Consider the following 57,671-nt stretch of genomic DNA (forward strand, 5'->3'; position numbering starts at 1 on the left):
CCCACCCGGAACCGACCTCGACACCCGGCAGGTGCGGTCGTGGCTGCGGGACCGGCTGCCGCACTACATGGTCCCGGCCGCGTTCACGGTGCTGGAGCGGCTGCCGTTCACGCCGAACGGCAAGCTCGACGTGCGGGCGCTGCCGGCGCCGCGCTTCGCGGTCGGCGAGCCGGGCCGGGCGCCGCGCACCGACCGTGAGCGGCTGTTGTGCGAGCTGTTCGCGGAGGTGCTGAACACCGGCCGTCCGGTCACCCTCGACGACGACTTCTTCGACCTCGGCGGACACTCCCTGCTCGCCGCCCGCCTCACCCACCGCGCCAACCACACCCTTGACACCCGCCTCACCGTCCGCGACGTCTTCCAGGCACCGACGGTCGCCGACCTCACCACCCGCATCGACGCGCTGCGGGACGGCCCCGACGGCGGGCCGGCCGTCCGGCGCGCCCGGCCGGCGCTGCGCCGGCGGACGTCGGCGGGCGCGCTGCTCCCGCAGTCCTGAGCCCGCCCGGGCCTCTTCGCCCTCCCCCTGTTCCACCGTGTTCCACCGTGTCCATCCCTTGTGTGAACGGAGTCCGAGATGAGTCATGCCCTGCCCGCGCCGTGCCCGGACGAGGACGTCGTCTGGCGCCTGCCCGAGACGGGCTCCGGGCACCGGCTGTCCCTGCTGGTCCTGCCCCACGCGGGCGGCAACGCCCACGCCTACGCCCCCTGGCGGGACGCCCTGCCGGACGAGGTGCGGCTGCTGATCGGCCAGTACCCGGGGCGCGGCGCGCGGTTCGCCGAGCCGCTGCCCACCACGATGGCGGACCTCGCGGGGCCCGTGGTGCACGCCCTGCCGGAGGACGCCGACGACCTGGTGGTCCTCGGGCACAGCATGGGGTCGCTGGTGGCGTTCGAGGTGGCCCGGGCGCTGACGGCGGCCGGCCGGCCGCCGCGTGCCCTCGTCGTGTCCGCCTGCCGGGCGCCGTTCCTGCCCAACCCGGCCAAGGTGTACCCGGACCGGCTCACCGACGACGAACTGGTCGCCGCCATCAAGGAGCGTGGCGGCACCGAGGACGGCGTCCTCGACGAGCCCGAGCTGCGCGAGATCGTCCTGCCGTCCCTGCGGGCGGACTTCGCCCTGGACGACGACTACCGCCACGAGGGGCCCGCCCGGTTGCTGTCCTGCCCGGTGACGGTGATCGGCGGCCGGGAGGACCCGATCGTGCCGGTGTCCGCCCTCGGCCGCTGGTCGGAGGTGACCGACGGACCGTGCTCGACGGCGACGCTGCCGGGCGGCCACTTCTACTTCCAGCAGCAGGGCGAGCGCTTCTTCGCCCTGCTCGAGGACGTCCTCGACCGGGCGTCCGCCAGCACCGGCCGGGGGGCGCTGGTCTGACCCTCCGCCGTCCTTCGCCCGCCCCGCAACCACACCCCCGCGTCACCGCTCCCGACACCTGAGGAGATGTCATGCCCACCGACCCCCACGGCTCCGTCGTGGACCTCGACCTGGTCCGCACCCCCGGCGCGCCCGTCGTCCTGCGTGCGCCCGAGCTGTCCGGCCTGGACAGTGCCCTCGACTGGCTGCGCGCCCACCGGACGGCCGTCAGGGAGGAACTGCTGCGCTCCGGCGCCCTGTTGGTGCGGGGCCTGCCGGTGCGGTCGGCCGCCGACTTCGCCGCCGCCCGCGACGTACTGATCGAGCAGCGGGCCGGTTACAAGGAGAAGGCCACTCCCCGTACCGACTTCGGCGAGGGAGTCTTCTCCTCCACCGACCTGCCGGCCGTGCAGCCGATCCGGCTGCACAACGAGAACAGCTACACGCTCGACTTCCCCGGCACCCTGCTGTTCTGCTGCCTCACGGCGCCCGAGGAGGGCGGCGCCACGACCGTGGGCGACATGCGGGAGGCGCTGCGGCAGCTTCCGACGGAGCTCAGGGAGCGCTTCGAGGCGGCCGGCTGGCTGCTGGTGCGCAACTTCTCCGAGCTGGCCGGACTGCCCTGGTACAAGAGTTTCGCGACCGACGACGAGGCCGAGGTCGAGGAGTACTGCCGGCAGAACACGATCGGGCACGAGTGGCTGGAGGACGGGGCGCTGCGCACCCGTCAGGTCCGCTCGGCGGTCGTCACGCACCCGGTGACGGGTGAGCGGGTCTGGTTCAACCACTTCGCCTTCTGGAACCAGTGGACGCTCGACGAGGACATCCGCGAGGTGCTCACGGAGACGTACGGTCCGGACGGCCTGCCGTTCGCCACCTACCTGGGGGACGGCTCGCCGCTCACCCGTGAGGAGGTCGACGCGGTGAACGCGGTGTACGACCGTGTCACGGTCCGCGAGACCTGGCAGCCGGGCGACCTCATGCTGGTGGACAACATCCTGTGCGCGCACGGACGGGAGGCCTTCCGGGGCGACCGCAAGATCCTCGTCGCCATGGGCGACCCGGTGTCGCTGGACGCGTGCCGCCCCACGGTGGCCCCGGCGACGGGCACGCCGGCCGGTTCCCGCGCCACGAGCGGGCGGTGACGGCGATGACGGTCATGACCGCCGTGCGGCCCGGGCAGGCCCTCGCCGACGACGACCTGATCGCGCGCCTGGCGCGCGTCCCCGCGGACCGGATCGCCGTCGTCGCGGCCGACCGCACCCTCACCTTCGGCGCGCTGCGCGCGGAGGCCGGCCGGATCGCCCGCCGCCTGGCGGCGCGGGGCGTCGGCCGGGAGAGCGTGGTGGCGCTGGGTCTGCCGCGCGGCGCGGACCTGGTGAGCGCGCTGATCGGCACGCTCACCGCGGGCGCGGCCTATCTGCCGGTCGACCCGCGGCTCCCCGCCGAGCGCCGCCGCCAGCTCCTGGCGGACGCGGCGGCCGACCTGGTGGTCGGCGGATCCGGCGAGGGGACGGCCGCACACGTGCCGTTCGCCGAACTGGCCGCGGCCGACGGTCTCGAGGAGAGCCCCGCGGGTCCGGTGCCGGTGCCGGGTGACGCGCTCGCGTACGTCATCTTCACCTCCGGCTCCACCGGCCGTCCCAAGGGCGTGGAGATCACCCGGGCCGCGGCGGCGGCCCTCCTCACGGAGCTGGAGTCGCCGGCCACGGGCATCGTGCGGCCCGGCCAGGGGCGGGTGGGCTGGAACGCCTCGCCGTCCTTCGACGCCTCGGTGCAGCAGTGGGTGCGGCTGTGCCGCGGCGACACCCTCGTGATGATCGACGAGGAGACCCGTGCCGACCCCGACCTGCTCGTCCGCTGCGTCGGGGAGCAGCGTCTGACGGACCTGGACATCACCCCCTCGCACGCCGACCCGGTGATCGACCGGCTGGCGGCCTCGACCGCACCGGCCCCGGGAGCCGAGGGCGGTCCGCTGACCCTGCTGATCGGCGGCGAGGCGATCGGCCCCGCCCTGTGGCGGCGCATCGCGGAGCACGCCGACGCGGGCCGGCTGCGGGCCGTCAACCTGTACGGGCCGACGGAGTGCACGGTCGACGCCACGGCCGGCTGGATCGGTGCGGACGCGGCCCCGCACATCGGCCGCGCGCTGCCCGGACTGCGGGTCCGGCTGCTGGACGAGCGGCTGCGGCCGGTCCCCGACGGCACCCCCGGTGAGCTGTACCTGGCGGGCCCGCGGGTGGGCCGCGGTTACCGCAACCGTCCGGGGCTGACCGCCGAGCGCTTCGTCGCGGACCCGGCGGGCGGGGCGGGTGAGCGGATGTACCGCACGGGCGACCGGTGCGTGCGCCGGCCCGACGGGCGGCTGGAGTACCTGGGCCGCGGTGACGGCCAGGTCAAGCTGCGCGGTCACCGGATCGAGCTCGACGAGATCCGCGCCCAGCTCGCCGCGCACCCGTCGGTGGCGGAGGCCGTGGTGGTCCTCGTGGACGACCTGCACGGCGCCCCGGGTCTGGTGGCGTACTACCGGACCGGTGCGCCGTCGGCCGCCGACGCGCTCCGCGCCCACCTGGCCGGGCGTCTGCCCGCGTACATGGTGCCGTCCGCGCTGGTCGCCGTGGACCGCTTCCCGACCACCGCCAACGGCAAGCTGGACCGGGCCGCCCTGCCGCTGCCCGAGCCGCCCGAGGAGTCCCGCGCGTCGGCCGCCGACCTGCCGGCCGGGCGGGCCGAGGAGCTGATCGCCCGGGTGTGGTCGTCGGTGCTCGGCGTGCGGACGCTCACCGCCGACAGCAACTTCTTCAAGCTGGGCGGTCACTCGCTGCTCGCCATCAAGCTGGTGTCCCGCGTGAAGGCCGAACTCGGGGTGAGCCTGCCCGTGAAGACGGTGTACGCCCACCCCCGGCTGCGGGACCTGGCCGCGCAGATCGAGGGCGCCCTGGCCGCGGGTCCGGCCGGCGGGACGGAGGTGCGCACATGATCCCGCTGTCGTACGCGCAGCGGCGGCTGTGGTTCCTCAACCGGCTCCAGGGGCCGTCGGCGGCGTACAACGCGCCGGTGGTGCTCCGCCTCGACGGCGTGCCCGACCCGGTGGTCCTGGAGGCGGCCGTGCGGGACGTGGTGGCGCGCCACGAGAGCCTGCGCACCACCCTGCCGGCCGGCCCGGACGGCGAGCCGTACCAGCGGATCGCGCCGCCCGACGCGCCCGTGGACCTCGCCGTGGTGGAGTGCGACGGCGACGGCGGTGTGGACACGGCGGTGCGCGCCTTCGTGCACGAGCCGTTCGACGTCACCCGTGACCTGCCGCTGCGGGTCAGGCTGTTCACCGCCCCGGGCGCCCACGGGTCGGCCCTGGTGCTGCTGTTGCACCACGTCGCCACCGACGGCTGGTCCGTGCGCCCCCTCCTGCGCGACCTGGCCGACGCCTGCACGGCCCGTGTGGCAGGACACGCCCCCGCGTGGGAGCCGCTGCCGGTCCAGTACGCCGACTACTCCCTGTGGCAGCACGACATGCTCGGCGACCCGCAGGACCCGGCGAGCGTGGCCGCCGAGCAACTCGTGCACTGGAGAGCGGAGTTGGAGGGTGCGCCCGCGGTGCTGGACCTGCCCTGCGACCGGCCGCGGCCCGCCGAGCCCAGCGGGCGCGGCGCGACGGTCACCGCGCGGCTGGACCGGGACACGCACCGGCGGCTGGCCGCCGTGGCCCGGGGCCGGGGCGCGAGCCTGTTCATGGCGGTGCAGACGGCGCTGGCGGTCGCGCTCGGCGCGGCGGCCGGCACCGAGGACGTGGCCCTCGGCACGGCGGTCGCGGGCCGGCCGGAGGAGGACCTGGCCGACCTGGTCGGCTTCTTCGTCAACACCCTGGTGCTGCGGACCGACCTGTCCGGCGCCCCCCGCTTCGCCGACCTCCTCACCCGGGTCCGCGACACCGACCTCGCCGCGTACGCCCACGACGACCTGCCCTTCGACCTCCTCGTCGAACACCTCAACCCCGAACGCTCCCTCGCCCACCACCCCTTCTTCCAGGTCATGCTCACCCTCCAGACGGCCCCCGAGGAGGAGAAGGGGCCGTCGCTGGGCGGTCTGACGCCGCGCGTCGAACCGGTGGAGCTGCGGACCACCAAGTTCGACCTGACGTTCTTCTGCGCGGAGATGCCGTCCGCCGACGGCCGGCAGGGCGGCCTCGACGTCTGGCTGCAGTACGCGACGGACCTGTTCGAGGAGTCCACGGCCCGGCTGCTGCTCGACCTGTTCGTGCGCACCCTCACGGCCCTGGCCGACGACCCCTCGGCCCCGGCGGCCGCACCCCTGGGGCCGGAGGAACAGCGCGCCCTGCGGGGGCTGCCCGCCCGTACGGGGAGGCCCCCCGCCGGTGCGTCGGCACCGGAGACGGACGGCGCGGCCGGGGTGGGCGACCCCGCGGACCCCCGGGTGGAGATCCTGTGCGGGCTCTTCGCGGACCTGCTGGGCCGCGACCGGGTGGGGCCGCACGACAACTTCTTCCGCACCGGCGGCCATTCGCTGCTGGGCATCCGCCTCACCCACCGCATCCGCACCGTGCTGGGCGCCTCCCTGACCATCCGCGACCTGTTCCTGGCGCCCACCCCGCACGCCCTCAGCCGACGGCTGTCCGGGCCCGACGGTGCCACGGTCCCGCCGCTGACGCCGTACCGGCCGCGCCCGGCGGTGCTGCCGCTGTCGCACGCCCAGCGCCGCCTGTGGCTCGTCGACCAGCTCCAGGGCTCCGGACCCGCCTACAACGTGCCGGTGGTGCTCTCCCTGCGCCGGCCGCTGGACCCCGGCGCGCTGCACGCCGCCCTGGGCGACGTGGTGGCCCGCCACGAGATCCTGCGGACCACGTACGCGGCGTCCGGCGGGCGCCCGCAGCAGACCGTCCACGTGGACCCGGTCGTCGTCCGGCACCGCCATGTGCGCACCACTGCCGAAAAGTTGACGGAACGGATCCGCCTCGACACCCGGCACGCCTTCGACCTGGCCGCCGAACCGCCGCTGCTCTCCCGCCTCTACACGGACGAGCACGGCTCCCAGACGCTGGTGCTGGTGCTGCACCACATCGCCGCCGACGGCTGGTCCCTGGACCGGCTCCTCGACGACCTCGACACCGCCTACCGGGCCCGGGCCGCGGGCCACGCCCCGGGCTGGGCACCGCTGCCGGTGCAGTACGCCGACTACGCCCTCTGGCAGCACGAGATCCTCGGCGACGGCGCCGACCCCGAGAGCCTGCTGTCCCGGGAGACCGCCCACTGGAAGCGCGAACTCGACGGCGCGCCGCACCTGATCGACCTGCCCACCGACCGGCCCCGGCCGGCCCGGCCGACGCAGCGCGGAGCCCTCGCCCGGGTGGCCCTCGGGGCGTCGGCGCACGAGGCCCTGGTCCGCGTCAGCACGCAGAACGACGCCACGCTGTTCATGACGGTGCACGCCCTGCTGGCCGTCACCCTCACCCGCCTCGGCGCCGGGCACGACCTGCCCATCGGCACCGTGACGGCGGGGCGGAGCGACCCCCGACTGGACCGGCTGGTGGGCTTCTTCGTCAACACCCTGGTCCTGCGCACCCGCACGGACGGAGACCCGACCTTCCGCGAACTCCTCGCCCGGGTCCGCACCACCGACCTCACGGCCTACGCCCACGACACCCTGCCCTTCGACCTGCTCGTCGAGCACCTCAACCCGCACCGCACCACCAGCCACCACCCCCTCACCCAGGTCGTCCTCCAGCTCCACCCCGCCCCGGCCGGCGCCACCGCCGGCCCGAGGCCCCTGGACGGCACGCCCGTGCCCGTGGACACCGGCCGGGCCAAGTTCGACCTGACGCTGGCCCTGCACGACCGGCGCGACGCCGACGGCCGGCCCGCGGGGCTGGACGGCGTCCTGGAGTACGCCACCGACCTCTTCGACCCCGGCACCGCCCGTCTGATCGTCGAGCGGTTCGTGAGCATCGCCGAGGAGGTGGCGGCCGATCCCGACCGGCGCGTCGCGGACCTGGGGCTCATCGGCCCCGTCACGGACGGGGACGACGGAAGCACCGAGGGCGGGAGGCCGCACGGGCGGCCCGTGCCGTCGCTGACCGACCTGTTCGACGCCCGTGCGGCCGCCGCGCCGGACAGTCCCGCCTTCCCCGTCGGCCACGACGGCGCACGGGTGAGCCGCGTCGAACTGGCCTCGCGTTCCCAGCGATCGGCCGCACGACTGCGGCGGCGCGGGGTGCGGCCCGGGTCGCTGGTGGGCCTGCGCATGGCTCCCGGGGAGCCGCTGGCCGTGGCCGTGCTCGCGGTGCTGCGCTGCGGGGCCGGGTACGTCCTGGGTGACGCGGCCGTGGCGCGGGACGCCGGGGCCCACCTGGTGCTGACCGAGGCGGACGTGGTGGCGGAGGCCGAGGCGCCGGCACCGGAGGAGTCCGCCCCGTACGCCGGTCGGGCGTACGGGGACGACGTCGCCTGCGTCCACCACGTCACCGGGCCCGACGGCGCCCCGGCACCGGTGCTCGTCACGCACCGGGCGCTGGCCGCCGCCGTGGCCCGGGGCGGCACCGGGGCGGCCGATGCGCCCGTCACCTCGGCCGACTTCTCCCTGGCCCTGTGGTCCGGGCTGCTCGGCGGCCCCGCCGGTGCGGCGCACGGCGACGGGCGGGCGGACAGCGGGGCGCACCGTACGGCGGGGGGCGACGGCCCGGTGCGGTTGCTCGACGACCGCCTGCGGCCCGTGCCCGACGGGGTGCCGGGAGAGGTGTACGTACCGGCGTCCGGGAGCGTGTACGGCGTCGCGGGCCGGGCCGGCGCGACCGCCGTCACCGTCGTGGCCGACCCGCTGGGCGCGCCCGGTGCGACGCTGCTGCGGACCGGGCGGTGGGCGCGGCGCACCGCCGACGGGACGCTGCGGTTCCTCGGCCGCCCCGGTGAGCGGGTCCGGGTCGCCGGGCTGCCCGTGGACACCGAGGCGGTGCGGGACGCCCTGCTGGGCCTGCCGGACGTCACGGACGCCGTGGTGACCGCCCGCCAGGGCGGGCCCGGCGTCACGGCCTACGTCGTCGGCGCCCGGGCCGCGCGGCCGGGAACGGGTGTGGACGAAGCCGCCGTACGGGCGGCTCTCGCGCGGGAGGTGCCGGAGTACGCGCTGCCGTCCGCGGTCGTCACGATGCCCGCGCTGCCGCGCACACCGGACGGCCGGGTCGACCTGGCGGCGCTGCCCGCCCCCGGAGCCTCCGCACGGTCCTCGGACGGCGCGGGGGACGATCCGCGCACCGAGGTGCTGCGCGGCCTGTTCTCCGAGGTGCTGGGCGGCCGGCCGGTGGCGGCCGGGGACAACTTCTTCCGCGTCGGCGGCCAGTCCCTGCTCGCGGTGCGGCTGGTCAACCGGGTCACCTCCGTGCTCGGGGTGCGGCTGAGCCTGCGCGACGTGTTCCAGGCCCCGACCCCGGCCCGGCTGGCGGAGCACCTCCGTACGGCCGGCACCACCGAGGCCGCCCCGCCGCCGCTGCGGCGACGTGCCCGCGCCGGCGCCGGCCGCTAGCCCTCGGGCCGCCTCGCGCGGCACGCCCCCCGGGGGAGGCGGACCCACTGCCGGGTCCGCCTCCCCGCGCGTGCGCGCACCGGGAGGCGGCACCGGGTGGAGCCGACTGCCGCCCCTGTACCTGCCGCTGCTCCTGCCGTTCCGGGTCCGTGGCCGTACCTAGCCTCGTCACAGCGGCAGCCGTCGCCCGTCGAACCGTCAGGAGGAAGCGCGATGCCCCCATCCGGCACCACGGTGACCACGACCGGCAGCGCGCCCGGCCGGGCCGCGCCGCGGCCGTCCGCCGTCGTGGACGGCGGCGCCCCGGCCGTGCCGCCCCGCCCCGTGCTCGACCTGATCGCCGCGCACGCCGAGGCCACGCCGGACCGCACCGCCGTGGTCGACGCCTCCCGCCCCGGGGTGCGGCTGACCTACGGCGAACTGGCCGACGCGGTCGCGCGCAAGGCGGAGCGGCTGCGGGAGCAGGGGGCGGGCCCCGGACGTCTGGTGGCCGTGCGCAGGCCGCGGGGCATCGAGGCCGTCACCGCGATCCTCGCGACCCTGCGGGCCGGCGCCGCGTACCTGCCGCTCGACGTGAACGCCCCCGCGGCCCGCACCGCCGCGATCCTCGCCGACGTGTGCGCGGCCGGGGCCGACGGCCTGCCGGACCCGCGCGACACCCCGCCCGGTGAGCCGGCCGAGCCTCCGGTCGCCCGCCCCGGCGAGACCGTGCTGCCCGGCCGCCCGGTGCCCCCCGGTACCGCCTACGTCATGTACACCTCGGGCTCGACCGGGACGCCGAACGGGGTGCCGGTGGGCCGCGCGGCCCTCGACCACTTCGCCACGGTCGCGGCGCGGGCCTACGGCATCGGCGCCGACGACCGGGTCCTGCAGTTCGCCCCGCTGCACTTCGACGCGAGCGTCGAGGAGATCTTCGTGACGCTGTGCGCCGGCGGCACCCTGGTGCTGCGCGGCGAGGACATGCTGGACGTGCCGGCGCTGGCCGCCGGGTGCGCCGCGCACGGCATCACCGTGCTGGACCTGCCCACCGCGTACTGGCGGCAGCTCACCGAGGTGCTGGCGGACGGCACGGCCGCGCTGCCGGCGTCGGTGCGCACCGTCCTGATCGGCGGGGAGGCCGCCCTGCCCGAGCACGTCACCCGCTGGTGCCGCGCCGTGGGCGACGGGGTCCGGCTGCTGAACACCTACGGGCCGACGGAGACCACCGTGGTCGCCACGGTCGCCGACCTGACAGGCCACCCGGGCGGCCCGGTGCCGATCGGGCGTCCGCTGCCGGGCATCCGGGCGGCCGTCATCGAGGGCGAACTGTGGCTCCAGGGCCCCCAGTTGTCCGACGGCTACCTCGGGCGTCCCGCGCTCACCGCCGAGCGCTTCACCACCCTCGACGGCGCGCCCGCCTACCGCACCGGGGACCTCGCCGGGCTGGCGGCGGACGGGCAGCTCCTGCACCGCGGGCGCCGGGACGACGAGGTGAAGATCAGCGGGCACCGCATCGACCCGGCCGCCGTGGAGGCGGTGCTGTCGGAGCACCCGGCGGTGCGGGAGGCGGCCGTGGTCGCCCCGCTGCTGCCGGACGGGGACCGCGCCCTGGTCGCCTTCGTCGTGCCGTCGGCCCGCGCGGCCCGCGTGCCGGCCCCCACGGCGACACCGGCCCCGCTGCCCGCGGACCTGGCCGACGACCTCCGCGCCCACCTGGCCGACCGGCTGCCGTCGCAGGCCGTGCCCGGCACGCTCCACGGGATCGCCGCGCTGCCGCGCACCAGCACCGGCAAGACCGACCGGGCGCTGCTGCGCCAGGTGCGGGTGAACGCCGCTCCCCCGGCACCCGCCCCGTCCACCGACGAGCTTGCCCCGGCAGACGTCGACTTGGATTCCGACGAGGAGCGCGTCCCCCTCTCGTACGCCCAGCGGCGGCTGTGGTTCCTGAACCGGCTGGAGGGGCCCTCGGACACCTACAGCGTGCCCGTGGTGATCCGCTTCGACCGGGTGCCGGACCCGGTGGCGCTGGAGGCGGCCGTGCGGGACGTGGTGGCGCGCCACGAGAGCCTGCGCACCACCCTGCCGGCCGGCCCGGACGGCGAGCCGTACCAGCGGATCGCGCCGCCCGACGCGCCCGTGGACTTCCACGTGGTGGCGTGCGGGCGGGACGGAGCCGCACGGGACGCGCGCGTCGAGGAGTTCACCGCCGCACCGTTCGACATCACCCGTGATCTGCCGCTGCGGGTACGGCTCTTCACGGGCGCGGGCGCGGAGACGGACACAGGCACGGGCACCGACGGCCCCGGCTCGGTCCTCGTCCTGCTGATGCACCACGTCGCCACCGACGGCTGGTCCCTGCGGCCGCTCCTGCGTGACCTCGTCGACGCGTACACGGCCCGTACGGCGGGGCAGGCGCCCACCTGGGAACCCCTGCCGGTGCAGTACGCCGACTACACCCTCTGGCAGCACGACATGCTCGGCGACCCGCAGGATCCGGCCAGTGTCCTGGCCCGCCGGCTCGGCTTCTGGCGGGCCGCGCTGGAGGGGCTGCCGGACGTCACGGACCTCCCGGCGGACCGGCCGCGGCCCGCCGAACCCACCTTCCGCGGAGCCACGTTGGGTGCACGGCTGGACGCGGGGACGCACGCCCGGCTGCTCCAGGTGTGCGCCGCGCAGGGGGCGAGCCTGTTCATGGCCGTCCACACGGCGCTGGCGACCGCCCTCGCGGCGGCCGGGTGCGGCGAGGACGTCGCCGTCGGCACGCCGGTCGCGGGCCGCTCCGACGAGGCGCTGGACGACGTGGTGGGCTTCTTCGTCAACACCCTGGTGCTGCGCACCGACCTGTCCGGCGCCCCCTCCTTCACCGACCTCCTCGCCCGCGTCCGGGACACCGACCTGGCCGCCTACGCCCACGACGACCTGCCCTTCGACCTCCTCGTCGAACACCTCAACCCCGAACGCTCCCTCGCCCACCACCCGTTCTTCCAGGTGATGCTCACCGTCCAGACGGCGTCCGGCGGCGAGGACGGGGTGCGGCTCGGCGCGGCCGAGGGCGAGGTCCTGCCGGCCGGGACGGAGACGGCGAAGTTCGACCTGAGCGCCTCCTGCGTGGAGGTGCGGGACGCACACGGTGCCGCGCAGGGCGTGGAGGTGTGGCTGCAGTACGCGTCCGACCTGTTCGAGGAGCCCACGGCGCGGCTCCTGCTCGACCTGCTGGTCCGCGCCCTGACGGCCCTCGCCGACGACCCGTCGGGCCCCGCCGCCGCACCGCTGTCGGAGGATGAGGCGCGCGGGCTGCGCGGACGGCGCGAACGGCTCGCCGAGGCCGCCGCCTCCCGGGGCCGCGACACCCTCGCCGCCGCGTCGGGCGGTACGGACTGCCGTACACCCGGCGAGGAGATCCTGTGCGGTCTGTTCGCCGACGTCCTCGGGCGTGAACACGTGGGCCCGCAGGACAACTTCTTCCGGATCGGCGGCCACTCGTTGCTCGGCATCCGGCTGGTCCACCGCGTGCGCACGGTGCTGGGCGCCTCCCTCACCGTCCGGGACCTGTTCCTCGCCCCGACGCCCCGGGCGCTCGCCCGGCGGGTCGACGGCGACAGCGGCACCCGGCTGCCGTCGCTGACCGCCCGCGCGGCGCGCCCCGCGGTCCTGCCGCTCTCCCACGCGCAGCGGCGGCTGTGGTTCATCGACCAGCTCCAGGGGCCCGGCCCCGGCTACACGATCCCCTTGGTGCTGCGCCTCGACCGGCCGCTGGACCCCGCCGTCCTCGGCCTGGCCCTGGACGACCTGACCCGGCGGCACGAGACGCTGCGCACCACGTACGCCGACACCGACGGCCGTCCCGCGCAGCGGGTGCACGCCCACCTCGTCCCGGACTTCGCCCACCACCGCACCACCATCGAGGAGTTGGGAGACCTGGTCCACCGGGACACCCGGCACACCTTCGACCTGGCCGCCGAACCGCCCCTGCGGTCGCGCCTCTACACCGACGAACACGGCACCCAGACGCTGGTGCTGGTCGTGCACCACATCGCCGCCGACGGCTGGTCCCTGGACCGGCTCCTCGACGACCTCGCCACCGCCTGCGAGGCCCGCGCCGCGGGACGGGAGCCCGGCTGGGAGCCGCTGCCGGTGCAGTACGCCGACTACGCCCTCTGGCAGCACGACGTCCTCGGCGACGGCGCCGACCCGGGCAGCCTGCTGGCCCGCGAGACCGCGCACTGGCGCGAGGTGCTCGACGGCGCGCCGGACGTCCTCCAGCTCCCCACCGACCGGCCCCGGCCGGCCGAGCCCAGCGGCCGCGGCGCGGTGCTGCCGCTCGCGCTGGACGCGGACACCCACCGGGCCCTGGCCCGCGTCGCCGCCCGGCACGACGCCACCCTGTTCATGACGCTGCACGCCCTGTTCGCGGTGACCCTCAGCCGGCTGGGCGCCGGGCACGACCTGCCCGTCGGCACGGTCACCGCCGGGCGCGCCGACCCGCAGCTCGACGGCCTCGTGGGCTTCTTCGTGAACACGCTGGTGCTGCGCACGGACGTGTCGGGCGGGCCGCGCTTCTCCGAGCTGCTGGAGCGGGTGCGCACCACCGACCTCGCGGCCTACGCCCACGACACGCTGCCCTTCGACCTGCTCGTCGAGCACCTCAACCCGGAGCGCACCACCGCTCACCACCCGCTCACCCAGGTCCTGCTCCAGCTCCACCCGGCACCGGCGGGCACCGCCGGCGGCCCGCGGCCGCTGGACGGCACGCCCGTGCCGTTCGCGACGGAGTTCACCAAGTTCGACCTGACGCTGGCGCTGCACGACCGGCGCGACGAGGACGGGCGGCCCGCTGGCCTGGACGGTGTGCTGGAGTACGCCACCGACCTGTTCGACGCCGCGACGGCCCAGGTGGTCACCGAGGTGTTCACGCACCTCGCCGCCCAGGTCGCCGCCGACCCGGAGCGGCGCGTGGACGAGCTCGACGCGCTGACGCCCGCGCGGCGGCGGGCGCTGGTCGACGCGTACAACGACACGGCGGTGCCGGGACTGCCGGAGCGCTGCGCGCACGAGCTGTTCGAGGAGCGGGTCCGCCGCACGCCCGACGCGCCGGCCGTCGTGTTCGGGGACACCGAGCTGACGTACGCCGAGCTGAACCGGCGTGCCAACCGGCTGGCGCACCGCCTGCTGGCCGCCGGTGTCCGCGAGGGCGCGCCGGACGGCGACGCGGCGGTGGGCGTCCTGATGGACCGCACCGAGCACCTGGTGGTGGCGACGCTGGCGGTGCTGAAGGCGGGCGCGGCGTACGTGCCGGTCGACCCGAAGCTGCCGCCGGCCCGGGTGCGCATGATCATGACGGAGACCGGTGCCCACGTCCTGCTCACCGACGCGGTCCTGGCCGACGGCGACGCGGTCCGGGCCGAGGCGGCCGCCGGCACCACGGTGCTCGTCGCCGAGCGTCCCGCACCGCACGAGCCCGAGGTGCCCGACACCGATCCCGGGCTGCCGGTGCCCGTGGAGTCCCTGATGTACGTCATGTTCACCTCGGGCTCCACCGGCCGCCCCAAGGGGGTCGGCGTCACCCACCGCAACGTGGTCCAGCTCGGCCTGGACCGCTGCTGGGACGCGGACCACCACCGCCGCATGCTGGTCCACTCGGCGTACGGCTTCGACGCCTCCACCTACGAGCTGTGGGTGCCGCTGCTGCACGGCGGCTGCCTGGTGGTGGCGCCCGGCGACGGCGCGGACGTCGCCGAGCTCGCCCGCACCGTGGAGCGGCACGAGGTGACCGCCGCGTACTTCACCATGGGTCTGTTCCACATCATGGCCGACGAGGGCCTGGACACGCTGGCCCGGCTGCGCGAGGTGTGGACGGGCGGCGACGTGGCCTCCCCGGTCGCCCTGCAGCGGGTCCTCACGCACTGCCCGGACACCGTGGTGGTGCACTCGTACGGGCCGACGGAGGCCACGTTCGCCTCCCACCACCAGCGGTTCGCGACGACCGGCGGCGACCGCGAGCTGCCCGGTGTGTTCCTCGGCCGGGCGATGGACAACACCCGCGTGTACGTGCTCGACGAGCGGCTGCGGCCGGTGCCGCCCGGCGCCACCGGCGAGATGTACCTGGCCGGCTCCCACCTGGCGCGCGGCTACCTGCGGCGCTCGGCGCTGACCGCGGAGCGGTTCGTCGCCGACCCCTTCGACCCGGACGGCGGCGGGCGCATGTACCGCACCGGTGACCTGGTGTCGTGGACGGCCGACGGTGAGCTGCGCTTCCTGGGGCGGGCCGACGGGCAGGTCAAGCTGCGCGGGTTCCGCATCGAACCCGGCGAGATCGAGGCCGCGTTCGCCGCGCACCCGGCGGTCGGCCAGGCCGCGGTGCTGGTCCGCGAGGACCGGCCCGGCGACAAGCGGCTCGTGGCCTACGTCGTCGCCCAGCAGGGCGCCGCGCTGGACGAGAGCGAGCTGCGCACGGCGGTCGCCCGCGCGCTGCCCGCGCACATGGTGCCGTCGGCGGTCCTGGTCCTGGACCGGCTGCCGCTGACCGTCAACGGCAAACTGGACCGGGCGGCCCTCCCCGCCCCCCTCCGGATCGCGGCGGCGGACGGCCGGGCCGCGCGCAACGCCCGCGAGGAGGTCCTGTGCGGCCTCTTCGCGGAGGTCCTCGGCATCGACCGGGTCGGCATCGACGACAACTTCTTCGACCTGGGCGGCCATTCGCTGCTCGGGGTGCGGCTGATGAGCCGGGCCCGGGCCGTCCTCGGCGTCGAGCTGACCGTGCGCGACCTGTTCCGGGCGCCGACCGTGGCCGGACTGCTCGACGACGGCGCCGGCGACGACAGCCTGGGGGTGCTGCTGCCGCTGCGCGAGGCGAAGACCGGCACGCCGCTGCGCCCGCTGTTCTGTGTGCACCCCGGCTCCGGCATGGGCTGGCCCTACGCGGGCCTGGCCCGGCACCTGAGCGGCGGCCGTCCCCTGTACGCGCTGCAGACGCGGGCGCTGTCCCGCCCCGACTACCGGGCCGTGAGCATCGAGGAGATGGCCGCGGACTACCTGGAGCACGTCCGCCGGGTGCAGCCGGAGGGCCCCTACAGCTTCCTCGGCTGGTCGTTCGGCGGGTACGTCGCCCACGCGATGGCCACCCGGCTCCAGGACGCCGGCGAGCGCGTCGAGGTCCTGGCGCTGATGGACGTCTACCCGATGCCCCCCGAGGACGTGGGCCGGCCCCTCACCGACCGGGAGATCCTGCAGATCCTCGTCGGCGTCGACGAGGACGCGGCGGACGAGGACCTGCGCTTCGACCCCGCCGAGACGGCCCGGCTGCTGCAGGAGCGCGACCCGGTGCTGGCCGGCTTCAGCCACGCCGAGGTGACCCGCCTGGTCGGCACCTCCGTGAACCACGCCGAGCTGATGCGCCACCACCGGCTGCGCCGCTTCGACGGGGACCTGCTGTTCTTCACGGCGGACCGGCACCGCGACACCACGTCTTTCACCGCCGACCAATGGGCCCCTTATATCGGGGGCCCGATAGAGAACCACCGGGTGGATTCCGCCCACCTGCGGATGGCCGAACCGGAATCTCTGGAACACATCGGCCGCGTTCTCGACGAAAGGCTTTCCCGCACCTCTTCCACCGTCGCCCACACACAGCAGAGGAACTGAACCATGACGAACCCCTTCGACGACAACGACGGCACGTTCCTGGTCGTGGTCAACCACGAGGACCAGCACTCCCTGTGGCCCTCCTTCGCCCCCGTGCCCGCCGGATGGACCGTCGCCCTCGGCGAGAGCAGCAGGCAGGAGGCGTTGGACTACGTGGAGGCCCACTGGCAGGACATCCGCCCCAAGAGCCTCCTCGCGCAGTACTGAGACCCCGTCCCGGCCGGCGGCCGGCGGTGCCCCACGGCACCGCCGGCCGCCTTTTCCTTTTCCGCACCGGCTTTTCCCGGAGCCCGACTCCCTTCTCCCGACGGCACTTTCCCACTGCCGCACTCCTGCCGCTCCAACTACCGTTCCGGAACCTGCCCAACTCCTATATTCGTAGAGCGAGATGAGAAATCACCCCGTCACCCGGAGAGAGCATTCCATGGTTCATTCGCAGCACGGCCTCCACGTTCTGGTGTGCGGCGGCGCCTCCGACGCGCACACCTGGAACCTGGTCTGCCTCCAGCTCCTGCTCGAGGAGGCGGGGCACCGGGTGACCAACCTCGGCCCCTGCGTCCCGGAGGAGCTGCTCGCCCAGGAGTGCCTGACGCACCGCCCGGACGCCGTGGTGATCGGCAGCGTCAACGGACACGGGTACCAGGACGGCCTGCGGGCCGTACGCCGACTGCGGCGCGAGCCGTCGCTGGCGGCCGTCCCGGTGGCCCTCGGCGGCAAGCTGGGCGTGGACGGTGTGCGCGACGCCGCGGCCGCCGACGCGCTGCGCGCCGCCGGCTGCACCGCCGTGTTCGACGACGGCGACCTCGCCGCCTTCCACACCTGGGTCGGCGGCCTCGCCGGCCACAGCGCGCCGACCCGCACCACCGCCGACCTCGGCGTCCGCGCCGGCGCCACCGCCGACCTCGGTGCCCGCACCCGTGCCACCGCCGGCGCGCCGACCGGGGGGAGCCGCGCATGAGCACCGGCCCCTCCCCCGCCACCGCACCGGCCTCGCCGTTCGGACGGTTCGTCGCCGACGCGGCCGCCGACGGGCGCCTGGTGGTGCAGCCCCGCATGGGGTTCGGCGACCCCGCCCGCATGCGCCACGGACTGGAGCGGACCCGGTTCGCCGCCGCCACCACCGTGGGCACCCTGACCCTGGACAGCTACACCCGCCTCGGCGACCACGCCGCGGTGCGCCGCGCCCTGCGCGCGGGGCTCCCGCTGAACGGCTACCCGCTGGTGGACCTGCCCGCCGGGCGGACCCGGCGGCTGCTGGACGGCCTGCTCGGCCCGGACTTCCCCGTCCAGGTGCGGCACGGCTCCGCCCGCCCCGCGGCCATCGTGAAGGCGATGACGCGGGCCGGCCTGGACGCCACCGAGGGCGGTCCGGTGTCGTACTGCCTGCCCTACGGCCGCACACCGCTGCGCGAGTCGGTGGACCAGTGGGCCCGCGCCTGCGAGCTGCTGACCCGGCTCGTCCCGGCGCCGCGCCTGCCCCACCTGGAGACGTTCGGCGGCTGCCTGCTGGGCCAACTGTGCCCGCCCGCCCTGCTGGTCGCGGTGAGCGTGCTGGAGGCGCTGTTCTTCACCCAGCACGGCATCCGCAGCGTCTCGCTCAGCTACGCGCAGCAGACCCACCCCGGGCAGGACGAGGACGCCCTGCTGGCGCTGCGCCGGCTGGCCGCGCGCTTCCTGCCCGCCGGCACCGACTGGCACCTGGTGCTCTACACCTACATGGGGGTGTTCCCGCGCACCGGCCCGGGCGCCCGGCGGCTGCTGGAGGACTCCGCGCGCCTGGCGGTGCGCACGGGCGTGGAGCGGCTCGTCGTGAAGACCGCCGCCGAGGCGCACCGCATCCCCTCGGTCGCGGAGAACATCGGCGCCCTGGAGTCGGCGGGCACCGCGGCCGAACTCGCCGCCGCCCGGCTGCGGGACGGACGGACACCGCGATGCGTGCCGCCGGCCGACTCCGAGGTGCACGCCGAGGCGCGGGCCCTGGTGGAGGCGGTGCTCGACCTCTCCCCCGACGTCGGTCTGGCGCTGCGCACCGCGTTCGCGCACGGCCTGCTGGACGTCCCCTACTGCCTGCACCCCGACAACGCGGGACGCGCCCGCAGCGTCGTCGACGCCTCCGGCCGGCTGCGCTGGTCGTCCGTGGGCGCGATGCCCCTCACCGCCGACGGCCCGCCGGGCGGTCACGAGGTCATGACCTCGGCAGGGCTGCTGACCGCCCTGAACAGCGTGGCACTCCGATACGACCGATGAGACCGGGAGTCAAGATGAACCACACGGCCGTCATGCACGGTCCGGCCCCCGCCGGCCATCCCGCCGGCGCGGACCCCGAGACGCACCCGGAGGCGTCCTCCGCGGCCCCCGCGGACGGGCCCGCCGGACCGCCCGACCCCGCCCGGCACCTGGCCTCGCCCCGGCTGCGGTCCGCGATGCTGGTGCAGCAGGAGGCGCTGGCCGCGGCGCGGGACCACCTGCGCGGCCTCGGCTTCGTCGAACTGCTGCCGCCGCTGCTGGGGCCTGTCACGGACCCGGGCGGCCGCGGGGCCAAGGCCCTCGACGTCGACTACTACGGCCGCCGGTACAAGCTGATGACCAGCGCCATCCTGTACAAGCAGGCGTCGCTGCACGGCTTCCCCAAGCTGTTCTACATCGCTCCCAACGTCCGGGTGGAGCCACCCGAGACGGCCGGCACGGGACGGCACCTGGTGGAGTTCCACCAGATCGACGTGGAGATCGCGGGCGCCTCCCGCGAGGACGCCATGGAGATCGCGGCCGGCCTGCTGCGCCACGTCGTCGAGCACGTCGTGGACCGCGTGCCGCACGAGCTGGCCGCACTCGGCCGCGACCCCGGCTTCTTCTCCGCCCTGCGCTCCGCGCCGTTCGACCGGCTGCCGCACGCCGAGGCGGTGGCGCGGCTGTGGGACGACGGCCGCGCCCAGAACCCGGACGCGGAGATCGACTGGGCGGGCGAGGAAGCCCTGTCGCGGGCGGCCGACCGGCCCTTCTTCATCACCGACTACCCCAAGGGCTCCCGCGGGTTCTACGACCGGGAGGACCCCGAACGCCCGGGCTCTCTGCGCAACTTCGACCTCATCGCGCACGGCGGGTTCGGCGAACTGGTCAGCGGCAGCGAGCGCGAGGCCGACTACGCCACGATCGTCACGCGGATGCGGGAGAGCGGGGAGAACCCCGCCAAGTACGCCTGGTACCTGGACGCCGCCCGCGAAGGACTGCCCCGCAGCGCCGGGTTCGGCATGGGGCTGCAGCGGCTGGTCCGCTTCCTCACCGGCCTGGACGCCCTGTGGCAGGTCACCGCCTACCCGAAGCTGCCGGGGGTGATCGCGCCGTGACCGCCGCACACCGGGAGGGCACCGGCCCCGGCCCGCTGGGCGCCGCCGGGTTCCCCGAGGACGAGGTCCGCGCCCGGGCCCGCGCCGGCACCGCCGCGGTCTTCCCGCCGGTGGACGCCTACGGCAACGCGCTGTTCGGCGCCGGGAGCGGGACCTCGGGGGCGTACGCCCCGTCCGCCGACGCGCTGGACCGTGCCCGCCTGGTTCCGCCGGTGTTCATGCCGCAGCGCCTGGAGAAGCTCGTCGAACTCGGCCGCGAACCGGTGTACGACGACGTCGACCTGCGCACCCGCGTCGGCGGGTTCGCCTCCTCGCTGCCGCTGTTCCTGTCGGCCTTCGGCTCGACCCGGGCCGGCAGCGGGGACCTGGCCCTGGCGGCGAGCGTCCAGGCCGGCCGGCTCGGCATCCCCATGGTGCTGGGCGAGAACATGGTCCCGGTCCACGGCTACGCGACCCCCGCCGACGGCACCCTCCCGGCGCTGACGGCACGCATCCGGGCCTACGCGGACGCCTCGGACGGCACGTCGGGCGGCGTGGTCGTCCAGCAGAGCACCGAGGACGCCGACGCCGAGGTGTGGAACCTGCTCTACAGCGACCCCGCGCTGCGGCCCCTGGTGGACTCCGGGCGGCTCGCCTTCGAGCTGAAGATCGGTCAGGGCGCCAAGCCCGGCCTCGGCGGGATGACCGTGGTCGACCGGGACGCGGCGGACCGGCTGTCCGACGCCTTCGCCGTCCGCGACGTCTTCGGCGCCTCGGCGCCGGCCCGGCTGCGGTGCGCCACGCCCGGCACGTTCACCGAGGAGATCGTGCGCCAGCAGGTCCGCTTCATGCGCAACAACTTCCCGCGCGCCCGCGTGTGGGTGAAGCTGCCGCCGGGCCGCGACGTCGCCCTGGCCGCGCGCACCGCGTGGCGGGCCGGGGCGGACGCGGTCACCGTCGACGGGGCCGAGGGCGGCACCGGCTGGGCGCCGCGCGCCTTCCTGGACCAGGTGGGCCTGCCGCTGGCCGAGTGCCTGCGCCGGATCGGCCCGCCCGAGGGCTGCCTGCTGGTCACCGGGCGCTTCCACGAGGGCGGCCGTACCGTGCGGGCCCTCGCCCTCGGGGCGCGCGCCGCCGGCCTGGGCCGGGCCGCGCTGCTGGCCGTCGACGAGGACCCCGAGCACGGCCTGGTCCGGCTCGCGGAGAGCATCGCCCTGGAGTGCCGCCTGCTGGTCAGCGCGCTCGGCAAGTACGCGCCCGCCGCGCTCACCGCGGAGGACGTGTGGTGGCCGGACGGCCCCGCGGCCACGGCGTACGCGCCCGCCACGGACACCGGCACCTCTTCCTACGCGTCCGCCACGGACACCGGCACCTCCCGCTTCACACCCCCCACGGACACCGGCACCTCCCCCTACGCGTCCGCCACGGACAGCGCCATCCCGGCCGGCGCGGCCCCCGGCCGCCCGTCCCTCCCCCAGCGAGTCGGAGGCCCCGCATGACCGCCCTCCTCGAAGTCGGCTGCCACCTGCCCGGCTCCTCCGTCCCCGTCGACGTCGTCGGCGCGGAGGCGGGCGCCGAGGAACGGCAGATGTGGACCTTCCGCCGCTTCTACGGCCTGCGGGAGGTGCGGCGGGCACCCGACCAGGGCCTGCGCGACACCCTCGGCGCCGCCGTCGCCTCGCTGGCCACCCTGCCGGGCAACGAGCACCGGGTGACCCACGTGCTGTACGCCCGTACGGTCTCGCAGGTCGCCCCGGCGGGCGAGGCGCCGCTGGAGGACGTGTGCGCGGCGGCCGGGCTGAGCCGGGCGGTGGCGTTCACACTGACCCAGCACGGATGTGCCACCGGCCTGCTCGCCCTGGACCTGGCCGGCCGGCTGCTCGACGCCGACGGCGACCCCGACGCCCTGGCGATCGTGCTGACCGGGGAGAAGACCTTCGGTGCCGCGCTGCAACTCATCCCGGAGAGCACGGTGATGGGCGAGGCGACGGCCGCCGCGCTGGTCGCCCCGCACGGCCCGCGTGACCGGCTCCTCGGCTACGCCTGCCGCACCGAGGGCCGTTACGCGGAGGACTTCCCGCCGCACGCGCTGAACCCCTCCTTCCTGAAGGACCACAACACCCTGCTCGCCGCCACCGTGCGGGAGGCCGTCGAGGCGGCCGGGGTCGCCCTCGACGACCTGGCGCTGGTCCTGCCGCACAACGTGAACCGGCTGTCGTGGTCCTGGACCTGCCGCGAGCTGGGCCTGCCCCTGGAGCGGGTCTTCCTCGACAACATCCCCGTCACCGGGCACTGCTTCACCGCCGACCCGTTCGTCAACCACGTGCACGCCCGCGCCGCCGGCCTGCTGCGCCCCGGCGACCTGTACCTGATGGCCGCCGTCGGCCTGGGCGCCACGTTCTCGGCGGCGGTCCTGCGCCACTGAGCGCGCCCCGGCGCCACCCCGCTCCCGCCGTCTCCCCCTCTCGCCTCCTCGTCGTCCCTCTTCGCCGCTCTTCGCCCCTCTCGTCCGTCATCCGAAAGGACAGCCCATGTCCCCGCCCCTGGCGTCGCCCGTACGACACGCCCCCGCCCCGCCCGCCGCCGGTTTCCTCGACGGGGCGCGACGGGCCCTGACCGGCACCGCCGGCACCCCGCTGGTCCTGCTCGGCAACTTCGAGGTGGAGGACGAGTGGGCCAAGGGCGAGTCGGGGCTGCCCATGCTCGCGGGCCGCAACTCCGCCGCCATCGTCAACCGGATGGACGAGTTCGCCCTGCTGCTGGCGGGCCCGGACGACCACGTCGTCCTCAAGTCGGCGCCCGACGCCGACTACCTCGACCACCTGGCGTCCCTGGGCGTCGAGTTGCCCACCGTGCTGGTCACCGACGTGCAGGACCCGGCGCATTCGGTCACCGTCGACGCGCTGCGCTCCCCGCGCCTGATGGCCTCGCTCCGCGAACTCGCCGGACGGGGAGCCCGGTTGCTGCCGCACGGCCAGTCGGCCCTGGAGGACGAGCTGTGCGAGCGGACCGGCCTGGCGTCCGCGCTGCCGCCCTCCCCGCTGGTGAAGTCCGTCAACAGCAAGATCTACAGCCGGCGCCTCGCCACCGAGCTGGGACTGCCGCTGGCCCGCGGCTGGGAGTGCGAGACGGTCGGCGCCTTCGAGGAGGCGGCCGAAGAAGCGGTCGCGCTCTGCGTGGACCAGGGTCGCCGGGTCGGCGTCAAGGACGCCTACGGGGTGTCCGGCAAGGGCATCGCCGTCATCGACGACAGCCGCCGGCTGCGCCAGCTCGTGCGCATGGTGGCGCGGGGCGCCGCCAAGCGCGGCGACGACCGGATCGCGCTGGTCATCGAGGAGTGGGCGGACAAGACCACCGACCTGAACTACCACTTCACGGTGGGCCGCGACGGCTCGGTGCGCTTCGACTTCGTCAAGGAGGCGCTGACCCAGAACGGCGTCCACAAGGGCCACCGGTTCCCCGCTCAGCTCGACCCCGGGCACATCGCCGCGGTCCAGGACGCGTCGGCCCGGATCGGCGCGCGGCTGGCCGCCGACGGGTTCCACGGAGTGGTCGGCGTCGACGCGATGCTCACCCGCGACCGGGGCCTGCTGCCGCTCCTGGAGATCAACGCCCGCAACAACATGTCGACCTACCAGACGTCCCTGCAGGAGCGGTTCATGCGCCCGGGCAGCACCGCCCTGGCGCGCCAGTACGAGCTGTCGCCGACGGCCCGGGTGTCCTTCGCCCGGCTGCGGGACCGGCTCGGTGACCTCCTGCTGGACCCGGCGACCGGCCGCGGACTGATCATCAACAACTTCGCCACGGTCAACGCCGCCGCCCCCGCCGACCCGGACGGCCGTCCGTGGACCGGCCGCCTCTACGGCCTGCTGCTGGCCGGATCGACCGCCGAACTCGACGCCCTCGACCGCGCCGTCGCCGAGGCCGTCCGGAAGGAGACCAACCCCGATGACTGACACCCCGACGACCGGCGCACCGACGGCCGGGTCCTCGACGCCCGAGGACCTCGCCGTGCAGGGCATCGCGTTCACCGAGCTCGCCGACCGCTTCGGCACCCCGCTGTACGTGTACGACGGCGACGAGATCGCCGCCCGGCTGCGCGGCCTGCTCGACCGGCTGCACCCCGGCGTGGAGGTGTTCTACTCCCTCAAGGCCAACCCGAACATCAGCGTGTGCGCGCTGCTGCACTCGCTGGGCGCCCGCGCCGAGGTGTCGTCCCTGACCGAGCTAATCACCGCGCAGCGCGCGGGGGTCCCGGCCGAGCACCTCATGTTCCTGGGCCCGGGCAAGAGCCGCGCCGAGGTCACCGCCTGCGTCAAGGACGACGTCCTGCTGATCTGCGAGTCGTTCGGCGAACTCGCCCTCATCGACGAGGTCGCCGCCGGCCTCGGCACCACCGCCCGGGTCGTGCTGCGCGTCAACCCCGCGTTCGCCGTCAAGGGCAGCGGCCTCACCATGGGCGGCAAGCCCCGCCAGTTCGGCATCGACGAGGAGGCCCTGCTGGCCGACCCGGAGCTGGCCGGCCGGCACCCGGCGGTGCGGCTCAGCGGCTTCCAGGTGTACATGGGCACCCGCATCCTCACCGAGGAGGTCGTCGCCGAGAACACCGGCCGCATCCTCGACCTCGCCGAACGCCTGTCCGCGCGGCTCGGGGTGCCCCTGGACGTGGTCGACGTCGGCGGCGGCCTCGGCGTGGCCTACTTCGCCGGCGAGCGCGACCTCGACCCCGAGCGGACCGTCGAGCTGCTCAACCCGCACTTCGCGGAGTTCGCCGCCCGGCACCCCGGGACCCGGCTGGTCATGGAGCTCGGCCGCTACCTGGTGGGCCACAGCGGCACCTACGCCGTACGGGTGCGGTACGTGAAGGAGTCCCGCGGCGAGCAGTTCGCCGTCGCCGACGGCGGCACCAACCACCACATGGCCGCGGTGGGCATCGGCTCCTTCGTCAAGCGCAACTTCCCCATGCGGCTGCTGAACCGCACCGGCTCCGACGAGCGCCGCAAGTGGAACGTCACCGGACCGCTGTGCACGCCGAACGACACCCTCGGCAAGGCGGTCGAGCTGCCGGCCGACCTGGAGCCGGGCGACCTGGTCGGCGTGGACCGCTCCGGCGCCTACGGTCCGACCGCGTCCCCCGTCCACTTCCTCAGCCACGGCTACCCCGCCGAGGTCCTGGTCCACCGGGGCCGGGCCCGCCTGATCCGGTCGCGGGACGACGCCGAGGAGATGCTCGCCCGCCAGATCCTGCACGACTTCACCCCGCACGAGGACTGATCGCGCGGCCCGGCGCTCCCGGCGCGCACCCCCGCACTCCGGAACTCCCGTTCCCGACTGCTCCGTTCCTCCGCTCCTCCGCTGTTCTTCCTCCCTTCTCACTCCTCAGCGACCCACAGACAAGGACCCGTCATGACCACCGTCGCCCACACCTCCGCCACCTCCGCCGACGCCGTCTCCGCCGACCCGCAGATCGTCGCCGCCATCGTCACCGCCCTCTGCGACGTGCTGGGGCAGGAGCTGACCGACATCACCGCCGAGACGCGGCTGTTCGACGACCTGAGCCTGGACTCCACCGCCGTCCTGGGCCTGCTGATGGCCCTGGAGGACGCCCTGGACATGGAGGTCGACCCGGAGAGCCTGCAGCAGCACCACCTGGAGAGCGTCGGCGCGCTGGCCGGCTTCATCGCCGAGAGCCGGTGACCGCGTGCCCGCCATCCGCACCGTTCGGCGGACACCCGCCCCGGCCGAACCGGCCGGGCCCCGCCTGGACCACGCCGTCGCCTTCCGCTTCTCCGCCGCCGACCGGGACCCCGCGCCCGGCGACCCGCAGCCGTACGTCGACCACCTGCGCGCCCTGCACCGGGCCGCGGGCACCCCGGACCCCACCGTCGAACTGGACTGGCTGACCGGCGGCGCCCGGGTGAGCTACCACGACATGGTCCGTGTGGTCGTGGAGCGGCTGGGGGCGGACCTCGCCGGCGTCGACCTGGTCGTCACCGTCGACGCGAGCCCCGACTGCCGCCACCAGAGCTTCCCGGCCTGTCTGCTCGCCGCGGCCCTGCCCGGTGACCCGCTGGTCCTCGGCATCTCCGAGCAGGGTGTCGCGGGCCCCTTCACCGCCCTGCGGCTCGCCCACGACCAGCTCCGCGCGGGACTGCGCCGACGTGCGCTCGTCCTCGTCGTCGAGCAGAGCACCCTGCCGCCGGGCTCCTTCGCCGGGCCCGTGGAGGACGTGGCGGTGGCGCTGCTCCTCGACGCCGGCCCGGGCCCCGGACCGCGCCTGGAACGCCCCGAGGTGGGCGTCACGGGACGCGGCGCCGAAGCCGCCCCGCCGGCGCCGGACGCCCCTCCCGGTCACCCGTGCGCGGGGGCGTGGCTCACGCTCGCCGACCGACTGGCCGGCCCCGGCGGACCGCCGTACGGCCCGGACGGACGGCTGGTGATCGCCGACCGCGACCCGGTCCTGCCGTACGCGTGCCGGGTGACGCTCACCCGGCCGGTGCCGGCGCGGCAGCCCGGTGTGCTGCCCGAGGTCGCCGTCCGGCCCGTACTGGAGCCGGTCGCATGAGCCTCACGATCCCCGCGGCCCGCTCCGAGGCGGACGCCACACCCGGCCACCTCTGGTCCCCCGCCCTCGCGCGGCGGGTCCGGGCCGCCGCCCGGGACCACGGAGCCGCGCACGCCCTCGGGGTGCTGCACGCGGCCACCCTGCCCGGTGTGCTGCCGGCCGGTCCGGGCGGGCACGTCCTGGTCCCGGAGGCCGTGGCGGCGGCCGGCTCGCGGTACGACACCCCCGAGGGGCCGCGTCCCCGCCGTCCCGACGCGGGCGAGGAACTGCTGGCCCGGGTGGCCCTGCCCGGCGGCGAGGCCCTGGTGGCGCTGCGCGTCCCGGGCTCCGGTCCCGGCCCGGACGGCGGCGCGGCCTGGGCCCGGGGGCTCGTGGCGGTGCGGCTCGGCCTGGCCGAGCGCGCGCTGCGGGAAGTCGCCGACCGGCTGCGGGACCGTACGGTCCAGGGCACCGTCATGCTCCACCTGCCCCTGGTCCGCGCCCTGATCGCGGACGCCGCGTGCGGCCTGGCCGAGGCGGGGGCGCTGCTGTCGGCCCCCGTCACGGACCCGGGCCCCGCCGAACTGCGCCGGGCGCACCGGGCGCTGGACGAGTCGGGCCGTGCCTGCCTGCACCTGCTCGGGGCCGCCGGCTTCGTCACCGGGGGCACGGGGGACCTCGTGCGCGCCTCCGAGCTGCTCGCCGACACCTACGCCCCGCCTCCCCCGGTACCGGAAGGAGACCGCCCATGACCACCCACACCGAGACCTTCCTCGGCGAACTGAGGGCCCAGGGACGCGAGTTCGCCGACCTGGTCCGCACCACCTCGCTCGAGCTCGACCGGGCGCCGACGCGCGCCGCCGACCTGCTCCTGCACGGGCCGTTGCCCTGGCGGCAGTTGATGGGCCTGCCCGCCGACTTCGCCGACGACCCGCTGCGGATCGCCGGCCGCCCGGTCCTGCTGGACCGCTGCGTGGAACAGGTCGTCGTCTTCGAGGAGCTGGCCCGCGGGGACGCCGCCGCGGTGCTGGCGCTGCCCGGCCCGTCGATGTCCGGGCAGGTGGTGGCCGAACTGGCCGACGCGGAACAGCGCGAGCGCTACTACCGGCGCCTCGCGCAGGCCCCGACCTGGACCTTCTTCGGCATGACCGAACCGGCGCACGGGTCCGACCCGGCGGGCATGGCCACCGTCCTGCGGCCCCGCGACGACGGCACCGGATTCACCCTCGACGGCACCAAGCGGTTCGTGGGCAACGGGGCCCGCGCCGGCCTGGGCGTCGTCTTCGCCCGCCGCAACGCCGGACCGCTGGGTGTCACCGCCGTGCTGGTCGACACCGGCAGGCCCGGGTTCACCGCGACCCCGCTGGAGACGTCCGGCCTGCGCGGCCTCCAGCTCAGCCAACTCGACCTGAGCGCCGTGCCGGTGACCGAGCGGGACGTCCTGGGACACGGGCGCCGTGCCACCCGGCAGGGCATGTGGGCGGCGACCCGGACCTTCAACCGCTTCCGCCCGGTGGTCGCGTGCTTCGCCCTGGGCGTCGCGCAGGCCGCGTACGACTACGTGCACGCGCACCGGCGCCGGTTGCGGGCCGACGAGTCCTGGGCCATGGAACGGTTCGCCGAACGCCTCGCGGGTGTGCGGGCGTTGGTGCTGGACGCCGCGCGGTCGGCGGACCGGGACCCGGGGGACGGCACCCTGGCCTCGGCCGCGAAGATCCGGGCGACCCGGCTGGCCGAGGAGCTCACCCTCGCGGCGGTGGACTGCTTCGGGCCGGGTGCCCGGTGGGACCACCCGCTGCTGGACAAGTGGGTGCGCGACGCGCGGGCCTTCGAGTACATGGAGGGCACCGGCAACATCCAGCGCCTGGGCGTGGCCCAGGGCTACCTGCACGGGCGGCTGTCCGATGACCGCGCGGCCTGAGCCGGCGCCGCTCCCGCGCGGCCCCGAGGCGGACGTGTGGCGGATCCGGCTGGACGGCGGCGACCGGACGGTGCGGCAGGCGGTACGGCTGCTGGACGCGCGCGAGCGGCAGCGGGCGGACCGGTTCCGCGACGCGCTGGCCGCCGACCGCTTCGTCCTCGCCCACGCGGCGGCCCGCAGCATCCTCGGCCGCTACCTCGGGGTGTCCGGAGCGGCGGTGCACTGGTCCGTCGGACCGCACGGCAAGCCGTACTTCACCGGCCCGTGGGGCGCGTGGCAGTGGAGCCTGAGCCGGGCGGACGGGCTCGCGCTGCTCGCGGTGTGCACCACGGCCCCCGTCGGGGTGGACCTGGAGCGGGTGGGCGCGCAGACCCAGGCGCTCGCGCTGGCCCGGCGGTTCCTTCCCGCGCTGGAGGCGGCCGACGTGGGACGGCTGAGCGGCGCGGCCGGCCCCGCCGGCGACGAGGCGGACGCGGACCCGGACGGGCCGGCCGCGCGCGTCGCCTACCACCGGCTGCTGTCCCGCAAGGAGGCCTGCGTCAAGGCCAGCGGCGGACGGCTGCTGGACGGTCTGCGGCTCGACGTCCTCTCTCCGGGGACGGTACTGGGCGACGGGGCGTTCGCCGGTGAGCGCTGGTTCCTGCGCGACCTGCCCGCACCCCCCGGTTTCGTGGCCGCGCTGGCCACGCTGGGCGACGCGGAGCCCGGCCTGCGGCTGTTCGACTGGGAGTGGGCCTCGGGCCCGCCCGCCGACGGCCCCGCGGAGTCCCGGCTGGTCCTCCCGCCCGGCGCCCGGACCCGGCGGACGGCCGACCCCGCCGACGCCCCCGAGCCGGTCGGCGGTGGGGTCCGGTGAACCGCCGTCCGGCCGGCCGACGGGACCGGACGCCGTCCGGCGCCCAGGCGCCGTCGCCATCGTCGTCCCCGTCGTCCCCGTCGTCCCCGTCGTCCCCGCCGTCCCCGTCGTCCCCGTCGTCCGAGAGTCCGCCGTACGCCCGGTTCGTGCCGTCGGAGCTGCCCGTCCTGACGTCCACCCCGGCCCGCGCCGATCACGCGGTGCGGGCCGCGGGACGGGCGCTCGCCCGGCTCGGCCGGTCCGACCTGGGCGGCCACCTCGTCCTCGTGGCGGGCCGGGACGGCCCGTCCGACCCGGCCGCCGAGGAACGCGCGGCGGCCCGGGCCGTGGAGCACGCGCTGCGCCGCCGGCCGCTCCGGCTGCCGCCGGTCCCGGGCGCACCCGCGGCGCCCTTCCCGGCCGACTGACCCCAGAGCGGGGGAACGCCCTCGTCCCTCGCTCCCCTCCCCCGCTCCCCCCGCTCTCCCTCTCCTCCTCCCGCAGACCACACGGAACAGGTCACTCCCATGGACTCGCAGAACGAACCCACCCCCTCGCACGACGGCGGCGGCAGCGCCGCGCCCGAGCGCCCGGTGCAGTGGAGCAAGGTCATCGCCCTGGTGGGCGGCCAGGGCGTGTCACTGGGCGGCGGCTACGTCCTGCTCATCGCCATGAACTGGACGGCGATCCGGCTCGGCGGCTCCTCGGCCGTCACGGCCCTGATGCTGGCCGCGACCGTGCCGCGCGCGGTGATGCTGGTGTTCGGCGGCGCCGTCGCCGACCTGCTCGGCCCCCGCTTCGTGCTGCTGCGCACCACGTCGGCCCGGATCGCGGTGCTCGCCGCGGGCGCCGCCGTGGTGGCGACCGCCCAGTCGCTGTGGCCGCTGATGGTGATCGCCGTGCTGGACGGGGTGCTGTTCGGACTGTCCAGTCCGTCGACCGGGTCGATCATCCCGAACCTCGCCCGGCGCACCCATCTGGCACGGGCCAACTCGCTGTACGCGATGGTGCTCCGGGTGGCCCCGATCGTGGGCTCGCCGGTCGGCGCCTGGCTGATCGCGGTGGGCCGCCTGTGGCAGGCGCTGCTGGTGACGGCGCTGACCAGCGCCGTGTGGCTGGCCTGCCTGGTGTACGTCACCCGGGGGCTGCCGCGGCCGGCCCGGGGGCGCCGGGACGGTGGTCTGCTCCGGCACTCCGCGGACGGTCTGCGGCTGCTGGCCGCGCACGGCCGGCTGCGCTGGATGTTCGTCGCCTCGCTCTGCCTGGACATGGCGTTCGGCTGGCCGATCGACGTGGCGCTGCCGCTGCTGGTGTCCGACCGTGGCTGGGGCGTCGGCGCCGTCGGTGTGATCATCGCGTCGTTCAGCGGCGGCGCGCTGTGCGCGAGCGCGGTGGGTGCCGCCCTGGCGCACCGCATCCCGGTGATGGTCCGGCTCGTGGTGTCGGGCGCGGGCATCGGCGCGGGGATCGCGGTGATGGCGCTGATGCCGTCGGTGACGGGCCTCGCGGTGGTCGCCGCCGGGGTGGGCGTGATGTCCGGGTTCAACGGCCCGGCCATCGTGACGGTGTACCAGCAGGCCGCGCCCGCCTCCCGGATGGGCGCCGCGATGTCGACCCTGTCCCTGGCCAGCATCGGCACGGGCCCGGTGTCCATCGCCCTGTTCAGCTCCCTGTCGGCGGGGCTGGGCCTGCGCACGACGTGGCTGCTGTGCGCGGTGCTGGCGCTGGTGGCCCCGGCGGCCGTCCTGCTGGCGCTGCGTCACCCGGAGTCGGTCGAGGCCGAGGCCGAGGACACGGACAAGATCAGCGACAGGGGAACCGAGCGGCCGACGAGCGAGGTCGCCGTCGAGGCGGCCCGTCCGGAACCGGCTCCGCAGCCCGCCTCGACACCGGCGTGACCGACGTAGGAACACCGGGGGCACGAAGGCAGAACTCCACCGCACTCGACCGCCGGTCCCCGCGCGCACCGCGGCGGGGACCGGCGGTGGGGCGTCCCGCTCGGCCACAATGGCCGCGTGGAAGCACACCGGTCACCGGAGACGACCCCCGACGGCCACTTCGTGGTCATCAAGGGCAGGAGGTGGCGCGCGACCGATCCCCTGGTCCCGGACGACGTGGCCGCCCGCCTTCGGCAGCACCTGATGTCCGCCCGTCGCGCGGTGCGTTCCGCGACGAGCGCCGGTGACGGGCCGGCCGAGCGGGCGGCACGGGCCCGCGTCCAGCGGGCGAAGGTCGCGCTCGGCGAACGGGGCACCCCCTGGTGGGAGCAGTCCGAGGACGAACGGCGGCGGCGCTGGGAGGAGGGACTCGCGGGCCTCGACGCCCGGCAGGACGGCTGAGGCCCGCAGGAGCCGGGGAGCGCCGGGTGGGATCACCCGGTCAGCGGAACGTGTCGCACTGGGCCATGTCGCCCGTGCGGTAGCCGCGCTGGAACCACTGCTGGCGCTGCGCGGCCGAGCCGTGGGTCCAGGTGTCGGGGGTCACCCGGCCCTGGAACTCCTGCTGGATGCGGTCGTCGCCGACCGCCGCGGCCGCGTCGAGCCCGTCGCGGATGTCGGCGTCCGTCAGGCTCGTGATGAGGGGCCTGCCCGTCGTCTCGTCCTTGACGGTCGTCGCGTGGTGCGCCCACACGCCCGCGTAGCAGTCGGCCTGCAGTTCCGTCTTCACGGAGTCGCTGTCGGCGCCGGTGGCCCCGCTGCGGTGCGCGGACAGCGTGCCCTCGATGTCCTGCATGTGGTGGCCGTACTCGTGGGCCACCACGTAGGCCTGGGCGAAGGGGCCGCCCTGCGCACCGAACTTCGTCCGCAGTTCGTCGAAGAACCCGAGGTCGAGGTAGACCCGCTTGTCGCCGGGGCAGTAGAAGGGGCCGACCTCGGAGGTGGCGGCTCCGCACCCGGTGCTCGTGCGCCCGGTGAACAGCACCGTGGGCGCCTTGGAGTAGCCGATCCGGTGGCGGCCGGACTCCTGCGCCCAGTAGTCCTGGACGCTGTTGACCACCGCGACGATCCGGCACTCGTCCTTGGTGTCGGCGTCCTGCCCGGTACGGCACTCCTGCTGGACCTGTCCGGCGGAGGACGAGGTCGCCGGCGCGTCGCCCCCGGAGGACAGGCCCAGGTGGTCGGGGCTGATGCCGAGGAAGAGGCCCACGACCAGGACGACGAGGCCCACGATGCCGCCGCCGATGGTCGCCCCGCCGCCGGGGACGCGGCTGCCCCTCTCGTCCTGCACCTCGGAGGTGTCCAGAGGGGCGTCGTCGTCGAACTGCATGGGACCCGCCTTAGCCGCACGTCGTTGCCTGGATGTCGCTGCTCCTTGTACCCCCTCCGCGGGCTCTCGCGCCTGCGGGCTCGCCCCGGCTCCCCCGGGTGCGGGTACGCCGTCGCCCGCCCCGGCGAGCACAGCGGGGGCGGGCGACGGACCGGGCGACGACTACTTGGTGAGCGGCGCCAGCTTCGGGTCGTTGGCGTACGCCTGGGCGGCGTTCTGCTTCGTGACGATCACGGGCGGCAGGAGGTAGGCCGGCACGACCTTGACGCCGTTGTCGTACGACTTGGTGTCGTTGATGGTCGGCTTGTCGCCCTTCTGCAGGGCCTTGACCATGCCGACGGTCTCCGCGACCAGCTTGCGGGTGTCCTTGTTGATGGTCGAGTACTGCTCACCCGCCATGATCGACTTGACCGACTCGACCTCGGAGTCCTGGCCGGTGACGACCGGGACGGGCTTCCCGGCGCCCTTCACGGAGGTGAGGATGGCGCGGGCCAGCGTGTCGTTCGGGGACAGGACGCCGTCCAGGGTCTTCTTGCCGCCGTAGGCGGAGGTCAGCAGGGAGTCCATGCGCTGCTGCGCGTTCTCGGCCTTCCAGCCCTGGATCGCGGTCTGCTTGATGTCGGTCTGGCCCGAGCCGATAACGATGTCGCCCTTGTCGATGAGGGGCTTGAGCACCTGCATCGCGCCGTCGAAGAACACCTTGGAGTTGTTGTCGTCCGGCGAGCCGGAGAACAGCTCGATCGTCCACGGCCCCTTCGGCTTCTTCGCCTTCATGCCGTCGACGAGGGCCTGGCCCTGGAGCTGGCCGACCTTGAAGTTGTCGAAGGCGATGTAGTAGTCGACGTCCGGGGTGTTGGTGATGAGCCGGTCGTAGGCGATGACGACGGCGCCCTCGTCCTTGGCCTGCTTGACCTGGGTGGCGAGCTGGGAGGCGTCGGTGGCGCCGATGACGATGACCTTGGCGCCCTTGGTGACCATGGAGGAGATCTGCGCCTGCTGGTCGGCGACCGTGGTCGAGGCCCCCGCGTACTGGACGTCCGCCTTGAACCCGGCGTCCTTGAGCCCGCTGGTGAACAGACCGCCGGCGAGCACCCAGTTCTCCGAGGTCTTGGAGGGCAGGGCGACCCCGATCAGGGAGTCCTTGGCGAAGCCCTTGCCGTCGGCGCTGTCGCTGCCGGCCGCGCCCTCGCGTTCGTTGGAGCAGGCCGTGCCGAGGGTGAGCAGGGCGGCGGCGCCGACGGCGGCGACCGTTCTGATGAGGGATGTGCGCATAGTGGTGGAGAACCCTTCGTGGGTGCTGGGCGGAACCTTGTCGCGGGGGGATGAGCCGGTCACCCGGCTGTCAGGGGGCCGGGTGACCGGCCGTCGGGGGCGAGCGGGGGTGGGCCGCGGCGGGGGCGGGCACCGCTCGGAGTACGGCCGGCCGGTCAGCCGGCCACCTTGGCCGTGTCGGCGTCGGGGGCCTGGGCCGGCACCGTCGCCGTACCGGCCGGGTCGTCCCGCCGGAAGGGCCGCATCAGTGTCCCCGTGATGGAGAAACGCCCCTGGCTCTTGTTGTAGACGTCGAAGGCGACGGCGAGCAGCAGGACGAGGCCCTTGATGATCTGCACCATGTCCGAGCCGACGCCCTCGAGTTGGAGGCCGTTGTTGAGCAGGGCCATCACCAGGCCGCCGACGATGGAGCCGCTGACGGTGCCCAGGCCGCCGGAGACCGCCGCGCCGCCGATGAACACGGCCGCGATGGCGTCGAGTTCCCAGCTCAGGCCGTCCTGGGGGCCGGAGGCGGAGGACCGCGCCACGAAGATCATGCCGGCGAGCGCGGCCAGCACCGACATGTTCATCATGACGAAGAAGTTGACCCGCTTCAGCTTCACGCCGGACAGTTCGGCCGCCCGTGCGTTGCCGCCGACCGCGTAGATGTGCCGGCCCCCGATGGTGTTGCGGGTGTAGTGCGAGTAGGCCAGGACCAGGACGATCAGGATGATGCCGGAGATGGGCAGGCTGGTGCCGACCCGGCCGCCGGCGAACCGCAGCGTGGCGAAGACGATGACGCCGAGCATCACGGCCAGGCGGACGCCCGCGACCCAGAGGGGGGCGGTGTCGGCCTTCATCTCCAGCCGGGTCCGGCGCGCCTGCCACTCGCGCCACACCACACCGGCGCAGGCGGCGAGCCCGAGCAGGAGCGTGAGGTTGTTGTAGCCGGTGTCCGGCCCCACCTCGGGGAGGAAGCCCGCCCCGATCTTGCGGAAGCCCTCGGGCACGGGGACGGTGTCGGCGTTGCCGATGTACTGGTTGCCGCCGCGGAACAGCAGCATCCCGGCGAGGGTGACGATGAACGCCGGTACGCCGATGTAGGCGACCCAGAAGCCCTGCCAGGCGCCGATGGCCGCGCCGACGAGCAGGCCGAGCAGGATGCCGAGGGGCCAGGGCAGGCCGTGCTCCTGCATGGCCTTGGCGACGACGATGCCGGTGAAGGCCGCGACCGAGCCGACCGACAGGTCGATGTGTCCGGCGACGATCACCATCAGCATGCCGATGGCCAGGATCAGGATGTAGGAGTACTGGCTGACCACGGCGATGAGGTTGCCGGAGGTCAGCGTCAGCCCGCCGGTCCAGATCTGGAACAGCAGGACGATGGCCACCAGGGTGAAGATCATGCCGAACTGGCGGGCGTTGGAGGTCGTGCCTCCGAAGAGGTTCTTCTGCAGGTCGGTGATGCGGCTCATGGCGTTCGGCTCTTCTTCGTCGCGGTCATCTGCTTCATGAGGACTTCGGGATCGGCGTCGGCGCGGGCCACCTCGCCGGTGACGGCGCCCTCGAACACCGTGTAGATGCGGTCGCACAGGCCGATCAGCTCGGGCAGTTCGGACGAGATGACGATCACCCCTTTGCCCTGGGCGACGAGCTGCTGGATGATCCGGTAGATCTCGAACTTGGCCCCGACGTCGATGCCCCGGGTCGGCTCGTCGAGGATCAGCAGGTCCGGGTCGGTGAACATCCACTTCGCCAGGACGACCTTCTGCTGGTTACCGCCGGAGAGCTTGACGACGCCCTCGTCGACGCTGGGCGTCTTGATGCGCAGGCTCTGGCGGTACTCCTCGGCCACGCGGTGTTCGCGCACCGGGTCGATCACCCGGCGCCGGGTGATCTTCGACAGCTTCGCGGACACCATCGAGGTCTTGATGTCGTCCAGCAGGTTGAGGCCGATGGACTTGCGGTCCTCGCTGACGTAGGCCAGTCCGTGGCGGATGGCGTCCGCGACGGTCTTCAGGCGGATCTCCGCGCCGTCCTTGAAGACCTGTCCGGACAGCCAGGTGCCGTAGGAGCGGCCGAACAGGCTCATGGCCAGCTCGGTGCGGCCGGCGCCCATCAGCCCGGCGAAGCCGACGATCTCCCCGCGGCGGACGTGGAAGGACGAGCCCTTGCACACCATCCGCTCGTCCGAGGCGGGGTGCCGCACCGTCCAGTCGCGCACCTCGAAGAAGACCTCGCCGATGTCGGGCGTGCGCTCGGGGAAGCGGCTGGCGAGTTCGCGGCCCACCATGCCGCGCACGATGCGGTCCTCGTCCACGCCGTCGCCGTGCACGTCGAGGCTCTCGATGGTGCGGCCGTCGCGCAGGATGGTGATGGTGTCGGCGACGGCCTCGATCTCGTTCAGCTTGTGCGAGATCATGATCGAGGTGATGCCCCGCTCCCGGAAGCCGCGCAGCAGGTCGAGCAGGTGCCGGGAGTCGTCCTCGTTGAGGGCCGCGGTGGGCTCGTCGAGGATGAGGAGCTTGACGTCCTTGGCGAACGCCTTGGCGATCTCCACGAGTTGCTGCTTGCCGACGCCGATGTCCTTGATCAGGGTGTCGGGGTCCTCGCGGAGTCCGACCTGGTCCATCAGCTCCAGGGCCCGGCGCTGGGCCGTCTTCCAGTCGATGGCGCCGCGGCGGCGCGGCTCGTTGCCGAGGAAGAGGTTCTCGGTGATCGACATACCGGGCACCAGGGCGAGTTCCTGGTGGATGATGACGATGCCGGCCTGTTCGCTGGCCCGGATGTCGTGGAAGCGGACCTGTTCGCCCCGGTAGACGATGTCCCCGGAGTAACTGCCGTACGGGTGGACCCCGCTGAGCACCTTCATCAGCGTGGACTTGCCGGCGCCGTTCTCCCCGCAGATCGCGTGGATCTCGCCCTCCCGTACGACGAGGTTGACGTCGGCGAGCGCGGTGACGCCGGGGAAGGTCTTGGTGATCGACCGCATCTCCAGCAGGTTCGGGCGGGTGGGCGTCATGGGCGGCGCTCCCCACCGCCCGGAACGCGCACCGGCGCCCAGCGACCTCCGGTCCTGCGGCATTGCATGGACATCAACTTGCCTCCGATGACACGGCCTGGACCGGCGTGTCCGAGATTTCGTCTGCTGCGGCACCGGACACTAAATCCATTTGTTTTACTAAGTCAATGGCCTGGTGGAGATAGGTTGGTGGGGGGCGACGAGAGAGGACCGCAGGTGCGGCAGGCAGGAACGAACCTTCCCAAGGTCGGGCGCTACAACCGGGCCGTCGTGCTCGACCAGATCCAGCTCGCCGACGGCATCAGCCGGGTCGAGATCGCCGAGCACACCGGCCTCACACCGCAGACGGTGTCCGGCATCGTGCGCCGGCTGCTGGACGAGGGCATCGTCCGCGAGGACGGCGCGAGCAGGGTGGCCAGCGGCGGCAAGCCCCGCACCACGCTGCGCATCAACGCCGAGGCGGGCAGCGCCGTGGGCCTGCACTTCGACCCCGTCCAGCTCAGCTGCACCGTGGTGGACCTGCTGGGCCGGCCGCTGCTGGTCAAGAAGCGCCCCACGCACCCGGACGCGGACCCGCCCCAGGTCGTCAAGGCCATGGCCGAGCTGGTCGCCGACGTCCTGGCCGAGACGGGCGTCGACCGCGGCAAGATCCTCGGCCTCGGACTGGCCACCCCCGGGCCGATCGACCTCGAGCAGGGTGCGATCGTCGGCGCCCCGCAGCTCACCGGCTGGACCCGGGTGCCCGTGCAGCACATGCTCAGCGAGGCGACCGGTCTGCCGGTGACCCTCGACAACGACGCCACCGCGGCCGCGGTCGGCGAGCGCTGGTCGGGGGCGGGCCGGGGCGTGGCGGACTTCGCCTACTTCTACTTCGGCACCGGTGTCGGCGGCGGCCTCATCCTCAACCACCAGGTGTACCGGGGCGGTTCACTGAACGCGGGCGAGTTCGGGCACTCCTCGGTGCTGCCCGACGGCCCGGAGTGCTACTGCGGGAACCGGGGCTGCCTGGAGCGCCTGGTCAACCCCACGGCCATCGTGGCCGAGGTGCACCGCAGGCTCGCCGCCGGGTCCCACCCGGACAGCGCGCTGGCGCGTGCCTTCGCGCAGGACCCCGGGGCCGTCGACCACCCCGCCATCGGTCTGGCCGCGGCCGCGGGCGACCCGGTCGCCGCCGCGGTCGTCGACGAGAGCGCCGAGCACGTGGCCTCGGTCGCGGTCGACATCGCCAACTTCCTCGACGTGGACCTGATCGTCCTGGGCGGCCACGGCATCCAGCACGTCGAGTCGCGCTACGTGGAGGTCGTCGCCGCCGCGCTGGCCCGGCGCCCGCTGTCGCGGCACGTCCGGGTCGTCGACGTCGAGGCGTCCTGGCTCGGGGTGGACGCGGCGGTCGTCGGGAGCGCGGCGCTCGTGCTGCACGCCACGTACTCCCCGCAGTTGTCGGCCCTGCTGGGCACGGGGACGCCACCCGGCTGACGGGTCCGGCCGGCCGACCGATGAGTTTCCGGCGGCCCCGCCGTCTACCCCGTCGACGAAAGGAGCGCACCATGCGCAAGGTCATCGTTTGCACGTTCCTCACGCTCGACGGCGTCATGCAGGCACCGGGCGGCCCGGACGAGGACGCCACCAGCGGCTTCGAGCACGGCGGCTGGCAGAAGCCGGTGTCCGACGACGAGGTCGGCAACGCCGTCGCCGGCTGGTACGAGCCCGCCGACGCGATGCTCCTGGGCCGTAAGACGTACGAGATCTTCGCGTCGTACTGGCCGACCGCCGACCCCGGCAACCCGTTCACCGAGCGGATGAACGCCCTGCGCAAGTACGTGGCGTCCCGGACCCTGACGTCCGTCGACTGGCAAAACTCCACCCTGCTGCAGGGCGACGTCGCCGACGCCGTCCGCGCGCTGAAGGAGACCGACGGCGGGGACATCAACGTCGTGGGCAGCGGCGACCTCGCCCAGACCCTGATGCGGCACGGCCTCGTCGACGAGTACCGGCTCACCATCCACCCGGTGATCATCGGCAGCGGCAAGCGGCTGTTCGCCGACGGGGCGATCCCCACCGCACTCGAGCCGGTCAGCGTCACGACCACGAAGACCGGCACCGTCCTCGGCGTCTACCGGCCGAGCGGCGAGCCGACGTACGACAGCTACTAGGGTCCGCCGACCTCTCATCGGAATTTCTTCCTGATCGTGAGTGAATCGGACGTATCAAGTCACTCGTCACCCAAGGTGCATGAACGGCATGCACCGGCGGTGAGGAGGGTGGCATGAGTCAGTCCGTACCGGAGAACAGCGGAAGGCTGCAGCAGGTCGGGGAGTCGGTCCGGGCGGAGACGACCGCCACGGCCGGCCAGACGCGCGAGGCCGCGGGCCAGGTCGCGACCACGGCCGCGCAGCAGGCGAAGACCGTGGCCGACGAGGTACGGCACCAGGCCGGGTCGGTCGTGGGCGACCTGCGGGGCCGGGTCATGGACGAGGCCGAGGGGCAGACCAAACGGGCCGCCGGGGTGCTCCGGCAGTGGGCCCAGGACCTGGCGGACCTGGCGGACGGCGCACCGGGGGACACCCCCGCCCGCAGCCTCACCGCGCAGCTCGCCGACCGCGGGCACCGCGCGGCGGACTACGTCGACCGGCACGGCGTCGAGGGCATCGTCGGAGACGTCCAGCGCTTCGCGCGACGCCGTCCCGGGCTGTTCCTGGGCGGCGCGCTGGTGGCGGGGCTGGTCGCCGGGCGTCTGGGGAAGTCGGCGGGCCGGGCCGCGCAGTCGGCCGGCGCCGGCCAGGAGCGAGCCGCGGCAGCCGTGGAGCCCCCGGGCCCGGTCGGGCCGGAGGTACCGGCGCCCGCCCCGGGCTCGGGGCAGTGGACGCCGGCCCAGCCGGCCGAGCCCTCTCCCCCGCCGGCGGTCCCGCCCGTCCCCACGGCACCGCCGCCCGTCCCGCCCGCGGCCGCCGGCCCCGGTGACCTGACGCCTCCGCACCCGGGGGTGTGACATGGCGTCGTCCCCCCGGCCGGACCGCGCGGACCCCTACGGCGAGGAGCCCTCGGTGGGTGTCCTGCTGTCGCGGGTGACCTCGGACGTCCAGACCCTGTTCCGCCAGGAGGTGGAACTCGCCAAGGCCGAGGTCAAGGAGGAGGCCACCAAGGCGGGCAAGGCGGCGGGCATGTACGGGGGCGCCGGCTTCGCCGGCTACATGGTCCTGCTGTTCCTGTCCCTCGCCGCCGTCCTGGGCCTGTCCAACGTGATGGACGGCGGCTGGGCGGCCCTGATCGTCACCGCCGTCTGGGCGGTGGTCGCGGGCGTGCTCTACGCACAGGGCCGCTCCCGGATGCGCACCGTCTCCCCCACACCGGAGCGAACCGTCGAGACCATGAAGGAGAACACCCGATGGGCACGTCACCCGACCAAATGAGGGCGGAGATCAACGCCACCCGTGACCGACTGTCCGACGACGTGAACCGGCTCGCCGACCACGCCAGCCCCCGGCACATCGTGCGCCGCCGTACCGAGCGCGTGCGCGGCACCTTCACCGGCTTCAAGGAGCAGATCATGGGTTCCGCCTCCGACACCGCGCACAGCGTCGCCGAAGGGGCTCGGTCGGCGGCCGGCTCCCTGCAGGGCGGCGCCGGTCAGGTGACCGGCGCGACGCGCGACACCGCCCAGCAGGCGGGTGAGATGCTCAGCCAGGCGCCCGAGCAGGCCCGGCGGCAGACACAGGGACATCCGCTGGCCGCCGGCCTGATCGCCTTCGGCGTCGGTGTCCTCGCCTCCTCCCTCCTGCCCACGACCGAGGCGGAGGAGCAGGCCGCCTCCGCGATCGTGGAACAGGGCAAGGAGAGCCTCGAACCGGTCAAGCAGGCCGCCCTCGACTCCGCGCAGCACCTGAAGGAGCACGCCAGGGACGCGGCCCAGTCCGCGGCCGACGAGGTCAAGGGCACCGCACAGGAGGCCCTGCAGACCACCCAGGAGGAGGCCCGCGACCAGGCCGGCACGGTCGCCGGCCAGGCCCGCGACTCCGCGCAGCAGGTCACGGAGAACACCAGGCAGCAGTGAGGCGCGCGGCGGGTCGCCCGCCGGTGCCGCCGGGGCCTGTCGTCCGGGTCACTCCGCCACGCCGGAATGACCCGGACGACGGGCCCCGGGCCGCCCCCGCCGGTGCGGTCTACTCCGTCCGCAGCCACACCGCCGTCTCCCGCGGGAGACTGCCCTCCGCCGTCAGGGGGCCGCTGGCCAGCAGGACGTGCGCGTGCGACGGCAGGTCGACCGGGGCGGCGGACAGGTTGACCACGCAGAGCAGACCGGCCGGGCGGGTGAAGGCCAGCACGTCCGTCGGGGCGTCGAGCCAGGTCAAGGGGCCGTCGCCGAAGCCCGGCTCGGCGCGGCGCAGGGCGAGGGCCGTGCGGTAGAGCGAGAGCATCGAGTCCGGGTCCTGGCCCTGCCGGTCGACCGCGTAGGCGGCCCAGCCCTCGGGCTGCGGCAGCCAGGGCTCCTCGCGAGAGCCGAAGCCGGCGTGGGGGGCGTCGGCCTCCCACGGCAGCGGGATGCGGCAGCCGTCGCGGCCCGGGTCGGTGCCCCCGGAGCGGAAGTGCATGGGGTCCTGGATGCGGTCGAGCGGCACCTCGGCCTCGGGCAGCCCCAGTTCCTCGCCCTGGTAGAGGTAGACGGAGCCGGGCAGGGCCAGGGTCAGCAGCGCGGCGGCCCGGGCCCGCCGGGTGCCCAGCTCCAGGTCGGTGGGCGTGCCGAACGCCTTCGTGGCGAAGTCGAACGCGGTGTCCTCGCGCCCGTAGCGGGTGACCGTGCGGGTCACGTCGTGGTTGCACAGGACCCAGGTGGCGGGGGCGCCCACGGGCGCGTGCTCGGCGAGGGTGTCGTCGATCGCGCGCCGCAGCCGGCCCGCGTCCCAGGGGCACGTCAGGAACGTGAAGTTGAAGGCGGTGTGCAGTTCGTCGGGGCGCAGGTAGCGGGCGAAGCGCTCGGCGTCCGGGAGCCAGACCTCGCCGACGAACACGGCGCCGTACTCGTCGGCGATCGCGCGCCAGGAGCGGTAGATGTCGTGCAGCCCGTCCTGGTCGATGTACGGGTGCGGGTCGACGCCCTCGGTGAAGTCGGCGAGCGCCGGGTCCTTCACGAGCAGCGCCGCGGAGTCGATGCGCACCCCCGCCACCCCGCGTTCGAACCAGAACCTGAGGATGTCCTCGTGCTCCCGGCGCACGGCCGGGTGGGCCCAGTTGAGGTCCGGCTGCTCGGGCGTGAACAGGTGCAGGTACCACTCGCCGTCGGGGACGCGGGTCCAGGTGGGCCCGGCGAACTGCGACGGCCAGTCGTTGGGCGGGAGTTCGCCGTCGGGGCCGCGGCCGGGCCGGAAGTGGAACAGCTCCCGCTCCGGGCTGCCGGGTCCCGCCTCCAGTGCGGCGCGGAACCAGGCGTGCTGGTCGGAGACGTGGTTGGGGACGATGTCGACGATCACCCGGATGCCCATCTCCGCGGCCTGGGCGATCAGTTTCTCCGCCTCCTGCAGGGTGCCGAAGGCCGGGTCGACGGCGCGGTAGTCGGCGACGTCGTACCCGCCGTCGACCATCGGTGAGGCGTACCACGGGGTGAACCAGACGGCGTCCACGCCGAGTTCGGCGAGGTGGGACAGTCTCGCCCGGGCGCCCGCGAGGTCCCCGGTGCCGTCGCCGTCACCGTCGGCGAAGCTGCGCGGGTAGATCTGGTAGATGACGGCGTCTCGCCACCAGGCGTCGGTGCGGGGCGGGTGAGGGGCTGCCACGTGAAACGGTCCTTTCGGGCAGGGGTGGTGCTTCGCCGCCGGCCCGGAGGCTGCGGGGCGTCGGACGGACCGGCGGCGAAGGCAGGGGTGGGGTGCGCGGTACGGGGCCTCTGTGGCGGACGTCAGCCCTTGAGGCCGCCCGCGGTGAGCCCGCTCATGATGTTGCGCTGGAACACCAGGAACAGCAGCAGCGTCGGGATCGAGGCGATGGTGAGCGCCGCGATGAGGACGTTCACGGGCAGGCCGTTGGACAGTGAGTAGATGCCGACGTTGAGGGTCTGCTTGGAGGGGTCGGGCAGGGTCAGCATCGGCCAGAGGAAGTCCTTCCAGATGCCCACGACCGCGAAGATCGACACCACCCCGAGGACGGGCCGTGAGATGGGCAGCACGACGGACCACAGCACGCGCGTCGGGGACGCGCCGTCCATGGCGGCCGCGTCGAGCAGTTCCTGCGGGATGGAGTCGAAGAACCGCTTCAGCAGGAAGATGTTGAACGCGTTGGTGACGGACGGCAGCCAGATCGCCCACGGCGAGTTGAGCAGGTTGCGCTGCACGATCGGCACGTCGAGCACGGTCAGGTACTGCGGCACGACCAGCACCGTCGCCGGGATCATCAGCGTGGCGAGCATCATCCCGAGGATCGCCTTGCCGAACACGGGCCGCAGCCGGGACAGCGAGTAGGCGGCGGCGACGTCCAGCACGAGCTGGAAGGCGAGCGCGCCGAAGGCGTAGTACAGGGTGTTGAGCAGCAGCGTGGAGAGGTCCATGACCTCCCAGGCGTGCGAGTAGTTGCCCGGGGTGAACGACTTCGGCACCCAGGTCGGGGGTGTCTGGACCACCTCTTGGCTGTCCTTGAAGCCGCTGGAGATCATCCAGTACAGGGGGCCCAGGAAGACCAGCGTGAAGCCGGTGACGACCACCGCGAACACCGTCCAGTAGACGATCTTCCCGCGGGGTCTGGCGAGCTGGGCCGGTGAGATGAGGGTGCGTGTGGACATGGCGGTCTCCCCCGGGTCACTCGTCGTCGGCGCGGCTGAGCCTGGCGTACGCCCCCGAGAAACCGGCGAGCAGGACGAGCAGGAGCAGGCCGAGCGCGGCCGCGGCGCCGTAGTTGTTGAAGTTGAAGGCGTACTGGTAGATGAGGTAGACGACCGTGGTGGTCGAGCCCTCGGGGCCGGCGCCGCCGGTCAGCAGGAACGGCTCGACGAAGACCTGCATGGTGGCGATGACCTGCATGAGCAGCATCAGGGACAGGATCAGCCGGGTCTGCGGGATGGTGACGTACCAGATCTTGCGCAGCAGGCCGGCGCCGTCGAGTTCGGCCGCCTCGTACAGCTCGCCCGGGATGTTCTGCAGCGCGGCCAGGTAGATCAGCGCGGCGCCGCCCATGTTCATCCAGGTCGCGGCGATCACGACGGACAGCATGGAGAGGTCCGCGTCCTGCAGCCACTGCTGCTCGGGCAGGTGCAGGAACCGCAGCACCTCGTTGAGCAGGCCGTAGCCGGGGTCGTAGAGGTACTTGAAGAGCAGCACCGAGGCGACCGGGGGCAGCATCACCGGCAGGTAGACGAGCAGCCGCAGGTATGCCTGGCCGTGGCGGAACTCGTTGATGACGAGGGCGGCGACGAACGGCACCGCGAACCCGAGGAGCAGGGCCAGCACGGTGAACAGCGCGGTGTTGCGCCACGCCTGCCAGAACGCCGGGTCGTTGACGACCGTGGTGAGGTTGTCCAGGCCGACCCAGCGGGTGTGGCCCGACTCGGTCTTCTGGAAGGCGAGGCCGAACTCGCGGACCATCGGGTACCAGGAGAACACCGCGAAGCACACCAGGGCGCCGATGAGGAAGGCGTGCGCGGTGAGGTTGCGGCGCAGGCTCCTGGCGAACCGGCCCCGGGCGGGCGGGGGGCCCGCCGGGCGGGGCAGGGTGCGGCGGGCCGCGTCGGTCGTGCTCGGGGTCAGGCTGGGGGCCGACATCGTCGCTCCTCGGGGCGTGCTGGTCGGGCGGGGCGGACCGCTCGGGGCCCGCCCGCGCCGGGGGCGGTCACTGGTTGGCGAGGACCTGGTCGACCTGTGACTCGGCCGTGGACAGCAGCTTGTCGATGTCGGCGTCCTTGTCGGTGAGGATGCCGGACATGACGTTGTCGAGGACCTTGTAGATCTCCTGGGCCTTCGGCGGCTCCGCCTTGCCGGCCACCGGGTTGTCCATGAACGTCTTGAAGTTGGCGACCGGCATGGTGGCGTTGGCCGCCCGGGCGGCGTCGTCCTTCTTCTTCGACTCCCCCAGCCAGAAGTTGGGCTGCGGGACGCCGACGGGCAGCTTGTCCGCCTTGGTGCGGGCCCAGTCGAACTGGCCCTTGCCGACGGTGAGGTTCTTGTAGTTGAGCCAGGCGATCGCGGCCTTGATCTTGTCGCCGGAGATGCCCTTCTTGATCATGTAGTTGTTGCCGCCGGCCAGCGTGTTCTTGCCGCCCGGGATCGGGCCCATGCCGAAGTTCTCGTACGTGGCGCCCAATTGCTGGACCATGTAGGCGATGTCGTCGGGGGCGGCGAGGAACATGCCGAGCTTGTCGGTGGCGATCTGCTTCTGCAGGTCGCCCCACTTCAGGAGCTGGGTCTTGCCCATGCTGTCGTCCTCCCAGCGCATGGCGTGGAGGTTGTGCGCGACCTGCTTGCCGATGTCGTTGTTGAAGGCGGCCTTCTTGCCGCTGGAGTCCACGACGTCGCCGCCGAGGCTGTACACCGCCGCCGTGAAGTGCCAGCCGCCCGTGTTGGCCGCGCTGTAGTCGCCGTAGCCGGCGATGCCCTTGCCGAGCCCGGCTATCTTCTTGGCCGCGCTGCGCACGTCCTCCCAGGTGCGCGGCGGGTTGTCGGGGTCGAGGCCGGCCTGCCGGAACAGCTTGCGGTTGATGAGCAGGCCCATGGTGTAGTTGCTGGTGGGCAGGCCGTACAGCTTGCCGTCGTGCTTGAGCGAGCCCAGCACGTTGGGGTCGATGTCCTTGAGCGCGGGCACCGTCTTGTCGGTGACGTAGGCGGTGATGTCCTCGGCGCCGTCGTTGTCGAGCACCTGCGGCAGGTCGGTGAAGTACGTGTAGAACACGTCCGGCTGCGACTTGGCCTTGAGCATCGCGGTGAAGCGCGGCGGCTCCAGGCACTGGCCGGGCGTGGAGCGGCCCTCGATCGTGACGTTCGGGTAGGTCTTGTTGAACGCCGCGACGTCCTCCTTCCATTCCCTCAGCTCGGCCGCCTTCGCCGCCGGCGGCATGCAGTCGATGGTGATCGTCACCTTGGTCTTCGGGTCCAGCGGCGCGGCCGGGTCCGAGGACCCGCTGCCGGAGTTGCCGCTGTCGTCGCTGCTGCTGCTCGTGCCGCAGGCGGCCAGAGCGCTGAGCGCGAGGGCGGAGACGACGACGACCGCGCCGGTGCGGCGGGTACGGCGGAGCCGGGCTGTTCTCATGGGTGGTTCCCCTTCGGCAGGAACGATGAGGTGGCCCCGTCGCCGATGCGTGGTGGGGCGTCGCACACTCAACCACCGCCAGCAAAGGAGCGCAATATCTCGCGCAGATTTCGTAATTCCTCGACAGAACAGGGAAGAGAGGCTCCGCAGGGGCGCCTGCGCACCGGCACACGCGGACGGGCCGGCGCAAGCCCCCACGGAGCTCGCACCGGCCCTCCGGCGTACGCGGCGGCGCCTGCGCGGCGCCCGCCGTCACGGATTGATGTTGATCTTGAAGGTGGAGGTGGTGTTGCGGACGTCGACGGCGTTGTTGCTCATCTCCAGCCCGTTGAACGTCACTTCGCCGACCGCGGGGCCCTGCCCCGGCTCGGGCATCTCGTTGGCCCACAGGCCGAAGCCGGACTTGGCGTCGAAGACGTCGCCGCTCTTGTGGGCACCTGTGACGGAGATGTCCGTGAAGACGGTGTCCTTGATCGGGTTGACCGGTTGGCCGTTGAGGTACTGCGTCTGGAACATGATCCCGCTGTAGGTGGGATCGACGATGTCGACGTGGTTCACCCGGATCCCCTGGAACACCTTCGAGGCCGAGAACAGCCAGATGCCCGGGAAGGTCTGCTGGCCCCAGAAGTGGCCGCCGGCCCGCACCACGGAGATGTTCTCGAAGGTCGTCGGGTCGGTCCCGAAGCCGTTCATCGGATAGCCGAAGTCCAGCGAGGAGATGGTGATCCCGGAGTAGACCAGCGTGTCCGCGATGTGGATGTTGCGGAAGGTGTTGTGGTACCCGCCGTACACGGCCACGCCCGCGGCACGCCAGGTCAGCGTGGTGGTCAGGTTCTCGAAGACGTTGTTCTTCTCGTCCGCGCCGCCCGCGTCGATCGCCGAGAACAGCGCGAAGCTGTCGTCGCCGGTGGCGCGCGCGTCGTTGTTGGTGACGAGGTTGTCGGTGGAACCGTTGGTCATGTTGACGCCGTCGGCGAACAGGTCCCGGATCCGGGAGTTCTTGATGGTCATCCGGTCGGTGTTGGCGCCCCAGTACAGGCACACCGTGTGCTCGTTCCAGACGTCGTCGATGACGATGTCCGACACGTTGGAGAAGTCGAACACCTTCCCCGGTCCGTCGATGCGCGAGGTGTAGTTGCCGAAGTAGGCGAAGCCCTTGAACACCGACCCCTTGGCCGACGCCTCCGCGCGGAAGCCGATGTCCGTGTTCTCCTGCGACGCCGGGGCGTGGAAGGTGGTGAACCAGGGGCCGGCGCCGACCACCTGCACCGCCTTGCCGTACACCTGGAACTTGCTCGACGTCTCGTAGTCGCCGGGCGGCAGGTAGACGCCGACGAGCTTGCCCGTGGTGTCCATGCGCACCTTGTCCAGCGCGTCCTGCACCGCCTGGTGCGTGAAGCCGGTGGGCACCGTGTACGTGGCCGGGTCGGGGTTGGCGGCCGGGGTGGCCTGCTCCAGGTTGATGAAGTCGATGGCGTAGGTCGACGTGTTGGCGGCGTCCTTCTGCAGCCGGATCCGGCTGCCCTTGGGCACGGTCTCGCCGAGCAGGATGTGTGCCTCGTCGTAGATGTGCCGCGGGGCACCGGCGCTCGGCGAGTTGCCCGGTGAGGCCTCCGCCCCGTACAGCCAGGCGTACTTGGAGGTCAGCGGGAGGGCCTTCTTGAACACCCCGTCGACGTAGACGTCGATCGTCGAGTCGATGCCCCCGCCGCCCGGCGCGTCCGGGAGGGAGAAGCGGGTCACCAGGGTGTTGGTCGCGGCGCGGGTGGTGAACTCCACGTACTCGCCGGTCGCGTCGAGGCTGACCGCCTTGCGGCCGGAGGCCTCGCCGGCGATGTCGCCGATGGTCCGGTTGGGGCCCACGACGGTGGCCCCGCCGCCGACCGTGCCGTCCTCCGCCTCGTACATGTCGTACGGCATGTGGGCGCCGCGGCCGACGAACAGCGGCTGAGCGGCGGTGTTGTTCTGCCGCTTGACCGGCAGCTCGTTGGGGTCGTCGGCGATCACCGTCCGCACCGTGTACGAGCCGTTGGCCGCGGTCCACGGGCCGAGTTCCACGTCCGTGGAGGCGCCCGCGGCCAGCGTGCCGCTGTACGCACCGCTCAGGGTCTTGGCCGTGCCGCCCTGGGCGTCGGTGAGGGTGAGCGTGACGCCGTGACTGCCCGCGGCGCTGGCCTTGTTGCCCTGGTTCTTCAGCGAGACCCGGAAGGTGACGGTGTCCCCGGCCGCCGGGCTGGACGGCGTGGTGGTGACGGAGGACGCCACCAGGTCGGCGCTCTCGACCGGCTTGACCACCAGCGCGGTGGGGCTGGTGTAGGTGTTGTTGGTCTCGTTCTGCTCGATCACCGCGTCGGACTCGTCGGCGACGGCGCTGAGTGGGTAGGTGCCGGCCTCGCGCTGCCCGAGGGACGCGGTGACGGTGGTCTGCGCGCCCGCCGCCAGCGGGCCGACCTGTGCGGAGGCGACCTTGGTGCCGCCCAGCCGCACGGCGAGGGAGCTCGCCGGGGCGTCGGCCGGGCCGGAGTTGCGCACGGTGGCCGAGACGGTCAGGGCGTCCGACTCCACGGGCGCCGCGGGCGACACGCTCAGCCCGGTGACCTCCAGGTCGGGGTTGGGCGCCGGGACGCCGATCACCTGGAACTCGGCGAGCTGTCCGGCGGACGAACCGGAGTTGGCCGTGAACTTGAGCTGGACGTCGGCCACGCGGGCCGCCACGGGCACCGTGACGGTGTTGCCGTCGGCCGGGTCGAAGGTGTAGCTCTTCGCGGCGACCAGGGAGGTGAAGCCGTCCGCCTTCTGCTCCCGGCCGAGGACCTCGATGGTCTGGGTGCGCCGGGACCAGGCGGCGTCCGGGTTGAGCCTGAGCACCAGGTGGTCGAGGTCGGCGTTGGCGCCGAGCTTGACGGTGAGGGTGTTCGGGTAACTGCCGCCCGCGCCCTCCCAGTAGGTGCCGACGTTGTTGTCGTTGGCGTTCTCCGCGACGTAGGTGTACACCACGGAGGAGGCACTGATCGGCTTGCCGACGGCCAGGTCGGAGCCGCCACCGCCGGTGCCGTTGCGGGTGACGCCGTTGCTCGGCGCCGACTGGTTGCCGGTCGCGTCCCTCGCCCGCACCGTGTAGGTGACGGTGCTCGTCGTGGGCTGGGTGTCGGTGTAGGTGGTGACGTCGCCCGCGACCGTGGCCCGCAGGGCGTTGTTGGCGTAGATCTCGTACTTCGCCACGCCGACGTTGTCCGTGGAGGCGGTCCAGGTCAGCTTGATCTTCCCGGCGCCGGGCTCGGTGTACGCCAGGTTGCCGGGCGCGGTCGGCGCCTGGGTGTCGCCGGTGTCGCCCCTGCGGGTGACGGTGGTGCTGTCGGCGGACTGGTTGCCCGCCGCGTCCCTCGCCCGCACGTAGTAGGAGACGGTCTCGGCGGCGGGGCGGGTGTCGGTGTAGGCGGTGACGTCCCCGCCGACGCTGGTCAGCAGGGAGCCGTTCGCGTAGATGTCGTAGCCGGTCACCCCGATGTTGTCGGTGGCGGCGTTCCAGGTCAGCCGGATCTGGCCGGTGGCCGGCTCGGTCAGCGCGAGGTTCGCCGGGGCGCTGGGCGCCTGGGTGTCGCCGCCCTGCGGCCCGTAGATCTCCAGCTCGGAGATCTGGGCCGCGGGCTGGACCGTGTTGGCCGTGACCAGCACCCGCACGTAGCGGGTCGTGGTGGCGTCGAAGGAGATCGTGGCCGCGTTGCCGCTCGTCGGGTCGAAGCCGTACGCCTTTACCGCCGTGAGGTCGGTGAAGTCGCTGCCGTTGGTGCTGCCCTGGATCTTCAGCGTCTGGCTGCGGCTCTCCCAGGCGGCGGGCAGCCTCAGCACGATGCGGTCCACGCGCACGGAGGAGCCGAGGTCGGCCTGCAGCCACTGCGGCAGGGCGTTGTTGGAACTCTCCCAGTAGGTAGCCCGGTTGCCGTCGTTGGCGTTGCCCGCGGCGTAGACCTGTGTGGTGCTGCTCGCGGTCAGGGTGCGGCCGGCGGCGAGGTTGGCGGACGAGCCGGTGGCGGCGTGCACCTCCAGCTCGGAGAGCTGCGCCGCCCGCCAGCCGGTGTTGGCGGTGACGGCGATCCGCACGAACCGGGTCTGGGCGGCCGGGAAGGCGACCGTCACGGTGTTGGCTGAGGCGGGGCTGAAGGTGTACGTGGCGCTGGTCTTCAGGGTGCTGAAGCTGGTCCCGTCGGCGCTGCCCTGCACGGCGAGGGTCTGGTCGCGGCTCTCCCAGCCCGCGGGCAGCTTCAGGACGACCTCGTCGACGCGCTGGGTGGCGCCGAGGTCGGTCTGCACCCACTGCGGGAGCCCGGAGCCCGCGCTCTCCCAGTACGTGCCCTGGTTGCCGTCGGTGATGTTGGGGGCCGCGTAGCCGCTCTGGGCGCTGCTCGCCGACGCGGTGTCGCCGAGCGCGATGTTGGGGCCCCCGGCGGCGCGGGCGGCGAGCACTGGGCCGCCCAGGGCCAGGAGGCTGGTCACGATCACGGTGCTCAGGGCCCGTGATCTCCTTCGGTGGAATGTCATCGGTCCTCGATCTCTCTCCGCCGCTGCTGTCGACGGGGAGGCGCAGTTAGTTTTTTGCGCTGGCGGCTCAGAGAGTTGCAGAGGATCGTCCGATCGTCTACGGATCGGACAGCCTGTCTTGAGCGGCGCCCGCCGCCTGCGCGAGGAGCGGCAGGAGGGCGGACGGGCATGCCGGTGCGGCGGCCCGCCGGGGGCGGACCGCCGTACCGGTGCCGCGGTCCTCAGCCGCCGCGGTTGATGACGAACTGCGAGCCGGGCTCGACGACCACGTCCCCCTGGGCGGAGTTCGTGATGGTGACGCCGGTCAGCGTCGCGCTGCCGCGCGCCCCGCCCATGGCGAGGATCCCGGAACCGTTCAGGGACCTGTCGATGGTGACGCCCCGGATCTGCACGCCCGGGGTCGCGCCGCCGCCCGTCTTGAACTGGATGCCGTCGTAGGTGGAGTCGTGGATATCGGTGTCGCGGATCGTGACGCCCGGGATGTCCTGCCCCTGGGCGAACAGGGTGATGGCGCCGAACTCCTGCGCCTCGCCCCAGAAGGCGCCGCCCGTGCGGTACAGGCCGTTGTTCGCGATGAGCGTCTGGCCGGAGAAGGGCAGCGGGTCGTGGTCGGTGGCCAGCATGATGCCCGGGTAGTTCATGGTGTCGGAGACCAGGTTGTTCTCGACCGTGTTGCCGTGGCCGCCGTAGACGGCGATGCCGTTGGCCCGCCAGGGCAACTGGACGGTGTTGTTGCGGAAGTGGTTGTCGTGGCCGACGTCGACGGACGTGTCCTTCACGTACTTGTTGGCCCACACGGCGAGCGCGTCGTCGCCGGTGTTGCGGAACGAGGAGTTGTAGACGGTCGAGTTGCGGGTGCCGTTGGTGAAGTTGACACCGTCCGCGTACGTGTCGCGGATGCGGACACCGCTGAACTCCAGGCCGTCGCCGGGGCCCCACAGCTCGGGGATGTCGGAGTAGTCACGGCCGACCCAGGCGCCGACGTTGGCGTGCTCGATCCACACGTCGGTGATCCTGGTGTTCTTGCCGAAGCGGCCGTTGAGCGCGACCCCGCCCTCGGCTCCGCCGTCGCCGCCGCGGATGGTGCCGGACCCGAAGATCGCGATGTCGGAGATCCGGGTGTTGTCGTCGATGTCGAAGCCGAAGTTGCCCTCGTGCGGGTGGTTGATGCCGCCCGCGTCCTGGGGCGGGATCAGCGAGTAGAGCTGGGAGTGCCACATGCCGGCGCCGCGGACGGTGACGTCCCGGATGCCCACCTGGTTGTACTGGCCCCGGTCGAGCGGGTCGTCGGTGAGGATCTTCTTCTCCTGGCGCCACTGCCCGGCAGGGATCCAGACGCAGGGGATCTGCCCGTTCTGGTCCGCGGTGACGGCGCGTTGGAGGGCGTCGGAGTCGTCGACGCCGTCGTTGGGCACCGCGCCGTAGTCCGTGATGGAGGCGCACTCGGCGGGCTTGGCGGCCGGGGGCGCCACCTGTTCCAGGTCGACGAGGTCGATGACGTAGTACGCGGCGCCGTCACCGGCGTCCCGCTGGAGGCGGAACCGGGTGCCGGCCGGGTAGGTGTCGCTGAGCAGGGCGTGGGACTCGTCGAAGAGCCGCCGGGCGTCGCCGCCGGGCCGGTTGGTCAGGCCCTCCGGATCGTCGGTGGTGCCGTACAGCCAGCTGTGCTTGGACGACAGGGTCAGCTTGCGCACGAACGTCCCGTCCGCGTAGAGACTGAGGGTCGCCTCCTGTCCGCCGCCGCCCGGTGCGTCCGGGATCGAGTTGCGCACGACGACGGAGTTGGACGGGGTGGTGGACGTGAACTCGACGTACTGGCCGGTCGAGGTGAGCCGGACCGACCTGCGCCCGGAGGACTCGGTGGCGAAGTTCGTGTGCCCGAAGGTGCGCTTGGCGTCGGTGGTCAGCAGGGTGCCGTCGTAGCGGCCGTCCTCCGCCTCGTACTCCGTGTACGGCACGGCGGCGCCACGTCCGACGACGAGGGAGCGGGCGAAGGTGTTGTTGTCCTCGTTCGTCTCCTTGACCACGTCGGTGGCGTCGGCCGTGGCGGCGAGCGTCGCCCCGCCGTCGGTGGCCGTCCAGGTGCCGGGAACGGCCACGGTGACGGACCCGCCCGCCGCGACGGCGCCGGTGGTGCCGTCGAGCGTGGTGCCGCCGGCGGTGAGGCGGGTGACGGTGCCCGCCGGTGCGGTGGTGGTGCCGCGGTTGTGGACGGTGACGGTGAAGGACACCTTGGCACCCGCGGCCGGGGCGGTGGGGTCGGTGGCGATGCCCGTGACGGTCAGGTCGGGGCCCGGGCTCCGGTCGACGACCAGCTTCGTCGCCGCGGTCCGGCTGTTGTTGGTGTCGTCCTGCTCGGGGACGGTACCGCGGGGGTCCACCACCGCGGAGACGCCGTAGGAGCCGGCCGGCCGCTTGCCCACGGCCACCGCGACGGTCGTCGAGGCCCCGGCCGCGAGCGGGCCGACGGCGGCGGAACCGGCGACGGCGCCTTCGAGGCTGACGTCGACGGTGGTGGCGGGCGCGGGTGCGGAGCCGGCGTTGCGCACGGTGGCGTTCACCGTGACCGGGTCGGCCTCGGTGGGCGCGGCCGGCTTCCAGTCCAGGCCGGTGAGCGTGAGGTCCGGGTTGGGCGCCGCCGTGCCGACCACCTGCAACTCGGCGACCTGGCCGCCGGGGGCGCCGGTGTTGGAGAAGAAGGTGAGGCGGACGTCGGCGTAGCGGCCGGTGACGGCTACGGTGACGGAGTTCTGCCCGGCGGACGGGCTGAAGGCGTAGTCCGCGCGGGCCTTGAGCTGGACGAAGTCGGTCGCCGACTGTTCGCGTCCGAGCACCTGGAAGGACTGGGTGCGCGGTCCCCAGGCCGGGTCGGGGTCGAGCTTGACCACGACGGCCTGGAGGTCGGCGTTCGCGCCGAGCTTCACCGTCAGGCTGGACGGGAATCCCGACGACTCCCAGTAGGTGCCGGCGGTGTCGTCGACGGCGTTGGCCGCGACGTAGGTCTGGGTGGTCGAGGTCGCCTCGACCGGCTTGCCGCGCGCCAGGTTCGAGCCGGTGGCCGGCGGCGGATCGGTCGGGTCCTGCCCTTGCCCGTACACTTCCAGCTCGGCCAACTGGGCCGCGTTCCAGCCGCTGTTGGCGCTCACCTGCACGCGGACGTAGCGGGCGGTGGCGGCGCCGGTGTCGATGCCGACCGTGTTGGCCTGCGCAGGGGTGAAGGCGCGGGCGGCGGAGGCGGCGAGCGCGGTGAAGGCGCTGCCGTCGGTGCTGCCCAGCACGGCGAGCGTCTGGGTGCGCGCCTCCCAGGTGGCGGGCAGCTTCAGCACCACCCGGTCGACGCGGACAGCGCTGCCCAGGTCGACCTGCACCCAGGCGGGGAACGCCCCGGCGGGACCCTCCCAGTACGACTGCTGGGTGCCGTCGGTGACCTGGCCCGCCGGGTATCCGTCGTGCGCGCCGCTCGCGCCGGTCCGCTTGCCCAGGGCCAGGTTCACCTCGGCGGCCGCGCCGGCGGGAACGGCGTACGCGCCGGCGGGCAGCAGCGCGAGGGCGAGCAGTGCCGCGATCAGGGCGCCGACGGTCGTCCGCAGGCGCGCGTGTCTCCCTCTCATCATGGCCTCTCCGTGATCCGGCCGCGGTGCATGACCAGTGGTGGACTGCGACGCCTGAATGCGGTTTTGAGTTAATTCGTCAAATATTTGCGTCGCTGACGAGACAGGTTTCTAGCAGATGAAGACTTTGTCAACGGCCGTCACAGGACGGGCCGTTCAGGGCACGCAGCTCGCGGTCGCCGTGGACGGCCCCGGAGGGCGGCAGGCGGAAACGCAGCCGGCGCCGGCACCCGGGAGACGTTCCGGGTGCCGGCGCCGGCCGGTGCGACGGGGCGGGGTCAGCCCGCGGGAGCCTGCGCGGTCGAGCCGCGGACCACCAGTTCCGGCTCGAACAGCAGCTCGCCGGGGTGCGCCTGGGTGCCCTGGATCTGGGCGCACAGCAGCTCCACCACGGCCCGTCCCATCGCCTCGATGGGCTGGCGGACGGTCGACAGGGGCGGCTCGGTGCAGCTCATGAAGGCGGAGTCGTCGAAGCCGACGACCGAGACGTCACCCGGCACGGACAGCCCGCGGCGGCGCACCGCCCTGATGGCGCCCAGGGCCAGGGGGTCGCTCGCGCACACGATGCCGGTCACGCCCCGCTCCAGCAGGCGGGCGGCGGCCGCCTGTCCGCCTTCGAGCGAGAAGATCGAGCGGACCACGAACTCGTCCGGCAGCGCGCCCCCGGACGCCCGCGCCACGGCTTGGGCGGCCTGCAGCTTGCGGCCCGAGGGGACGTGGTCGACGGGACCGAGGACCAGGCCGATCCGCTCGTGCCCGAGCGAGGCCAGGTGGCGCCAGGCCTGCTCGACGGCGACCGCGTCGTCGCACGAGACGCACGGGAAGTCCAGCCCCTCGATGGAGGCGTTGATCAGGACGACCGGGATGTTGCGCTCGGCGAGCTGGCGGTAGTGCTCGTGCGGCGCGTCGGCCTGGGCGAACAGACCCCCGGCGAACACCACGCCGGATACCTGCTGCTGCAGCAGGAGTTCGACGTAGTCGGCCTCGGAGACCCCGCCCTGGGTCTGCGTGCACAGCACCGGCGTCAGGCCCTGCTGCGCCAGGGCGCCCCCGATGACCTCGGCGAACGCCGGGAAGATGGGGTTCTGCAGCTCCGGCAGCACCAGGCCGACCAGCCGGGCCCGCTCGCCGCGGAGCTGCGTCGGCCGCTCGTAGCCGAGGACGTCCAGCGCGGTGAGCACGGCCTGCCGTGTCGCCTCGGAGACACCGGGCTTCCCGTTGAGGACACGGCTCACCGTGGCCTCGCTGACCCCCACCTTCTTGGCCACCTGAGCAAGTCGTCGCGTCATGTCTGCAAGGCTAGCGCAAGAAGCGCAAACAGTTTACGTGTCCGTCGCGACTCCTGGGTCGCCGGAACGCAAGCGCGTTGCAAGGCGGGAGGCGGGCGCCGTGCCGCCGCCCGCGCCGTCCGCCCCCTGGGCGGTGATGGTCAGTGACGGCGCGTAGTGGGACCGTATGAGGGCACCGCGGCCGGGCCCGGAGCCCTCCGGTCCCCGCAGTCGTGGTGCGACGCCCGGGGAGGGACCCTGATGTTCTCGCCGTTACTCGTCCGTCCGCCGCGGGGCGTGGTGCGCCGCCGCCTCGCCGCCCTGGTGACAGCCGTGGCACTGCTGACCGCGGGGGTGGCCGGCCTCGCCACCGCCGACGCGGCCGTCCTGCCCGGCCCGTTCGCCTACGCCGCCGTCAGCGGCGCGGGCGCCGTCTCCGTGGTGGACGGCGGCAGCACCACCGTCACGTCCACCGTCCCGGTCGGCGGGGCGCCGAGCGGCGTGGCGGTCAGCCCGGACGGCAGCCGGGTGTACGTCACCGACTCCGGCAACGGCACCGTCTCGGTGATCAACAGCGCCACCCGGGCCGTGACCGCGACCGTCCCGGTCGGGGCCTCGCCCTACGCGGTGGCCGTCACCCCGGACGGCAGCCAGGTGTACGTGGCCAACTCGGGCGACAACACGGTCTCGGTCATCGACGCCGCCACCCGCACCGTCACCGCCACCGTCGGCGTGGGCGTACACCCCGTCGGCGTGGCCGTCGACCCGTCCGGAACCCAGGTCTACGTCACCAACGACAGCGACACCAACACTCTGTGGGTGATCAGCACCGCCACCCGCGCCGTCACCGGAACGGTGCCGCTCCCCGCCCACGCGTACGGGGTGGCGTTCGCGCCGGACGGCACGCGCGCCTACGTCGCCCTGGTCAACGGCCGTTCCCTCGCCGTGGTCGACACCGCCACCCGTACGGTGACCTCCACCGTGCCCACCGGCATCGCCCCGCACGGGGTGGCCGTCTCCCCCGACGGCTCGCTCGTCTACGTCGCCAACCACGACGGCAACAGCGTCTCGGTCGTCGACGCCGCCACCCGCACCACCACCGCCACCGTCCCGGCCGGTTCGGGCCCCGAGGCCGTCGCCTTCCACCCCTCCGGCACCCGGGCGTACGTCACCGACGGCAACGCCGGCACGGTGACGGTGCTCGACACGGCCACCGCCACCGTAGCCTCGACCCTCGCCGTCGGCAGCCGTCCGGCCGGCATCGCCTTCGCCCCGCCCACCGCGGACCTGGGCGTGGCCCTTACGGCGACCGGCGTCCCCGGGCTGCCGGCCGGCCGCATCACCTACACGCTGACCGTCACCGACAACGGTCCCTCGCCGCTGACGTCGGGCACCGTCACCGCCACCCTGTCCACCGGCACGACCGCCACCGCCGGCAGCTCCTGCACGGCCGCCGGCAACCGCGTCACCTGCACCGTCGGGGCCCTGGCGCCCGGCGCCACCGCCACGCGCACCTTCACGGTGCCGATGGGCACCCTCACCGTGGGCCTGCCCTACACCGTCACCGCACAGCGCACCGCGAGCGCCCCCGCCGACCCCGGCCCCGCCGACGACACCGCCTCGCGCACCTGCACCGTGATCACGTCGCTGATCATCGACTGCGGCTGACACCCGCCCGCTTCACCCGGGCTGGAATACCTGGAAGACGTCCAGGCCCGGCTGGATGACGCCGCAACTGTTCTCCGGGACCTCCTTCCAGGCGCCCGGCAGGTCGCCCAGCGGCTCGGACACCACCAGCCGGGTGTCCTCCGAGACCTGCCGGAGGAAGTCGACGTCCGGATGCAGCGCCCGCAGGGCGTCCACCTCGGCGCTGACGAAGAGCGACCGGGAGGCGCGCTCGCTCGAGTAGCGGAAGACCCACAGGCGTTCGCCGTCGGCGACCGCGACGGTCATCTGCAGGGGGTGCCGGACACCGTGACGGTGTCCGGTCTCCTCCACGAGCCCGGCCATGCGGGCCACGGCGGCGGGCGGGTCCTCGTCGAGCCCGAAGGTGAGAGCGAGGTAGAACATCAGCTCCGAGTCGGTGGACCCCTCGATCTCGGCGTAGAGGGCGGGGTCGACCGCGAGCGCCAGGTCGCGCCGCAGACGGCCGTACTCGCTGATGGCGCCGTTGTGCATCCACAGCCAGCGGTCCTTGCGGAACGGATGGCAGTTGGTCTGCTGCACCGCCGTTCCGGTCGTGGCCCTGATGTGGGCGAAGAACATGCCGGAGCGGACGTGGTGCGCCACGTCGTGGAGGTTGCGGTCGTTCCACGCCGGGCCGGTGTCGCGCAGCACGGCGGGGGTGTCCACGTCGGGCAC

40 protein-coding genes (1 of these 40 running past the window's edge) are annotated in these 57,671 nt (G+C 73.8%); 28 read left to right on the top strand and 12 right to left on the bottom strand.

Annotation, left to right across the window (positions count from 1 at the left end; translation table 11 throughout):
* The 22 genes from E4U92_RS29050 to E4U92_RS29155 form a co-directional block, all read left to right on the top strand.
* A partial coding sequence (locus tag E4U92_RS29050; protein WP_241681786.1) for a phosphopantetheine-binding protein occupies positions 1-499 on the top strand: 499 nt, incomplete at its 5' end.
* A 78-nt stretch (positions 500-577) separates the two neighbouring features.
* Positions 578-1,378: a thioesterase II family protein gene (locus tag E4U92_RS29055; protein WP_137303411.1), complete on the top strand. Its 801-nt coding sequence runs from the start codon at positions 578-580 to the stop codon at positions 1,376-1,378.
* A gap of 71 nt (positions 1,379-1,449) precedes the next feature.
* Complete coding sequence (locus E4U92_RS29060) at positions 1,450-2,502, top strand: TauD/TfdA family dioxygenase (RefSeq protein ID WP_137303412.1); 1,053 nt, start codon at positions 1,450-1,452, stop codon at positions 2,500-2,502.
* Positions 2,436-4,337: a non-ribosomal peptide synthetase gene (locus tag E4U92_RS29065; RefSeq protein ID WP_229863400.1), complete on the top strand. Its 1,902-nt coding sequence runs from the start codon at positions 2,436-2,438 to the stop codon at positions 4,335-4,337. The genes E4U92_RS29060 and E4U92_RS29065 overlap by 67 nt, the downstream gene beginning before the upstream one ends.
* On the top strand, positions 4,334-8,887 hold the full coding sequence (locus E4U92_RS29070) for a condensation domain-containing protein (RefSeq protein WP_137303413.1): 4,554 nt from the start codon (positions 4,334-4,336) through the stop codon (positions 8,885-8,887). Before E4U92_RS29065 ends, E4U92_RS29070 begins: the two co-directional genes overlap by 4 nt.
* A gap of 213 nt (positions 8,888-9,100) precedes the next feature.
* Positions 9,101-16,507, top strand: a complete 7,407-nt coding sequence (locus E4U92_RS29075) for a non-ribosomal peptide synthetase (RefSeq protein WP_137303414.1) — start codon at positions 9,101-9,103, stop codon at positions 16,505-16,507.
* Positions 16,508-16,510: 3 nt separating this feature from the next.
* Complete coding sequence (locus E4U92_RS29080; RefSeq protein ID WP_137303415.1) at positions 16,511-16,714, top strand: MbtH family protein; 204 nt, start codon at positions 16,511-16,513, stop codon at positions 16,712-16,714.
* 217 nt (positions 16,715-16,931) lie between these two features.
* The gene (locus tag E4U92_RS29085) at positions 16,932-17,465 is read left to right on the top strand and encodes a cobalamin B12-binding domain-containing protein (protein ID WP_137303416.1); all 534 of its coding nucleotides are present in this window, start codon (positions 16,932-16,934) and stop codon (positions 17,463-17,465) included.
* Positions 17,462-18,754, top strand: a complete 1,293-nt coding sequence (locus E4U92_RS29090) for a methylaspartate mutase (protein WP_137303417.1) — start codon at positions 17,462-17,464, stop codon at positions 18,752-18,754. Before E4U92_RS29085 ends, E4U92_RS29090 begins: the two co-directional genes overlap by 4 nt.
* A 14-nt stretch (positions 18,755-18,768) precedes the next feature.
* Entirely contained in the window at positions 18,769-19,851 is a 1,083-nt protein-coding gene (locus tag E4U92_RS29095) for an asparagine synthetase A (RefSeq protein ID WP_229863394.1), read from the top strand.
* Complete coding sequence (locus E4U92_RS29100) at positions 19,848-21,329, top strand: glutamate synthase-related protein (protein WP_308433327.1); 1,482 nt, start codon at positions 19,848-19,850, stop codon at positions 21,327-21,329. The genes E4U92_RS29095 and E4U92_RS29100 overlap by 4 nt, the downstream gene beginning before the upstream one ends.
* Entirely contained in the window at positions 21,326-22,255 is a 930-nt protein-coding gene (locus E4U92_RS29105; protein WP_137303418.1) for a 3-oxoacyl-[acyl-carrier-protein] synthase III C-terminal domain-containing protein, read from the top strand. Before E4U92_RS29100 ends, E4U92_RS29105 begins: the two co-directional genes overlap by 4 nt.
* Positions 22,256-22,361: 106 nt before the next feature.
* Positions 22,362-23,786 (top strand): preATP grasp domain-containing protein, encoded by a 1,425-nt coding sequence (locus E4U92_RS29110; RefSeq protein WP_137303419.1) that lies wholly within the window; start codon positions 22,362-22,364, stop codon positions 23,784-23,786.
* Complete coding sequence (locus E4U92_RS29115; protein ID WP_137303420.1) at positions 23,779-25,104, top strand: type III PLP-dependent enzyme; 1,326 nt, start codon at positions 23,779-23,781, stop codon at positions 25,102-25,104. The genes E4U92_RS29110 and E4U92_RS29115 overlap by 8 nt, the downstream gene beginning before the upstream one ends.
* 132 nt (positions 25,105-25,236) lie before the next feature.
* A complete protein-coding gene (locus E4U92_RS29120; RefSeq protein ID WP_137303421.1) occupies positions 25,237-25,527 on the top strand; it encodes an acyl carrier protein in 291 nt (96 codons plus the stop codon).
* Between the two features lie 4 nt (positions 25,528-25,531).
* Complete coding sequence (locus tag E4U92_RS29125; RefSeq protein WP_137303422.1) at positions 25,532-26,395, top strand: beta-ketoacyl-[acyl-carrier-protein] synthase family protein; 864 nt, start codon at positions 25,532-25,534, stop codon at positions 26,393-26,395.
* Positions 26,392-27,126 (top strand): acyl-CoA dehydrogenase family protein, encoded by a 735-nt coding sequence (locus E4U92_RS29130; protein ID WP_137303423.1) that lies wholly within the window; start codon positions 26,392-26,394, stop codon positions 27,124-27,126. Before E4U92_RS29125 ends, E4U92_RS29130 begins: the two co-directional genes overlap by 4 nt.
* Positions 27,123-28,295 (top strand): acyl-CoA dehydrogenase family protein, encoded by a 1,173-nt coding sequence (locus tag E4U92_RS29135; RefSeq protein WP_137303424.1) that lies wholly within the window; start codon positions 27,123-27,125, stop codon positions 28,293-28,295. The genes E4U92_RS29130 and E4U92_RS29135 overlap by 4 nt, the downstream gene beginning before the upstream one ends.
* Positions 28,279-29,151: a 4'-phosphopantetheinyl transferase family protein gene (locus E4U92_RS29140; protein ID WP_137303425.1), complete on the top strand. Its 873-nt coding sequence runs from the start codon at positions 28,279-28,281 to the stop codon at positions 29,149-29,151. The genes E4U92_RS29135 and E4U92_RS29140 overlap by 17 nt, the downstream gene beginning before the upstream one ends.
* A 146-nt stretch (positions 29,152-29,297) precedes the next feature.
* Complete coding sequence (locus E4U92_RS29145) at positions 29,298-29,558, top strand: hypothetical protein (RefSeq protein ID WP_137303426.1); 261 nt, start codon at positions 29,298-29,300, stop codon at positions 29,556-29,558.
* Between the two features lie 99 nt (positions 29,559-29,657).
* The gene (locus E4U92_RS29150) at positions 29,658-31,028 is read left to right on the top strand and encodes an MFS transporter (protein ID WP_137303427.1); all 1,371 of its coding nucleotides are present in this window, start codon (positions 29,658-29,660) and stop codon (positions 31,026-31,028) included.
* A gap of 117 nt (positions 31,029-31,145) precedes the next feature.
* Entirely contained in the window at positions 31,146-31,469 is a 324-nt protein-coding gene (locus E4U92_RS29155) for a hypothetical protein (RefSeq protein WP_137303428.1), read from the top strand.
* 40 nt (positions 31,470-31,509) lie between these two features.
* Here the strand turns inward: E4U92_RS29155 and ypfJ are convergent, their stop codons facing one another.
* From ypfJ to mmsA, 4 genes are all read right to left on the bottom strand, one after another.
* Entirely contained in the window at positions 31,510-32,397 is an 888-nt protein-coding gene (gene ypfJ / locus E4U92_RS29160) for a KPN_02809 family neutral zinc metallopeptidase (protein WP_137303429.1), read from the bottom strand.
* 162 nt (positions 32,398-32,559) lie between these two features.
* Positions 32,560-33,669, bottom strand: coding sequence for a substrate-binding domain-containing protein (locus tag E4U92_RS29165; RefSeq protein ID WP_137303430.1), 1,110 nt, complete (start codon positions 33,667-33,669; stop codon positions 32,560-32,562).
* Positions 33,670-33,824: 155 nt separating this feature from the next.
* Positions 33,825-35,123: a multiple monosaccharide ABC transporter permease gene (mmsB, locus tag E4U92_RS29170; RefSeq protein WP_137303431.1), complete on the bottom strand. Its 1,299-nt coding sequence runs from the start codon at positions 35,121-35,123 to the stop codon at positions 33,825-33,827.
* Positions 35,120-36,670 (bottom strand): multiple monosaccharide ABC transporter ATP-binding protein, encoded by a 1,551-nt coding sequence (gene mmsA / locus E4U92_RS29175; protein ID WP_137303432.1) that lies wholly within the window; start codon positions 36,668-36,670, stop codon positions 35,120-35,122. Before mmsA ends, mmsB begins: the two co-directional genes overlap by 4 nt.
* Before the next feature lie 216 nt (positions 36,671-36,886).
* Between mmsA and E4U92_RS29180 the strand changes: the two genes are divergently transcribed.
* The 5 genes from E4U92_RS29180 to E4U92_RS29200 all read left to right on the top strand — a co-directional run bounded on the left by E4U92_RS29180 (position 36,887) and on the right by E4U92_RS29200 (position 40,721).
* A complete protein-coding gene (locus E4U92_RS29180; protein WP_137303433.1) occupies positions 36,887-38,146 on the top strand; it encodes an ROK family transcriptional regulator in 1,260 nt (419 codons plus the stop codon).
* 71 nt (positions 38,147-38,217) lie between these two features.
* Positions 38,218-38,823 (top strand): dihydrofolate reductase family protein, encoded by a 606-nt coding sequence (locus E4U92_RS29185; RefSeq protein ID WP_137303434.1) that lies wholly within the window; start codon positions 38,218-38,220, stop codon positions 38,821-38,823.
* Between the two features lie 113 nt (positions 38,824-38,936).
* Positions 38,937-39,659, top strand: a complete 723-nt coding sequence (locus E4U92_RS29190) for a hypothetical protein (protein ID WP_137303435.1) — start codon at positions 38,937-38,939, stop codon at positions 39,657-39,659.
* Between the two features lies 1 nt (position 39,660).
* Complete coding sequence (locus E4U92_RS29195; RefSeq protein ID WP_137303436.1) at positions 39,661-40,080, top strand: phage holin family protein; 420 nt, start codon at positions 39,661-39,663, stop codon at positions 40,078-40,080.
* Positions 40,056-40,721, top strand: a complete 666-nt coding sequence (locus E4U92_RS29200; protein WP_137303437.1) for a DUF3618 domain-containing protein — start codon at positions 40,056-40,058, stop codon at positions 40,719-40,721. Before E4U92_RS29195 ends, E4U92_RS29200 begins: the two co-directional genes overlap by 25 nt.
* A 109-nt stretch (positions 40,722-40,830) precedes the next feature.
* Here the strand turns inward: E4U92_RS29200 and E4U92_RS29205 are convergent, their stop codons facing one another.
* The 7 genes from E4U92_RS29205 to E4U92_RS29235 form a co-directional block, all read right to left on the bottom strand.
* Positions 40,831-42,438 carry a glycoside hydrolase family 13 protein gene (locus E4U92_RS29205; RefSeq protein WP_137303438.1) on the bottom strand — a complete coding sequence of 536 codons (1,608 nt, stop codon included), beginning with the start codon at positions 42,436-42,438 and terminating at the stop codon, positions 40,831-40,833.
* A 122-nt stretch (positions 42,439-42,560) separates the two neighbouring features.
* Complete coding sequence (locus tag E4U92_RS29210) at positions 42,561-43,436, bottom strand: carbohydrate ABC transporter permease (protein ID WP_137303439.1); 876 nt, start codon at positions 43,434-43,436, stop codon at positions 42,561-42,563.
* A 16-nt stretch (positions 43,437-43,452) separates the two neighbouring features.
* On the bottom strand, positions 43,453-44,412 hold the full coding sequence (locus E4U92_RS29215) for a carbohydrate ABC transporter permease (RefSeq protein WP_137303440.1): 960 nt from the start codon (positions 44,410-44,412) through the stop codon (positions 43,453-43,455).
* A gap of 67 nt (positions 44,413-44,479) precedes the next feature.
* Entirely contained in the window at positions 44,480-45,892 is a 1,413-nt protein-coding gene (locus E4U92_RS29220) for an extracellular solute-binding protein (RefSeq protein ID WP_137303441.1), read from the bottom strand.
* Positions 45,893-46,144: 252 nt separating this feature from the next.
* Complete coding sequence (locus tag E4U92_RS29225) at positions 46,145-50,431, bottom strand: discoidin domain-containing protein (RefSeq protein ID WP_137303442.1); 4,287 nt, start codon at positions 50,429-50,431, stop codon at positions 46,145-46,147.
* Positions 50,432-50,652: 221 nt separating this feature from the next.
* Complete coding sequence (locus E4U92_RS29230) at positions 50,653-54,042, bottom strand: CARDB domain-containing protein (protein WP_137303486.1); 3,390 nt, start codon at positions 54,040-54,042, stop codon at positions 50,653-50,655.
* Between the two features lie 278 nt (positions 54,043-54,320).
* Positions 54,321-55,331, bottom strand: a complete 1,011-nt coding sequence (locus tag E4U92_RS29235; protein WP_137303443.1) for a LacI family DNA-binding transcriptional regulator — start codon at positions 55,329-55,331, stop codon at positions 54,321-54,323.
* Positions 55,332-55,571: 240 nt separating this feature from the next.
* On the opposite strand from E4U92_RS29235, the gene E4U92_RS29240 reads away from it, so the two are divergent.
* Positions 55,572-56,978: a YVTN family beta-propeller repeat protein gene (locus E4U92_RS29240; RefSeq protein WP_137303444.1), complete on the top strand. Its 1,407-nt coding sequence runs from the start codon at positions 55,572-55,574 to the stop codon at positions 56,976-56,978.
* 12 nt (positions 56,979-56,990) lie between these two features.
* Here E4U92_RS29240 and E4U92_RS29245 read toward each other — a convergent pair whose 3' ends face one another.
* Positions 56,991-57,671, bottom strand: partial view of a class II glutamine amidotransferase gene (locus E4U92_RS29245; protein ID WP_137303445.1) — the 3' portion only. It continues 147 nt past the right edge of the window; only the last 681 of its 828 coding nucleotides appear in the window; its start codon lies off the right edge, out of view — the gene reads right to left on this strand; its stop codon occupies positions 56,991-56,993.

Source organism: Streptomyces galbus (genome assembly GCF_005280195.1).
In the GTDB taxonomy this organism is placed as follows: Bacteria; Actinomycetota; Actinomycetes; order Streptomycetales; family Streptomycetaceae; genus Streptomyces; species Streptomyces galbus.

Bases quoted from the DNA above. Each gene is read 5' to 3' on its own strand.
- E4U92_RS29055 (WP_137303411.1), top strand. From the start codon at position 578: ATGAGTCATGCCCTGCCCGCGCCGTGCCCGGACGAGGACGTCGTCTGG.
- E4U92_RS29060 (WP_137303412.1), top strand. From the start codon at position 1,450: ATGCCCACCGACCCCCACGGCTCCGTCGTGGACCTCGACCTGGTCCGC.
- E4U92_RS29070 (WP_137303413.1), top strand. From the start codon at position 4,334: ATGATCCCGCTGTCGTACGCGCAGCGGCGGCTGTGGTTCCTCAACCGG.
- E4U92_RS29075 (WP_137303414.1), top strand. From the start codon at position 9,101: ATGCCCCCATCCGGCACCACGGTGACCACGACCGGCAGCGCGCCCGGC.
- E4U92_RS29080 (WP_137303415.1), top strand. From the start codon at position 16,511: ATGACGAACCCCTTCGACGACAACGACGGCACGTTCCTGGTCGTGGTC.
- E4U92_RS29085 (WP_137303416.1), top strand. From the start codon at position 16,932: ATGGTTCATTCGCAGCACGGCCTCCACGTTCTGGTGTGCGGCGGCGCC.
- E4U92_RS29090 (WP_137303417.1), top strand. From the start codon at position 17,462: ATGAGCACCGGCCCCTCCCCCGCCACCGCACCGGCCTCGCCGTTCGGA.
- E4U92_RS29095 (WP_229863394.1), top strand. From the start codon at position 18,769: ATGAACCACACGGCCGTCATGCACGGTCCGGCCCCCGCCGGCCATCCC.
- E4U92_RS29105 (WP_137303418.1), top strand. From the start codon at position 21,326: ATGACCGCCCTCCTCGAAGTCGGCTGCCACCTGCCCGGCTCCTCCGTC.
- E4U92_RS29110 (WP_137303419.1), top strand. From the start codon at position 22,362: ATGTCCCCGCCCCTGGCGTCGCCCGTACGACACGCCCCCGCCCCGCCC.
- E4U92_RS29115 (WP_137303420.1), top strand. From the start codon at position 23,779: ATGACTGACACCCCGACGACCGGCGCACCGACGGCCGGGTCCTCGACG.
- E4U92_RS29120 (WP_137303421.1), top strand. From the start codon at position 25,237: ATGACCACCGTCGCCCACACCTCCGCCACCTCCGCCGACGCCGTCTCC.
- E4U92_RS29130 (WP_137303423.1), top strand. From the start codon at position 26,392: ATGAGCCTCACGATCCCCGCGGCCCGCTCCGAGGCGGACGCCACACCC.
- E4U92_RS29135 (WP_137303424.1), top strand. From the start codon at position 27,123: ATGACCACCCACACCGAGACCTTCCTCGGCGAACTGAGGGCCCAGGGA.
- E4U92_RS29140 (WP_137303425.1), top strand. From the start codon at position 28,279: ATGACCGCGCGGCCTGAGCCGGCGCCGCTCCCGCGCGGCCCCGAGGCG.
- E4U92_RS29150 (WP_137303427.1), top strand. From the start codon at position 29,658: ATGGACTCGCAGAACGAACCCACCCCCTCGCACGACGGCGGCGGCAGC.
- ypfJ (WP_137303429.1), bottom strand. From the start codon at position 32,397: ATGCAGTTCGACGACGACGCCCCTCTGGACACCTCCGAGGTGCAGGAC.
- E4U92_RS29165 (WP_137303430.1), bottom strand. From the start codon at position 33,669: ATGCGCACATCCCTCATCAGAACGGTCGCCGCCGTCGGCGCCGCCGCC.
- mmsB (WP_137303431.1), bottom strand. From the start codon at position 35,123: ATGAGCCGCATCACCGACCTGCAGAAGAACCTCTTCGGAGGCACGACC.
- mmsA (WP_137303432.1), bottom strand. From the start codon at position 36,670: ATGACGCCCACCCGCCCGAACCTGCTGGAGATGCGGTCGATCACCAAG.
- E4U92_RS29185 (WP_137303434.1), top strand. From the start codon at position 38,218: ATGCGCAAGGTCATCGTTTGCACGTTCCTCACGCTCGACGGCGTCATG.
- E4U92_RS29190 (WP_137303435.1), top strand. From the start codon at position 38,937: ATGAGTCAGTCCGTACCGGAGAACAGCGGAAGGCTGCAGCAGGTCGGG.
- E4U92_RS29195 (WP_137303436.1), top strand. From the start codon at position 39,661: ATGGCGTCGTCCCCCCGGCCGGACCGCGCGGACCCCTACGGCGAGGAG.
- E4U92_RS29200 (WP_137303437.1), top strand. From the start codon at position 40,056: ATGGGCACGTCACCCGACCAAATGAGGGCGGAGATCAACGCCACCCGT.
- E4U92_RS29210 (WP_137303439.1), bottom strand. From the start codon at position 43,436: ATGTCCACACGCACCCTCATCTCACCGGCCCAGCTCGCCAGACCCCGC.
- E4U92_RS29215 (WP_137303440.1), bottom strand. From the start codon at position 44,412: ATGTCGGCCCCCAGCCTGACCCCGAGCACGACCGACGCGGCCCGCCGC.
- E4U92_RS29220 (WP_137303441.1), bottom strand. From the start codon at position 45,892: ATGAGAACAGCCCGGCTCCGCCGTACCCGCCGCACCGGCGCGGTCGTC.
- E4U92_RS29225 (WP_137303442.1), bottom strand. From the start codon at position 50,431: ATGACATTCCACCGAAGGAGATCACGGGCCCTGAGCACCGTGATCGTG.
- E4U92_RS29230 (WP_137303486.1), bottom strand. From the start codon at position 54,042: ATGAGAGGGAGACACGCGCGCCTGCGGACGACCGTCGGCGCCCTGATC.
- E4U92_RS29235 (WP_137303443.1), bottom strand. From the start codon at position 55,331: ATGACGCGACGACTTGCTCAGGTGGCCAAGAAGGTGGGGGTCAGCGAG.
- E4U92_RS29240 (WP_137303444.1), top strand. From the start codon at position 55,572: ATGTTCTCGCCGTTACTCGTCCGTCCGCCGCGGGGCGTGGTGCGCCGC.